This is a genomic window from Nocardia callitridis, assembly GCF_039543305.1.
In the GTDB taxonomy this organism is placed as follows: Bacteria; Actinomycetota; Actinomycetes; order Mycobacteriales; family Mycobacteriaceae; genus Nocardia; species Nocardia callitridis.
The window spans coordinates 345,183-402,853 of sequence record NZ_BAABJM010000002.1; the positions used below are offsets into that span (position 1 = coordinate 345,183).

46 protein-coding genes (2 of these 46 cut by a window edge) are annotated in these 57,671 nt (G+C 66.7%); 32 read left to right on the forward strand and 14 right to left on the reverse strand.

Annotated features, from left to right (window positions below):
• The 3 genes from ABEA50_RS10390 to ABEA50_RS10400 all read left to right on the forward strand — a co-directional run.
• A protein-coding gene (locus tag ABEA50_RS10390) for a BCCT family transporter (RefSeq protein ID WP_345495044.1) crosses the window boundary here: on the forward strand, positions 1–580 show its end. It extends 1,187 nt beyond the left edge of the window; the window shows 580 of its 1,767 coding nt (coding positions 1,188–1,767); its start codon lies off the left edge, out of view; its stop codon occupies positions 578–580.
• A 250-nt stretch (positions 581–830) separates the two neighbouring features.
• Positions 831–1,874 (forward strand): enoyl-CoA hydratase/isomerase family protein, encoded by a 1,044-nt coding sequence (locus ABEA50_RS10395; RefSeq protein WP_345495045.1) that lies wholly within the window; start codon positions 831–833, stop codon positions 1,872–1,874.
• Positions 1,864–3,201 (forward strand): CoA transferase, encoded by a 1,338-nt coding sequence (locus tag ABEA50_RS10400; RefSeq protein ID WP_345495046.1) that lies wholly within the window; start codon positions 1,864–1,866, stop codon positions 3,199–3,201. The genes ABEA50_RS10395 and ABEA50_RS10400 overlap by 11 nt, the downstream gene beginning before the upstream one ends.
• A 64-nt stretch (positions 3,202–3,265) precedes the next feature.
• Here the strand turns inward: ABEA50_RS10400 and ABEA50_RS10405 are convergent, their stop codons facing one another.
• The gene (locus tag ABEA50_RS10405; RefSeq protein WP_345495047.1) at positions 3,266–4,387 is read right to left on the reverse strand and encodes a winged helix DNA-binding domain-containing protein; all 1,122 of its coding nucleotides are present in this window, start codon (positions 4,385–4,387) and stop codon (positions 3,266–3,268) included.
• Positions 4,388–4,647: 260 nt separating this feature from the next.
• Here ABEA50_RS10405 and ABEA50_RS10410 point away from each other — a divergent pair, with 260 nt between their 5' ends.
• Both ABEA50_RS10410 and ABEA50_RS10415 read left to right on the forward strand, forming a co-directional pair.
• Positions 4,648–6,813 (forward strand): acyl-CoA dehydrogenase, encoded by a 2,166-nt coding sequence (locus ABEA50_RS10410; protein ID WP_345495048.1) that lies wholly within the window; start codon positions 4,648–4,650, stop codon positions 6,811–6,813.
• Positions 6,814–6,841: 28 nt separating this feature from the next.
• The gene (locus ABEA50_RS10415) at positions 6,842–8,254 is read left to right on the forward strand and encodes an amidohydrolase family protein (RefSeq protein WP_345495049.1); all 1,413 of its coding nucleotides are present in this window, start codon (positions 6,842–6,844) and stop codon (positions 8,252–8,254) included.
• A gap of 25 nt (positions 8,255–8,279) precedes the next feature.
• On the opposite strand, the gene ABEA50_RS10420 is transcribed toward ABEA50_RS10415, so the two are convergent.
• Positions 8,280–8,681 carry a hypothetical protein gene (locus tag ABEA50_RS10420; protein ID WP_345495050.1) on the reverse strand — a complete coding sequence of 134 codons (402 nt, stop codon included), beginning with the start codon at positions 8,679–8,681 and terminating at the stop codon, positions 8,280–8,282.
• 198 nt (positions 8,682–8,879) lie between these two features.
• Here ABEA50_RS10420 and ilvD point away from each other — a divergent pair, with 198 nt between their 5' ends.
• The 4 genes from ilvD (at position 8,880) to ABEA50_RS10440 (ending at position 14,059) form a co-directional block, all read left to right on the forward strand.
• Entirely contained in the window at positions 8,880–10,586 is a 1,707-nt protein-coding gene (ilvD, locus tag ABEA50_RS10425) for a dihydroxy-acid dehydratase (protein ID WP_345495051.1), read from the forward strand.
• A 93-nt stretch (positions 10,587–10,679) separates the two neighbouring features.
• The gene (locus ABEA50_RS10430; protein WP_345495052.1) at positions 10,680–11,423 is read left to right on the forward strand and encodes a caspase family protein; all 744 of its coding nucleotides are present in this window, start codon (positions 10,680–10,682) and stop codon (positions 11,421–11,423) included.
• A 198-nt stretch (positions 11,424–11,621) separates the two neighbouring features.
• Positions 11,622–12,917 (forward strand): NtaA/DmoA family FMN-dependent monooxygenase, encoded by a 1,296-nt coding sequence (locus ABEA50_RS10435; protein WP_345495053.1) that lies wholly within the window; start codon positions 11,622–11,624, stop codon positions 12,915–12,917.
• A gap of 530 nt (positions 12,918–13,447) precedes the next feature.
• The gene (locus ABEA50_RS10440; RefSeq protein ID WP_345495054.1) at positions 13,448–14,059 is read left to right on the forward strand and encodes a methyltransferase family protein; all 612 of its coding nucleotides are present in this window, start codon (positions 13,448–13,450) and stop codon (positions 14,057–14,059) included.
• On the opposite strand, the gene ABEA50_RS10445 is transcribed toward ABEA50_RS10440, so the two are convergent.
• Positions 14,017–14,526 (reverse strand): alpha/beta hydrolase, encoded by a 510-nt coding sequence (locus ABEA50_RS10445; protein WP_345495055.1) that lies wholly within the window; start codon positions 14,524–14,526, stop codon positions 14,017–14,019. The genes ABEA50_RS10440 and ABEA50_RS10445 overlap by 43 nt on opposite strands.
• Before the next feature lie 215 nt (positions 14,527–14,741).
• Here ABEA50_RS10445 and ABEA50_RS10450 point away from each other — a divergent pair, with 215 nt between their 5' ends.
• Positions 14,742–15,833 (forward strand): alpha/beta hydrolase, encoded by a 1,092-nt coding sequence (locus ABEA50_RS10450; protein ID WP_345495056.1) that lies wholly within the window; start codon positions 14,742–14,744, stop codon positions 15,831–15,833.
• Positions 15,834–16,066: 233 nt separating this feature from the next.
• Here ABEA50_RS10450 and ABEA50_RS10455 read toward each other — a convergent pair whose 3' ends face one another.
• From ABEA50_RS10455 to ABEA50_RS10465, 3 genes are read right to left on the reverse strand one after another with little or no spacing between them, the layout of a single operon-like run.
• A complete protein-coding gene (locus tag ABEA50_RS10455; protein WP_345495057.1) occupies positions 16,067–17,470 on the reverse strand; it encodes a condensation domain-containing protein in 1,404 nt (467 codons plus the stop codon).
• Between the two features lie 50 nt (positions 17,471–17,520).
• On the reverse strand, positions 17,521–18,972 hold the full coding sequence (locus tag ABEA50_RS10460) for an MFS transporter (RefSeq protein ID WP_345495058.1): 1,452 nt from the start codon (positions 18,970–18,972) through the stop codon (positions 17,521–17,523).
• The gene (locus ABEA50_RS10465) at positions 18,969–25,448 is read right to left on the reverse strand and encodes a type I polyketide synthase (RefSeq protein WP_345495059.1); all 6,480 of its coding nucleotides are present in this window, start codon (positions 25,446–25,448) and stop codon (positions 18,969–18,971) included. Before ABEA50_RS10465 ends, ABEA50_RS10460 begins: the two co-directional genes overlap by 4 nt.
• 535 nt (positions 25,449–25,983) lie before the next feature.
• On the opposite strand from ABEA50_RS10465, the gene ABEA50_RS10470 reads away from it, so the two are divergent.
• On the forward strand, positions 25,984–28,197 hold the full coding sequence (locus ABEA50_RS10470; protein ID WP_345495060.1) for an MMPL family transporter: 2,214 nt from the start codon (positions 25,984–25,986) through the stop codon (positions 28,195–28,197).
• Between the two features lie 219 nt (positions 28,198–28,416).
• Complete coding sequence (locus tag ABEA50_RS10475; RefSeq protein ID WP_459077164.1) at positions 28,417–29,991, forward strand: GMC oxidoreductase; 1,575 nt, start codon at positions 28,417–28,419, stop codon at positions 29,989–29,991.
• Between the two features lie 112 nt (positions 29,992–30,103).
• Here the strand turns inward: ABEA50_RS10475 and ABEA50_RS10480 are convergent, their stop codons facing one another.
• Positions 30,104–30,472: a molybdopterin dinucleotide binding domain-containing protein gene (locus tag ABEA50_RS10480; RefSeq protein WP_345495061.1), complete on the reverse strand. Its 369-nt coding sequence runs from the start codon at positions 30,470–30,472 to the stop codon at positions 30,104–30,106.
• A 180-nt stretch (positions 30,473–30,652) separates the two neighbouring features.
• Between ABEA50_RS10480 and ABEA50_RS10485 the strand changes: the two genes are divergently transcribed.
• A complete protein-coding gene (locus tag ABEA50_RS10485) occupies positions 30,653–30,946 on the forward strand; it encodes an ArsR/SmtB family transcription factor (protein WP_425577586.1) in 294 nt (97 codons plus the stop codon).
• A gap of 46 nt (positions 30,947–30,992) precedes the next feature.
• Positions 30,993–31,991, forward strand: a complete 999-nt coding sequence (locus tag ABEA50_RS10490) for an LLM class flavin-dependent oxidoreductase (protein WP_345495063.1) — start codon at positions 30,993–30,995, stop codon at positions 31,989–31,991.
• A 16-nt stretch (positions 31,992–32,007) separates the two neighbouring features.
• Here ABEA50_RS10490 and ABEA50_RS10495 read toward each other — a convergent pair whose 3' ends face one another.
• From ABEA50_RS10495 to ABEA50_RS10515, 5 genes are all read right to left on the reverse strand, one after another.
• Positions 32,008–32,199, reverse strand: a complete 192-nt coding sequence (locus ABEA50_RS10495; RefSeq protein WP_345495064.1) for a hypothetical protein — start codon at positions 32,197–32,199, stop codon at positions 32,008–32,010.
• A gap of 30 nt (positions 32,200–32,229) precedes the next feature.
• A complete protein-coding gene (locus ABEA50_RS10500; protein ID WP_345495065.1) occupies positions 32,230–33,144 on the reverse strand; it encodes an oxidoreductase in 915 nt (304 codons plus the stop codon).
• A gap of 83 nt (positions 33,145–33,227) precedes the next feature.
• Entirely contained in the window at positions 33,228–33,374 is a 147-nt protein-coding gene (locus tag ABEA50_RS10505) for a DUF1059 domain-containing protein (protein ID WP_345495066.1), read from the reverse strand.
• Between the two features lie 46 nt (positions 33,375–33,420).
• A complete protein-coding gene (locus ABEA50_RS10510; protein WP_345495067.1) occupies positions 33,421–33,885 on the reverse strand; it encodes an SRPBCC family protein in 465 nt (154 codons plus the stop codon).
• 230 nt (positions 33,886–34,115) lie between these two features.
• Complete coding sequence (locus ABEA50_RS10515) at positions 34,116–35,354, reverse strand: cytochrome P450 family protein (RefSeq protein ID WP_345495068.1); 1,239 nt, start codon at positions 35,352–35,354, stop codon at positions 34,116–34,118.
• Between the two features lie 335 nt (positions 35,355–35,689).
• Between ABEA50_RS10515 and ABEA50_RS10520 the strand changes: the two genes are divergently transcribed.
• Complete coding sequence (locus ABEA50_RS10520) at positions 35,690–36,517, forward strand: mycofactocin-coupled SDR family oxidoreductase (protein WP_345495069.1); 828 nt, start codon at positions 35,690–35,692, stop codon at positions 36,515–36,517.
• Positions 36,518–36,561: 44 nt separating this feature from the next.
• Here ABEA50_RS10520 and ABEA50_RS10525 read toward each other — a convergent pair whose 3' ends face one another.
• On the reverse strand, positions 36,562–37,170 hold the full coding sequence (locus tag ABEA50_RS10525; RefSeq protein ID WP_345495070.1) for a hypothetical protein: 609 nt from the start codon (positions 37,168–37,170) through the stop codon (positions 36,562–36,564).
• A gap of 228 nt (positions 37,171–37,398) precedes the next feature.
• Here ABEA50_RS10525 and ABEA50_RS10530 point away from each other — a divergent pair, with 228 nt between their 5' ends.
• The 7 genes from ABEA50_RS10530 (at position 37,399) to ABEA50_RS10560 (ending at position 45,864) form a co-directional block, all read left to right on the forward strand.
• Positions 37,399–37,839 (forward strand): Fur family transcriptional regulator, encoded by a 441-nt coding sequence (locus ABEA50_RS10530; RefSeq protein ID WP_345496513.1) that lies wholly within the window; start codon positions 37,399–37,401, stop codon positions 37,837–37,839.
• Between the two features lie 51 nt (positions 37,840–37,890).
• The gene (gene katG / locus ABEA50_RS10535) at positions 37,891–40,113 is read left to right on the forward strand and encodes a catalase/peroxidase HPI (RefSeq protein WP_345495071.1); all 2,223 of its coding nucleotides are present in this window, start codon (positions 37,891–37,893) and stop codon (positions 40,111–40,113) included.
• 259 nt (positions 40,114–40,372) lie between these two features.
• A complete protein-coding gene (locus tag ABEA50_RS10540; RefSeq protein WP_345495072.1) occupies positions 40,373–41,476 on the forward strand; it encodes a terpene synthase family protein in 1,104 nt (367 codons plus the stop codon).
• 118 nt (positions 41,477–41,594) lie between these two features.
• On the forward strand, positions 41,595–42,887 hold the full coding sequence (locus ABEA50_RS10545) for a sensor domain-containing diguanylate cyclase (protein ID WP_345495073.1): 1,293 nt from the start codon (positions 41,595–41,597) through the stop codon (positions 42,885–42,887).
• 214 nt (positions 42,888–43,101) lie between these two features.
• The gene (locus ABEA50_RS10550) at positions 43,102–43,479 is read left to right on the forward strand and encodes a PEP-utilizing enzyme (RefSeq protein WP_345495074.1); all 378 of its coding nucleotides are present in this window, start codon (positions 43,102–43,104) and stop codon (positions 43,477–43,479) included.
• The gene (locus ABEA50_RS10555) at positions 43,476–44,672 is read left to right on the forward strand and encodes a hypothetical protein (protein ID WP_345495075.1); all 1,197 of its coding nucleotides are present in this window, start codon (positions 43,476–43,478) and stop codon (positions 44,670–44,672) included. Before ABEA50_RS10550 ends, ABEA50_RS10555 begins: the two co-directional genes overlap by 4 nt.
• A 28-nt stretch (positions 44,673–44,700) precedes the next feature.
• Positions 44,701–45,864 (forward strand): hypothetical protein, encoded by a 1,164-nt coding sequence (locus ABEA50_RS10560; protein WP_345495076.1) that lies wholly within the window; start codon positions 44,701–44,703, stop codon positions 45,862–45,864.
• Between the two features lie 135 nt (positions 45,865–45,999).
• On the opposite strand, the gene ABEA50_RS10565 is transcribed toward ABEA50_RS10560, so the two are convergent.
• Positions 46,000–46,833 (reverse strand): helix-turn-helix transcriptional regulator, encoded by an 834-nt coding sequence (locus ABEA50_RS10565; protein ID WP_345495077.1) that lies wholly within the window; start codon positions 46,831–46,833, stop codon positions 46,000–46,002.
• 127 nt (positions 46,834–46,960) lie between these two features.
• On the opposite strand from ABEA50_RS10565, the gene ABEA50_RS10570 reads away from it, so the two are divergent.
• The 10 genes in view from ABEA50_RS10570 to ABEA50_RS10615 are tightly spaced (at most 50 nt apart) and all read left to right on the forward strand, a layout consistent with a single transcriptional unit that may run on beyond the window.
• On the forward strand, positions 46,961–47,698 hold the full coding sequence (locus ABEA50_RS10570; protein WP_345495078.1) for a PEP-utilizing enzyme: 738 nt from the start codon (positions 46,961–46,963) through the stop codon (positions 47,696–47,698).
• Between the two features lie 3 nt (positions 47,699–47,701).
• On the forward strand, positions 47,702–49,273 hold the full coding sequence (locus tag ABEA50_RS10575) for a hypothetical protein (RefSeq protein ID WP_345495079.1): 1,572 nt from the start codon (positions 47,702–47,704) through the stop codon (positions 49,271–49,273).
• Positions 49,260–50,738, forward strand: coding sequence for a class I adenylate-forming enzyme family protein (locus ABEA50_RS10580; protein WP_345495080.1), 1,479 nt, complete (start codon positions 49,260–49,262; stop codon positions 50,736–50,738). The genes ABEA50_RS10575 and ABEA50_RS10580 overlap by 14 nt, the downstream gene beginning before the upstream one ends.
• A gap of 50 nt (positions 50,739–50,788) precedes the next feature.
• Positions 50,789–51,397: a hypothetical protein gene (locus ABEA50_RS10585; protein ID WP_345495082.1), complete on the forward strand. Its 609-nt coding sequence runs from the start codon at positions 50,789–50,791 to the stop codon at positions 51,395–51,397.
• Positions 51,394–53,133, forward strand: a complete 1,740-nt coding sequence (locus ABEA50_RS10590) for a pyruvate, phosphate dikinase (RefSeq protein WP_345495083.1) — start codon at positions 51,394–51,396, stop codon at positions 53,131–53,133. Before ABEA50_RS10585 ends, ABEA50_RS10590 begins: the two co-directional genes overlap by 4 nt.
• On the forward strand, positions 53,130–53,669 hold the full coding sequence (locus ABEA50_RS10595; RefSeq protein ID WP_345495084.1) for an acetyl-CoA carboxylase biotin carboxyl carrier protein: 540 nt from the start codon (positions 53,130–53,132) through the stop codon (positions 53,667–53,669). Before ABEA50_RS10590 ends, ABEA50_RS10595 begins: the two co-directional genes overlap by 4 nt.
• Entirely contained in the window at positions 53,662–55,071 is a 1,410-nt protein-coding gene (locus tag ABEA50_RS10600; RefSeq protein WP_345495085.1) for an acetyl-CoA carboxylase biotin carboxylase subunit, read from the forward strand. Before ABEA50_RS10595 ends, ABEA50_RS10600 begins: the two co-directional genes overlap by 8 nt.
• Positions 55,068–56,567 carry a carboxyltransferase gene (locus tag ABEA50_RS10605; RefSeq protein WP_345495086.1) on the forward strand — a complete coding sequence of 500 codons (1,500 nt, stop codon included), beginning with the start codon at positions 55,068–55,070 and terminating at the stop codon, positions 56,565–56,567. The genes ABEA50_RS10600 and ABEA50_RS10605 overlap by 4 nt, the downstream gene beginning before the upstream one ends.
• Positions 56,567–56,980: an OB-fold domain-containing protein gene (locus ABEA50_RS10610; RefSeq protein ID WP_345495087.1), complete on the forward strand. Its 414-nt coding sequence runs from the start codon at positions 56,567–56,569 to the stop codon at positions 56,978–56,980. Before ABEA50_RS10605 ends, ABEA50_RS10610 begins: the two co-directional genes overlap by 1 nt.
• A protein-coding gene (locus tag ABEA50_RS10615; RefSeq protein ID WP_345495088.1) for a thiolase family protein crosses the window boundary here: on the forward strand, positions 56,977–57,671 show its 5' portion. It continues 445 nt past the right edge of the window; 695 of the gene's 1,140 nt are visible here — the first part of the coding sequence; the start codon lies at positions 56,977–56,979; its stop codon lies beyond the right edge, outside the window. The genes ABEA50_RS10610 and ABEA50_RS10615 overlap by 4 nt, the downstream gene beginning before the upstream one ends.

Consider the following 57,671-nt stretch of genomic DNA (forward strand, 5'->3'; position numbering starts at 1 on the left):
GCAGAACGAGACCCACGACCTCACCGAGGCCGACGGCAGCGTCAACGAGAACTTCGCGTTGTTCCATTTGCTCGACCACTATCCGCTGGCCTCGATCAGCGCGGTACTGGTGATGATCCTGGTGGCGATCTTCTTCGTCTCCGGTGCGGACGCGGCCTCGATTGTGATGGGCACCCTGTCGGAGAAGGGCAGCATCGAACCCTCGAAGGGGACGGTGATCTTCTGGGGTGCCGCGACGGGTGCCGTGGCGGCGGTGATGCTGATCATCGCCGATCCGAGTGATCTAGGCGGCGCGCTGAACGGATTGCAGGCGCTGACCACGGTGGTCGCGCTGCCATTCGTGCTGGTGATGGGATTCCTGTGCGTCTCCTTGTTCAAGGACCTGCGCACCGATCCGATGATCCTGCGCGAAGAGCACGGCGCCGCACTGATCGAGAGCGCGGTGGTGCAGGGCCGCGAGTTGCACGACGCCGACTTCGGGCTGGTTACCGAGCCGGTGGAGCCGAGTCCCGAGGTGCTCGTCGACGAGACCGACGTGGTCGAGAAGTCGGACGAACCCGTCGCGGAAAAGAAGGGCTAGTCGCCACCAGCTAGCTGGTGGTGCGAAAGGCCGTGTACTGACGAAATCTTTGTCGGTACACGGCCTTTGTCGTGGTCGGGGCTCGATGTCGGTGGCACGCGCCGTCGGTTTCACGAGTGGGGTGCGTGCGGCTGGGATGACCGGGCGCCGAGGAAAACACGTCCACCGCGCCGTTGTTCGCGGCAGCTATCGCGCGGTTGCGCTCTCGCGGAGCGGGCGGAGGTGGCACGCTCGATACGTGCACGGACCGATGTCGATCAGCGAAGTGGCGAGTGGGGTGCCGAGTCTCGACTTGGACGCGAACGGGGTCGCGCGCCGACCGCTGACGGTGGTCGACCTCGGTTCTCCCGCTTCGGGCGATGTCGTCAGGGCGGCAACCGACTCGGTACGCGCCGCTGTCGGCCTGGTCGTCGGTGTTACGGACGGCGACATATCGTCGGACCTCGCACCGCTGGTCGAGGCGTTCGACCTCACCGTCGGCGGGGGCGCAGGCGCGGCAGGAGATCGGCGCCTCGTCGCGGTCGACGATGCGAGTCGAGCGCTGACGGAACTGGATTCGGCGGTGACAGCTCGACCGAACGCCGCCCTGGTCTTGGGTCACGTCCTGCGAGACGGGCAGGGGTCCGACGTGCGCGCTGCGTTGGCAAGGGAGGCGGCAGCGTATTCGATGCTGTTGTCCGGCGCAGAGTTCGCGGACTGGCTCACCCATCGTGGTCGCGCGCGTGCGAGACCTGAGGCGCGCGAGGCGCCGCTGGTCGCGGTCGAACGCACGGGTGACGTGCTCGATATCGTGTTGTCGCGCACGGCCAAACGTAATGCGATGGACCACGCGTTGCGTGAGGAACTGGTCGAAGCGTTGACGATCGCGGTGTCCGACGACGGGCTGCGTGTCGTACTGAGTGGTGCGGGACCTGCCTTCTGCGCGGGCGGGGACCTCGATGAATTCGGCAGCGCCACCGATTATTGCGCCGCGTATCTCGTTCGGCTCGAACGCCATCCCGGTTGGCTCGTGCACCGCGTGCGCGAACGAATCACCGCGCACGTGCACGGCGCGTGTATCGGGGCCGGCGTGGAGATGCCGTCATTCGCCGGGCGGGTCGTCGCCGCGTCGGACGCGCGGTTCGCACTGCCCGAGGTTTCGATGGGCCTGATCCCTGGGGCCGGTGGGACGGTGAGCATTCCGTGGCGGATCGGTCGTTGGCGCACGGCCTGGCTGGCGCTGACCGGTCAGCCGATCGATGCGCACGCCGCGCTGCGCTGGGGTCTGGTCGATGAGGTCACCGATGGCGATTGACGAACTGAGCAGGCAGTGGGCCGGTACGTTGCTCGAGCGCTGGGATCTGCCAGTACGGCTGGCGAGCGCGACCGAGCCCGGCGACGCTGTGCGGGACTGGGCGGAATCGGGTGCGCTCACCGTGACCGGTCGGCGCGACGGACCCGCGATGCTGCCACCCGGTGCGGCCGCGACCGCTGCGCGTGGCGCCGAACTGGCCTTCGACGCGCTCTGCGGTCAGATCCTCGATCGTGATCTCGCGTCGCGGGATTGGCGCGGATTACTCGGTGAACGCGTCCCACTGCTCGGTTTACACCGGAACGGGCCATGGTCGGCGGGCGGCACCTGCCGGGCCGTGGCGACGGCCGACGCCTGGGTGGCGATGAGCCTGGCCCGCCCGGACGACGTGGTCGCGGTCGCCGCGCTCACCGAGTCGGCCGAGATTCCGGCCGATGCGCATTCGGCGTGGAAGTTACTCGACGAGTGGGCCGCACGAACCAGCACCGACGACGTGGTCGAGCGGGCTGCCCTGCTCGGCATGCCGTGTGGTGGCGTGCCCGAGGCCGGAACATGGTCGGCGCGTGCGGAATGTGGCGGGTATCCGGCCGTCGTGCACGAGACGTCGACGTCATATGCCTCTGATGGCACAGCGAAACAGCCTCTGGTAGTCGACCTTTCGGCTCTGTGGGCCGGACCGCTCGCCGCGCGCCTACTCGGCTTCGCCGGTGCACGGGTCGTCAAGGTGGAACTGGCAGGCCGCCTCGACGGCGCGCGCCGGGGTAGTGCTCGGTTCTACGAGCTACTGCACGGCGGCCACGACTCCGTGCTGCTCGATCCGCGGGCGCCCGAAGAGGTGAACCTGCTGCGCGCGCTCCTCGACCGCGCGGACATCGTCATCGAATCCTCCCGCCCCCGCGCCCTTGCCGCGCTCGGCATCGACGCCGCGACCCGATGCGTGAACTCGCCCGTCACCTGGGTATCGATCACCGCCTACGGGCGCGACGCTGGTCACCGCGTCGGTTTCGGCGACGATGTGGCGATGAGCGCGGGCCTCACCGTCCGCGACGCCGACAACACCCCCCTCCCCGTGGGCGACGCCATCGCCGACCCGCTCACCGGCCTGCACGCCGCGGTCCTCGCGCTGGCGGCCCACTGCGCCGGGGGAAGCAGGCTGATCGACATCGCCATGCGCGACGTGGTGGCTACCGCAAGCAGCTGGCACGAACCCGAACACGCGCGACGATTCGTCGTGAACACCGCGACCCACGAGGAAAAACCGACCGGACCGGCCGCGGACCCCGGTCGGGACACCGAGCGGTGGCGGGAAATTGTCCTCGGCGGCACATAGTTCACTGCCACCTGGACATCCCCGCGCGGCACAGGACATCCGTGCGCGGCGGTATCAGCGCTGTTCACACTCGTTCGCGGGGTCGGTCGAGGATGACATCGCGGGTCTCGGCATCAGGGTCGGTGAATGTCAGCAGCGCGTGGGCTTCCTCGGTGACCGCGGCCGCGTCCGCTGTGCTGAATGACCGTTCATACGGGCGGATGGTGATTGTCGCGGATCCGGCGCTTCGGTTGATCGTCCAGTCGCCCGCGGTGAATCCGTCGACCAGCAGGATCTGCGGAATGGGGCCATGGGCGCGGTATCCCTGCTTGCCGTGTTCGTCGGTGATCACGCGGGTGCGGTCCGCGTACGAGCGCAAGAGGTTGTCGAAGTCGTACAGAAACCGCGGCGGTGCTGGGGTGTCGGGGTCCGGGCGCGTAGCGTCCGGAAGGTCGAAAAGCTCCTGACCGTGCTGATCCTGAAAGGTCAGCAAGCCAGGTCGGATACGATCCACGACCTCGCGCAGCCCGGTGAGGCCGGACCACACCTGTATGTCCTTCACGCTCGCGGGGCCGAAGGCGGCCAGGTAGCGCGGAATCATCTGCTCGAGCGTGGCGGTGCTCGTGTGGTCTTGGCCGAGCCACGCGTCGGCCGTGGTGTGCGCGATCGACCCGCTGCTGCCCCAGACACCGCGCGGTGGCACCTGCACCAGGGGCACCTGGTTGCGGATGGCGTAGACCAGGGAGGCGGGCGCGCGCTCGGGCCAGCGTTGGCCGAGTAGCGTGCCGAGTTGCTTGTTGGTCAACGGTTTCGGGGCGAGCAGCTCGATACCGTCGGCGATCAGTCTCGCCATGTCGATACCTTCGACGGGCTTGCCGTGTGTGTGGTTGCGGTAGAGGTCACGGTCCAGAACCGGTTGGATCAGCGGACGCAGCGCGCGTGCGTCGCCCGGGGTGACAAGGTGAATCGTGGAGCGCATCAAAGCGATTCGCACCAGCTTGCGGTCGGTGAGCAGGCTGGCGGCCTGCTCGGGAACGAATCCGGCCAGCCGTGACCACAATCCGATGTACCAGGTATGCGGGGTCTGGGCTTGCAACCCGAGCAGGTGTCGCACCGCTTCGACAACGGACAACTCGCAGCGGCACAACAGCAACTGCCGATCGAGAGTGGCGCGATTGAGCGCCCGACGACTGATTACTTGCGTCATCAACAGAACCTTTCGACAGAACGGTGCTGTTCGGTGGCGTCAGCGCGCCGCCACCGTCACGGGCCGACCGTTCGGTGTTCGATCATTTCAGTTCGCCGGAAAATCTCGCACGGCACCTACCGGCGCGCCCGACTTCGCACTTCGTGACAGCTGCGGGAGTCCGGGGCCGCATCGGCCCGTCGTGCAGTTGGCGCGAATCGCTTCGGAGCGTTGCTATGCGGTGTACGAATGGACGTGTCGTTTCCGGCGTGAGGAGTGCCATGGGTATCGCGGTCACCGAGGACCATCTGGAGTTGGCGCGGGTGGTTCGCTCGTTTCTGGCCGAGCGCGGGGCTCGTGGGCGGGCACGGGAACTGCTCGATGCCGAGAGCGAGCAGTTGCCCGCGTTCTGGAGCGAGCTGGGCGGGGTCGGCTGGCTGGGGTTACACATTCCCGAGGAGTTCGGCGGGTCGGGGTTCGGGTTGCCCGAGCTCGTCGTCGTGGCGGCGGAATTCGGTGCGGCGGTGGCGCCGGGGCCCTTCGTGCCAACGGTGATCGCCTCCGCGGTTATCGCGAAATATGGTTCGCGGGAGCAGAAGTCGCGGTTGCTCCCCGTTCTGACCGATGGGTCCGAGGTCGCGGGGTTCGGCCGCGGCGGTTCGGCCGTCGTGAACGGCGGTGTGGCCGAGGGGGAGACCGATGTCGTTCTCGGTGCGGGGCTGGCCGATGTGCTGGTCCTCGCGGTCGGCGCCGACGTACTGATCGTGGAGCCCGCACGCCCCGGGGTGGCGGTGGAGGTGCCGGACAATCTCGACCCGACCAGGCGCAGCGGCCGGGTGCGGCTGCGCGGTGTCGAGCTGGAGTCGAGCGAAATCATCGCCGGTGCCGCGGAATTCGCCGTGGCGGTGGCGCGAACGCTGGTCTCGGCCGAGGCGGTCGGTGGCGCACAGGACGCGCTGGAATCAGCGGTGGAGTACGCGAAGGTTCGCGAACAATTCGGTCGCACCATCGGCACATTTCAGGCCGTCAAACATCACTGCGCGAACATGCTCGTACACGCCGAGACGGGTGTCGCGACCGTGTGGGACGCCGCACGGGCCGCGACCGAGGACGACGAGCAGTTCCGACTGATCGCCGCGGCGGCCTCGACACTCGCGCTCGCGGGATACGTCCACAATGCCGAGCTGAACATTCAGGTGCACGGCGGAATCGGGTTCACCTGGGAGCACGACGCCCACCTCCACCTCCGTCGCGCCGCGACACTCGCGGCCCTGTTCGGCGGCCAGGACGGCCCGCGTGCGGTGTTCGACCTCGCGGTAGGCGGAGTGCGGCGCGCGAACAGCCTCGACCTCCCCGAACACGCGGAAACCCTGCGCGCGCAGGTCGCACAGGACGTGGCCGAGATCGTCGGCCTCGATGACGCGGCCCGCCGCAGGCGACTGATCGCGACCGGCTACGTGATGCCGCACTGGCCGAAGCCATGGGGTCGCGCCGCGGATGCGGTGCAGCAGTTGGTGATCGAGCAGGAATTCGCCCGCGCGGGCCTGGAACGACCCGATTTCGGTATCACCGGATGGGTGATCCTCACGCTGATCCAGCACGGGACCCAGGACCAGATCGATCGGTTCGTGCTGTCCGCGCTGCGCGGCGAGGAGGTGTGGTGCCAACTGTTTTCGGAGCCGAACGCCGGTTCCGACGCCGCGGCGGTACGCACCCGCGCCACCCGGGTCGACGGGGGATGGGTGCTCAACGGCCAGAAGGTCTGGACCAGCGGTGCCAAGGAATGTCGTCGCGGACTGGCGACGGTACGCACCGATCCGGACGCGCCGAAGCATCGTGGCATCACGACCGTGCTGATCGATATGGACGGTGCGGGCGTCGAGGTGCGGCCACTGCGACAGATCACGGGCGGTTCGGATTTCAACGAGGTGTTCTTCACCGACGTGTTCGTGCCCGACAGCGATGTGGTGGGCGAGCCGAACGCGGGCTGGACGGTCGCGCGCGCCACGCTCGGCAACGAGCGGGTCAGCATCGGCGGTGGGCTCGCTGGCGACGAGGGCGCCACGAAACTCCTGATCGGACTTGCTGAGAGCGCGCAGGACCGGGTGACAGGAACCCCGGAAACCGTCGGGCGCTTCCTCGCCACGGACCAGGCACTGCGCCTGCTGAATCTGCGCAGGGCAGCGCGCAGTATCGCGGGCGGTGCGCCGGGACCGGAAGGCAATGTCACGAAGTTGCTGTTGGCCGAGCACATCGGCGATCGGGCACGGATCTCGGCGCGTCTGCTCGGCGACGAGGTCGCGCTGGCATCCGGCGCCGCCGGCCTGGTCGGCAAGATGCTGCTCGGGGCGCGCGGGATGACGATCGCCGGTGGGACCTCGGAAATCGCTCGGAACCAGATCGCGGAGCGCATCCTCGGTTTGCCGCGCGACCCGCTGATCAAGTAGCGGCGACCGGCGAGGGCGGAACACAGTGGTGGACACGCTGTTTCAGGAGGTGCGGGTTCGCGGCCGCCGCTGCGATGTGCGTGTCGCCGACGGTGTCGTCACGCACATCGGCCCCGGTCTTCCTGTCGAGGGCGCACGCGTCATCACAGGTGGGGACGGCGCTCTACTGCCCGGCTTGCACGAGCACCACTGTCACCTGCTTGCCTGTGCGGCCGCAGCCGATTCGGTCTCGTGCGGTCCGCCGCAGGTGCGGACCGCCGCTCATCTGCACGACGTGCTGTCCTCGGCGGCAACCGAAGTCGGTGCCACCGCGTGGATACGTGGTGTCGGATACGACGAGTCGGTGGCGGGCGCACTGGATCGCGCCGCGCTCGATCGATCTACCGGTGCGATCCCGACTCGCGTCCAACACCGTGGCGGCAGCGTCTGGTATCTCAACAGTGCGGCGATCACCGCGCTCGACCTGGACATCACCGGCCCCCCTGGCACCGAACGCGACGCCGCCGGCTACGCGACCGGGCGATTGTGGCGGGCCGACCGGTGGCTCGGTGAGCATGTTCCATCGCGGGCCGCACCGGATCTGGGCGCACTCGGTCGAGCGCTGGCGTCCTACGGGGTCACCGGTGTCACCGACGCGACCCCTGAACTGACCGAGTCGAGCACCGAACTGCTGCTCGGGGCGCACGAAAGTGGAGTACTCCCACAACGATTGACGGTTCTCGGTGCCGCGAATCGCGCCATGCGCTCGGCAGGAGTTCTGGACGGCCCACGCAAGATCGTGGTGAGCGATCATGAACTGCCCGCGCTCGACGAGCTGATCGCCACCATTCGATCGGCACGCGCCGCCACCGACGCCCCGGGAACCGTCGCGGTGCATAGTGTTACGCGCGAGTCGCTCTTTCTCACCCTGACGGCCTTGGCGGAGGTCGGCACGCTGCCCGGCGACCGGATCGAGCACGCGGCCGTCGCGCCGGACGAAGCGATCGACATCCTGCGAGAACTGCGACTGGTGGTGGTCACGCAACCCTCGCTGCTAGCCCTGCGCGGCGACGACTACCTCGAACGGGCCGAGCCGGGCGACCGCGAAATCCTTTGGCGCTACGGGGCGTTCCTGGCCGCGGGTGTCCCGGTCTATTGCTCGGGCGACGCACCGTACGGCGCCCTCGACCCCTGGGTGAGCATCGCCGCAGCCACACGCCGCACCACCCCGAAGGGTCGGGTCGTCGGAGCGCAGGAGCGGGTGAGCGCCGAAACCGCGCTGAGCGCCTACTTCGCCCACCCCGAGCTCGACGGACGCGCCCGCACCGTCACCGTTGGCGCCCCCGCCGACCTGGTTCTGCTCGACCGGACGCTCGAGCAGGCACTGCACGATCCCGACAGTCGTTGCGTACAAAGGACATTCATCAGCGGTCGAGAAGTGTTCGACCGGGAGAACGCATAACCCCGACCCCGGCAGGCGCCACGACCTACGGCACCAACTGCCACAGCAGATTGCCCGGATCGCGACCGTTCACGGTGGGGTTGCAATACAGCGGCTCACCGTTGACTCCCGTGGTCTCGTCATCGATGCCGAAGCAGTCGTCAGCCGGGCGCGGCGGGGTGCGCGGGTCGTTGGGGACCGGGTCGGGGGTGCTCGACCAGATGGCGGTCTGCGTGCCGCGCACCTGCGCGCAGTAAGCGCTCGCACCATCGTCGGTGTGCGCCGCCGGGGCACCCGTGGTGCAGTCCTCGCCCAAGTGCACGACCGACGGTGCCTGTTGTTCCGGTGCGCCGTCCGCGGTGCCCGCGAGAGCGATCGCCGTTCCTCCGCCGAACAGCAGCGCGGCCGTGGCCACGCCGAAAACCGAATTCCGCAAGTGTGTGGTCATGTCCATCACCCCTAACTGTGCGATGTCATCGGGTTGCCTCACCGTAACTCGCTCGGTGTTGTTGTGCCCAACGAGGGGGACAGACGCCGCCGTATCGCCGGGAAATCGGTGCGCGAGGGCGGCGGAGTGGGCGAGAAAAACACCGGATCGACACGCGGTCGCCTGTGCGAGCGCGCCAAGGCGAGGATGATGCCAACCATGGCAACAGATCCGAACGGCCACGACATCAAACCACGCAGTCGCGACGTCACCGACGGACTCGAAAAGACCGCGGCCCGCGGCATGCTGCGCGCGGTCGGCATGGGTGACGACGACTGGGGAAAATCCCAGGTAGGTGTCGCCTCCTCATGGAACGAGATCACCCCGTGCAACCTGTCACTCGACCGGCTCGCCAAAGGGTGCAAGCAGGGCGTATCCACCGCGGGGGGTTTCCCGCTGCAATTCGGCACGATCTCGGTGTCCGACGGCATCTCGATGGGACACGAGGGCATGCACTTCTCGCTGGTCTCGCGTGAGGTGATCGCCGACAGCGTGGAGACGGTGATGCAGGCGGAACGACTCGACGGCTCGGTATTGCTGGCAGGTTGCGACAAATCGCTGCCCGGCATGTTGATGGCCGCGGCCAGACTGAACCTCGCCAGCGTGTTCCTGTACGCGGGTTCGACCTTGCCCGGTGTCGCGACGTTGTCCGACGGCAGTGAGCGCGAGGTGACGATCATCGACGCGTTCGAAGCCGTCGGCGCGTGCGCGCGTGGGCTGATGAGCCGTGCGGACGTCGATGTCATCGAGCGGGCCATCTGTCCCGGCGAAGGCGCGTGCGGCGGCATGTACACCGCGAACACGATGGCCAGCGCGGCGGAGGCGCTCGGTATGTCATTGCCGGGCAGCGCCGCACCGCCGGCACCCGATCGTCGTCGCGACGGATACGCCAGGCGCAGTGGGGAAGCGGTGGTCGCACTGATCCGGCGAGGCATCACCACCGCCGACATCATGACCAAGGAAGCCTTCGAGAACGCCATCGCCGTGGTCATGGCGTTCGGCGGTTCCACCAACGCCGTGCTGCACCTGCTGGCGATCGCGCACGAGGCGAATGTCGAACTGTCGCTTGCGGATTTCGCGCGCGTCGGTGCGCGGGTACCGCATCTGGCCGACGTGAAACCGTTCGGCCGGCACGTGATGACCGACGTCGACCGCATCGGCGGTGTCCCCGTGGTGATGAAGACGCTGCTGGACGCTGGTCTGCTGCACGGAGATTGCCTCACCGTCACCGGCGAAACCGTTGCCCAGAACCTGGCGGGTATCGCGCCCCCCGATCCCGACGGCACCGTGCTGCGCGCACTCGCCGCACCGATCCATCCCACCGGCGGCATCACCATCCTCGGCGGCACGCTGGCCCCCGGCGGTGCTGTGGTGAAGTCGGCGGGCTTCGATTCCGACGTATTCCTGGGAACAGCAAGGGTTTTCGACCGCGAACGCCCCGCCATGGACGCGCTCGCCGACGGAACGATCGCGGCCGGTGACGTGGTGGTGATCCGCTACGAGGGCCCGAAAGGCGGCCCAGGCATGCGCGAGATGCTCGCCATCACCGCGGCCATCAAGGGTGCTGGCCTAGGCAAAGACGTCCTCCTACTGACCGACGGCCGATTCTCCGGCGGCACCACCGGCCTCTGCGTCGGCCACGTAGCCCCCGAAGCAATGGACGCCGGCCCCATCGCCTACGTTCACGACGGCGACCAAATCCGCCTCGACGTCGGCGCGGGCACCCTCGACCTCCTCGTCACCCCCGAAGAACTAGCCCGCCGAGCCGTCGACTGGAAACCCTTGCCGCTGCGCTACACCCGAGGCGTGCTGGCCAAGTATTCGAAGCTGGTGGGGTCGGCGTCCTACGGAGCGGTCTGCGACTGACCGATCACGGACCGGCGCAACAGCTCTGGTTCGGTGGGTGCGGCCAGTCGACGCGTGGCAGGCTGGTGCTCAGTTCGAGAGTGGGGAGCGCGGGTGGACACCGGGCGTGCGTTGCTGGTGGGGATCGGTCGGTTCGATGCGGATCTATCGGGAGGTGAGGTTCCGCTCGGTGAGTCGGTGTGGTCGGACCTGCCGTTCGTGGATGAGGTGGTGCCGCCGGTCGCTGCGGCGCTGAGTCGGTTGGGGTACGCCACCGATGTGCGTCGGGATATCGGTGGCGAGGCGTTGTGGGCGGCTGTGGCGGGGGCGATCGGGTCTGCGCGCGTCGTTTACGTGGCCTCCCACGGGAAGCCGAGCGGTTCGAACCCACATCGTGTGGATGTGGTGCCCTCGGATGCCAGGGTCGGTCCCGGAACGAACGCCGCGCAGTGGGTGGACGACGCACAGGAGTCGGGGGTCCCGACGTTGTTCCTGCTCGACCTGTGCCGGTCCGGGCGCGCGGCGGCGCTTCCGCATCTGGTGCACGGTTCTCATGCGCCTGCCAACGCGTGGGTGATCGCCGCGTCCGGTGCGGGCGAGGACGCCTACGACGGGCGATTCAGCATCGCGTTGGCCGAAGTGCTGCAAGATGTCGCCGACACCGGGTTGGATACCGATCCGTCCGTCGAAACCACCGGCGCCCGCGTGGTGGTCGCCCATTCTCTCGGCGGTATCGGACGCACCTTCGAGGGCGTCGATATCGACGAGCACACGGTCATCGACACCTTCGACTTTCACCTCGCCAAGAATTACCTCGCCCACCAACGCCTCGGCGCAATCCTGCGCGACACTCTCTGACACCATCCGCTAGCCACTCGAATCCGCACGCCCACAACCACACGGGGCTCGGTCCTTCGGGTAGGTGGCCAGCTGCCACAAGGTCGGGCCCGCACCGAAGTAGGCCGCGCGGAAAGAATTCCGGTGATCCATACTCTCGTCGGCGCGCTTACTCGGTGGTGGGGTGGGTCGAGTGACGATCGTAGCGGGAGTGTGTCGATGAGCGCCGTACGGCGGCGCACGCTGAAGACGGTGACCGGCGTCAGTGGAGCGGTGAGTGTCTATTCGGCGGCGGTTGATCCTGGGCGCTCGACGCTCGAGTCGTCGGTCGAGATCGCGAAGGCGGCCGAGGCCAATGGGTTCGACGCGTTGTTCGCGGCGGATCTGCTGAGCTTCGGTGCGCAGGGGGCGATCGGTGCGCAGGAGCCGTTGATTTTTCTCTCGGCGCTGAGTGCGGTGACCTCGCACGTCGGCCTGATCGCCACCGTGACCTCCACTTTCCATCACCCGTACAACCTGGCTCGCCTGTTCGGCACGCTCGATCACGTGAGTAATGGGCGGGCGGCGTGGAATGTGGTGACCTCGTCGGTGGGCGAGGAGAACTACGGGGATCAGGATCTGCCCAGCCCGGAGGAGCGGTACGCGCGCGCAACCGAATCGCTGGAAGTGATCAACGCCCTGTTCGACAGCTGGCAGCCCGGAGCGCTCACCCCGGACGGTCGCGGCGGCACGGTGCTCGACGCTGATCTGGTGCGTCCGATCGCGCACACCGGCGAATTCTTCACCGTGCAAGGGCCGCTGAACATTCCGCCGCTGCCGCAACGTCGTCCCGTGCAGTTCCAGGCTGGCCAGTCGGCGGGTGGGATCGAGTTGGGCGCACGCTTCGCCGAGGTGGTGTTCACCTCGCTGGCCACGCTCGAGGACGCCGTCACCTACGCCAAGCGCATCCGTACGCGCGCCGCCGAACTCGGTCGCCCCGAGGGGCTTCCGCGCATCATGAGTTCACTGCACACCACCTACGGTGCCACCGAGGCCGAGGTACGCAGGCTGGTGCGCGAGGCCGAGGAGGCGACGGATCTGGATGCGGGCCGAATCCAACTGGAGGATATGTTCGGCGGCGGTGTCGATCTTTCGGATCTGCCGTTGGACAAGCCGATCCCGCCCGAGCGCCTGCCCGATGTGGCTTCGGTGAACCGCCGCCGCGGTCGCGTCGAGATCTTCTCCGAGCTCGCCGCCACGGGCCGGACCCTGCGCGAATTGATCATCGCCGCGAAGGACACCGGCCACTGGGCGGTGGCGGGCACCCCCGAGCAGATCGCCGACGCCGTCGAAGAGCGCTGGAACGCGGGCGTACTCGACGTCCTCTCACTCGGCGGACTCGGCGAACTGCGCAGCCGCGATTTCCTCACCAACGGCCTACTTCCCGAGTTGCGCCGCCGCGGCATCGTCGGCAGCGACTACCTCGGGCAGACCTTCCGGGAAAACCTGGAACTGCCACCATTGCCGCGTCGATAGCCCGCACTCCAAGCTCTCCGACCTGGCAGGGAACGCAGAGGGCGACAATGAACGCCCCCGAACAGCGGTCGGTGCCGAAGTGCTTCGGCCCGCGCGACGGCTACATCGGTGGACGGCTCGTTCCGCACTCGACACGACAAGGGTCGCAAGGGGCCGGACCGTCGCATCGGCGGCCAGTGTCTCTGACGAGGTACCGGCACCGGCTGATCGGTTCAGCCGCCTCTGCCGTGCCATTGAACTGCGCACCGGGGTTTCGCGTCCTGTCGGCCGAGTGCGGCCCTGACGTGCGCCAATCTCAATGCGATGCGCTCTAGCGGCCCGCATCCACGGGCCGTCATCGGACTACCACCCGCAAACCGAGAAACGCTCGCCCGCCGCGATATGACCCATGGCCGCGCGACAAAACCCAATCGTGTTGTCCGGCAGCGCATCAATCGTGCGCCGTCGAAGTTCACCGTGATCGGAGTCGACGCGAATCAGGGGCTTCACCGATGTCGCCGAACGCTCATGTCGCTTAGCTTCGATAAGGAATGAGTGCCGAAGTCGCAGGAGTGAGCGTGAATATCGCGTTGGTCGGGATCTGGGTGTGGACTGCGGTCGAGGTCGTGCTGAGGGTGCGAGATCGGCTGCGGCACAGGGGGTCTACTGCCAGAGACGGCGGGACGCGACCGCTCATTGTGGTGCTGGTGGTGATCGCGGTGGCGGGTGCGGAGCTCTCCGACGTGTTCTTGCCTTCCTCAAGTGTGCTTCTTCTGCTGGGGGCGCATGCGGCGTGGATGGCGGCCGGGGTCGCGATCATGGTTGTGGGGTTGGTGGTGCGGCTGTGGGCGATCACGGTGTTGGGTGCGGCCTTTCGCACCACGGTCGAAGTCGACGAGGACCAGGTCGTTGTGGACAACGGGCCCTACCGCTGGGTGCGCCACCCGTCTTACACGGGTGCCCTCCTGATCATTGTCGGTTTCGGAATCGCGGAAGCCAACCTGATCTCCGTGCTGCTCGCGGTCGTGCTCGCGGTCGTGCTCCCGGTACTCGCGTTCGCGCTACGCATTCGGGTGGAGGAGCGTGCGCGGGTCGAGACGATGGGTGCGCCGTACGAGAACTACCGGGCACGCACCAAGGGGTTGGTACCCGGCGTCTGGTGATCCTGGGTGGCTGCCAAGTGCGTGCCGAAGAACGTGGTGAGCGCGGCGACAGCGGGGGTGACGTGCTCGTCCTTGTCGTAGAGCGAGATGTGTGTTGCGCCGTCGATGACGAGGAGTTCCTTGGGCTCCGCGGCTTTTTCGATGGCGGCGCGGCTGATGTATGCGGTGTCGGCGTCGGATCCGATGATCATCAGGAGGGGGCGGGGCGCGATCAGATGGATCAGTGAATAGGACTCGTACTGGATGAGCTGGTCGAGGTTGCGCACCGGCCAGGGTTGGACGGCGCGGGGGTGGTAGCCGCGCGGTGTGCGGTAGTACTCGTAGGTCTCGGCGTCGACGGCGTCGGTGATCCACTCCTGGAGACGGATCGGCTCGCCACGCGCCTCCGCGCTGCGTGCGGCGGCGGCGAGCTCGAGCATGGCGTGTCGTGCCTGCGGGGTCTGGTTGCCGCCGAGTCCGTCGCGCATGACGGTGCCGACGTCGCCCGCGTTGACGGTGGCGACGGCCTTGATGCGAAGGTCGGTCTGGGCGGCGTAGGGAACGTAGCCGCCATTATGATGACCCCCAGCACGCGCACCCTTCGATTGGCGATCTTCCCAAATTCCCCGCGATAGCTCGCCCGTCGTCGGCGCAGGTCTTAGCCTCGGGCGAAGTCTTGTCGCAGAGTTGGGGAAGGTGGCGCGTGGACGTCCAGATCGTAGGACGCGCCGGTCGACGCGCCGCCCGGGGAACCAGGATTGTTGTACTCGCGGTGGCGGCGGTGTGTTTGTGCGCGACGGGCTCGGCGATCGCGGAGCCGACCAGTCCCATCACTCCCGCGCGTGCACTGGACTCGGCGCAGCCAGCCGCCAATGGTTCCCGCCTCACCGCCGCCGAGCAAGGACCGGGTCGGTTGGTCGAGTTGACCGTGTTCTCCGCGGCGATGGGCAAACCGATCACCATCGAAGTGCTTCCTGCCGTGGATGATTCGGTCCCGGCACCCACGCTGTATCTGCTCAACGGCGTCGACGGCGGTAGCAGCGATGGCGACTGGAGCACCGGCGACAACTGGCTCACCAAGACCGATGCCGCGAGCTTTTTCGCCGACCAGCATGTGAATGTGGTTATGCCGATCGGTGGCGGTGGCAGCTACTACGCGGATTGGCGCCACGACGACCCGGTACTCGGCAAGCAGCTGTGGACGACGTTTCTGACCAAAGAGTTACCGGCGGTGGTGGATTCGGCGTTCGGGACCACCGGTGCGAACGCCGTCGCCGGCCTGTCGATGTCCGGGGTTTCGGTGTTCCAATTGGCCATGGGCGCACCCGGTTTCTACCGCGCCATCGGTTCCTACAGTGGCTGCGTGCGCACCAGCGACCTGCAGGGTCGCGCCGTCGTGGATTCGTTGGTGACCAGTCAGCGCGGCAATGTGGACAATATGTGGGGTCCGCCGAACGATCCGGCGTGGGCGGCCAACGACGCGTACCTGAACGCCGAGAAGTTGCGCGGCACCACCATCTACGTTGCCAGCGGCAACGGGCAGGCTGGGCCGCTGGACACCTTGGACGGCCCTGGCATCGACGAGGACCCGGCGAAGTTGATCGACCAGCTCACCGTCGGCGGCATTCTCGACGCGATAGCCGGTCGCTGCACGATGCAGCTGGGGGATCGGCTGCGGGAGTTGAACATTCCGGCCACGGTCGACGTTCGCGCGCGCGGCACCCACTCCTGGGGTTACTGGGAGCAGGATCTGCACAACGCTTGGCCGTCGTTCCGTGCGGCGCTCGAGCGTTGAGTGCCGATAACGCCCCTGCTGGCAGGCCCGGCTCGTCCGCGCCAACGACGCGAGGTCGGTGGGGCCGTTGACGAATGCTGTTCGGCGCGCCTGAGGTGCGCCTCCGAAGGCCCTGTGGAACAGGCGGATTCGCTGAGGTAGGCGCTGGCTCGGTCGCGGATCGGCGGCAATGGCGGAACATGCTCGCGCACACCGGCCCGAACAACCGATCGAGCGTGAACGAGCGCTGAAAGTCAGCGCGCGACGACGGTTTTCGTCACCTCGAGAAACACCGACTTCACCGTGGTGATGTAACGCTCGACCGACTCGTGTGCGCCGGGGGTGTCGGGGTAGATGACACTCAGTGTGGTGCCGGACGGTAGTCGGTTGATCCATATGAGCACCTGCTCGGTGGTGGCCCGGTTGGCGTATACGCCGCCCTGCGCGACATCGAAGTACTCGTTGCCCGCGAAGTCACGCGCGTCGACGTAGGAGATCATCGGGTTCGACCAGCCGGGTCGGACGCTGATTCCGGTGTCGTCGGCGGGCACCAGCTCGAGGACGCGGTGAAACGACACCTGGGTGAGCTCGAGTCCGTTGCTGTAGGCGCGCTGCGCGCTGGCGGCCATGCGGGCGAACGAGGCGCTGGACCCGATCGGGAAGGCGACCGGGATCAGCGCGACATACCAACCGACCGAGGCGATCTCGGCGATCGAGCCACGGGTGCTGATGGGGGTGATGGTGAAGAAGTAGTCGTTGTCGACGAGTTGGCGTTCGGCCAGCGCCGAGACGGCGAAGATACCGCCGGTGAATTCCGCGCCGCTGTCGCGGCAGACCTGTTCGAAGCGTTGCGCCTCGTCCTCGTCGCACAGCGGGATCGTGCGGTGCGCGCTGCGGGTGTATCCCTCGTTGCTTTTACCGAGATCCAGTGCGAACGAGGGCAATTCGCCGTCGTTGGCGCGCACGAGTTGCAGCCATTTGCGGACGCCGGGGGAGTTGAGGGTGAGTTGATCGGAGTAGGCGCGCTCGCGTTCGCAGTACTCGATATAGCTGCCCGGCGTGATCAACGCTCCCGCGTCTTGGCCCCCTTCGCGCAGGTACAGGTGCGCCAGCTCGTAGCACGAAAGATACTGTGCTACACCGTCGGTGTGCAGGTGATCGACGGCGAGGTACACGGTCGTCGATCCGTGGTGTTCGATGGCACCGAAGGTGAAGCAGTCCCACTGGAACGGCCCCGGGGTCGTCTTCTGCACGTGCTCACGGATGGCCTCGGCGTTGTCGATCTCGCCCTGCTCGACGGAGACGAACTCGACATCCTGCTCGGGAACGAGATGTCGCCGCACCGTCCCGTCTCGTTCGATCGCGAACCAGGTGCGAAAGGTGTCGTGGCGCAGGAGGAACGCGTTGATGGCGCGCGTCATCGCCGCACGGTCGAGCACGTCGGGAATCTCCGCGGTGACCACGCACAGCCCGGAGAACCGGAATTCGGTGGCGGAGTTGCGATCGGCCGCGCGCAGATATTGCTCCTGCTGATGCGACGGTCGGGCGGGATGCGCTGGCGCACCTTCGGCACGCGACACCGATTCCGGCGAGGCGACCCAGCTGACGAGATTACCCGGGACGGGCTCCCATTCGTCGATTAGCCCGAAACTGACCACGGGTAACTCCTAGATTCGTCGAAACAGCACGCCGCGGGGCGTGCGGGTTGTCAGGTCGGCGCCGAGGCGGGGACGGAATCGGGCTGTTGCTGTGGCGCCGAGGGCAGTCGAAGCGTCAACGCGCCCATAGCGATTGCCGTCACCGCGATGGCCGAAAAGATCATGATGCTGCCGTTGATGGTGTGCGCCTGGAAGAACACCGCGCTGAATACCGCCAGACCGACGCCGTTGCCGATCTGTTCAATGGTAGGCAGCATGCCCGAGGCGGCATCCATCTGCCGTTGGCTCAGTGCCGCGAGCATCATCGGTTGCAATTGCACCCCGAACAGGCCGACACCGAGGCCCGCGAGGAAGATCGGCCCGACAACCAGGGGCAGATTGATCTGTCCGTCGGTGAGGTACAGATACACCGAGCCGATGGCGACGAAAACGCCGTACCCGGTGATGCCGAGCGCGAGAACGCGCGCGCCCCAGCGCTGTACCAACCATGGCGATGCCAGTGCGCCCGCTCCGGCGCCGAGGGCGAACGGCGTCATCGCGATACCGGTGCGCAGCGGCGAGAAGTGCAATTCGTCCTGCAAGGTGATCGAGATGGCGAATACGAACGCGGTGAACAGGCCGAAGAACAGGGCCACGAGGATCGAGCCGACCGCGAACCCTCGGTCGGCGAACAGGTCGAGGCGCACAAGGGGACTGCCGCCCCCGCGCGCCGAGCGACGCTGATGCAGCAGGAATACCGCACCCACCGCGAGTGCGGCGACGATCACCAGCGAGGGGATCGGTTGCCACCCGTTCTGCTGGATCTCGGCGAACGCGTACAGCAGCGCGAACAGGCTGACGCACGACAGCAAGATGCCGCCGATGTCGAACGGTTGGCGTTCGGTGGGTTTGCCGAGATGCAGGAACTTGTAGGCGAGCCCGAATGCCAGCACACCCATCGGCACATTGATCAGGAAGATCGAGTGCCAGCCCGAGCCCCACGCGTCGATGGTGATCAGCGCGCCACCGACGATCGGACCGAGCATGCCCGCGAAACCACCGACGAGGCCGTAGAGCGCGAAGACCTGGGAGTGGCGTTCGCGGGGGAAACTGGCGGTGAGGATGGCGATGGTCTGCGCGGCCATCCCAGCACCGGTGATGCCCTGCACCACCCGCGCTGCGACGAGTTCGACAGCGCCGGTGGAAATTCCGCACCACACCGAGGCGGCGGTGAACGCGACCACGGAGGTGAGGAACATCGTGCGTCTGCCCACCCGCTCGCCGAGCCTGGCCGCGGGCAGCAGCGTGCAGGCGAAGGCCAGCGAGTACCCGGACACCACGAGCAGCTGTTGGGAACGCGACGCCGCGAGGTCCTCGGTGATCTTCGGCAGTGCGGTATTGACGATCGTCACGTCGATCATCTGCATGAATACCGCGATCATGCATCCGCCGAAGGCCAACCAGGCGCCGAGGTCCTGCAGGATCCAATCGAAGGGGCCCCGGGTATCCGCTTGTTCGGTCACAGCGGCGAGCCGACGGGTTCGGGTGCGGCGGCGGGGGATTCGTCGGCGCGGTCACCGTTCTGTCCCGCAGCCGAGGCGCCGTTGCCGTTGCTCGCGGCCGACTCGGGGGCCTGCGCCGGTGGCGCGACGAAGGCTTCCGGTGAGGACGGCAACCCGGCTTGCGCGGTGTTGTCGGTGGCGAGGATCAGTTCGGCCACCTTCGGACCCGCCTGCTCCAGGCTGAACGATCGGCCCATTTGCAACGACATCAGTTCGATGCCGAGCTGCTTGCCGACGCGGGCACCGAATTCGACGGCCATCAGCGAGTCCAGCCCCAGTTCGGGAACCGGGATCGTCAAGTCGATCGACTCCGGTGCGACACCCATCACCACAGCCAGCTGCTCGGCGAGCATCCTGGCGACCGCCTGTCCACGCTTGCTCTCGTCGAGTGCGGCGAGTTCGGCCCTGATCTGCGCCAGCGCCGAATTGTCCTGCACCGAGGCCGCGACGAGCGCGGCGAGCCTGCCGGTGCGTGTCATCGCCGGGAACGCGGCGGTGAGCTTGTTCCAGTCGGTGGGGATGATCGCCGCGCGCGCGACACCGAGGCGCAGCGTCTGTTCCAGGTACACGGTGCCGTCGACCATGTCGATCGGCGCGAACCCGGCCACCTCGAGGTACTTGGCGACCTTGTCGTCGGTCGCCATGCCGCCGGTGGCGCCGGACATGTGCCCCCAGCCGACGCAGAGTACGTTCTCTGCGGCGCGTGACCACTGCTCGGCCAACGATTCCACCGCGACATTCGCCGCGCAGTAGTTGTACTGGCCGAAGATGCCGAACATCGAACCGCCGGAGGAATACAGCACGAACATGTCCAGCCGGATACCCGCGGCGGCGACGGCGGCGTGCAGCGCCTGCGCCCCATGGACTTTCGGTCGATAAACCTTGTCGAGTTCGGCCTCGGTCATCAGCGCGATCCGGTTGTCGGCCACCGCGCCAGCCGCGTGGAAGATGCCACGCAGCGGGTGTTGGTCGCTGTGCACCCTGTTCACCAGTGCGGCGACCGCGTCGGCATCGGCGACGTCGACGCGCTCCTCGATGATTTCGACGCCACCGGCCCGCCATGCCTCGATCTGCTGCTCGGCACCCTCGGTACTCGCGCCCGAACGCCCGACCAGCACCAGCCTGCGCGCACCCTTGGTGCTGAGCCAGCGTCCGGTCGCCAGACCGAATCCGCCGAAACCGCCGGTGATCACATATGTTGCGGCACTGTCGATCTCGACCTCGGGCAGGTGCGGACGCACCAGTGGTGTTCCCGCGTCCATGTCGATGGCGATCCTGCCGAGCTTGTGCGAGCGGATCACCTCATCGAACGCCTTCGCGACGTCTTCGGTGGAGTACAGCTCGTAGGGCAGTGCGGTGTACACGCCGGACTGGATCTTCTCGTATACCCGTGCCAACAGCTCGGCCAGCTGCTGCGGACGTACCGCGCACATCCGGTCCAGGTCGATGGAGAAGTAGGAGAGGTTCTTGTCGAAATTCGACAGCTCCAACAGGCCGCCGGTGTAGACGTCGGCCTTGCCGACCTCGACGATCCGTCCGAATTCGACGACCGCCTTGAAGTTCTGGCGCAGAATCTCGCCGGGCGCGGAGCTGAGTACCACATCGGCGCCCTTGCCGTCGGTGAGGGCCAGCACGTCGTCGGCGAAGTTGAGCGAACGCGAGTTCAGCGCGTGATCGACACCCTGCGCCTTGATGTGCGCACGACGCTCCTCGGTGCTGGCGGTGCCGATGATGCGCGCGCCCGCCGCCTTCGCGACCTGGATCGCCGCCGAGCCCACACCGCCCGCCGCGCCGTGGATCAGCACGGTCTCACCCGGCTGTACCCGTGCGAGGTCCAGCAGCGCGTATTCCGCGGTGCCGAACGACGTTGTGCTGGTGCAGAATCCGGGTTCGGTGCCGGCGGGCAGCGGGATCACGTGCAGCTGGCCGACAACGTGGTAGCGCCGCATCATGCCCTTGGCGGCCACGGCGACCACATCGCCGACGGCGATGTTCTCGACGCCTTCGCCGACCCGCACCACGGTGCCGACGCCCTCCATGCCGGGGGAGGTGCCGAAGAACGTCTCCGCGAGTTCGCGTTCGCCGAGGATGCCCATCACCTTCAGTGGGTCCTTGTAATTGAGCCCGAGGACCTGCATCCGCACCTCGACCTCGCCCGCACCGGGCGCCCTGCGCTCGGCGCGCCGCCACGCGAGTGCCGAAAGCAGCCGGGACTTGGGCAGTTCCAGCGCGAAATCGGCTTCGGGATCTTCCAGTGGCTGTGCGGTATCGAGTTCGTCGATGCGCTCCTGCAGCGGTGTGGTGACGACGGGAACCCAGCGCTTGTCCGCGCGTAGCAGCACCTCGTCGGAGTTGTCGTAGGAGAATGCGCCCGGCACGGTCAGCTCGGTCGTCAGGTGCTCGATCGAGGTCGCCGGTTCCACATCGATCAGCCGCCAGCGCAGTCGAGTCTGCTCGTTGAGCAGGACTCGCCGCGCGCCCGCCAACGCCGCGTGCTTCGGCTCGGGAGCCTCGGTGCTGCCGGGGAGGGTGAAGGCGCGCTCGGTGATCAGGGTGACGTGCGCGGTCTGCTCGGCGGCGGCGAGCGCGTCGTCGGCAGGGGTCAACGACGCGGTGACGAACCCGTCGACAAGCACCGCGATCCGCTTGAGCGTCCACAGTTCGGCGAGATCGTCTTCGATGACACCGGCCACCGCGACGACGTGCAGCCGCTGCGTTCCCTCGTCTGCTTTGGCCTGAAGCTGCTGCACGAGTGGGGTTTCCCACTCCGCACCGGTCGTGGTGATCAGCTGCGCCCCCGGGGTCGCGGCGGCGAGCTCGGTCGCGCGGTCGGTGTCCGCGCCGAGCGTGACGATCACCGTCGCGTGCGTGCCGGCCGGCGGCAGCGCGGCGGGATCGATCGGTTCGCGCTCCTCGATCGTGTCGGCATAGTAGAAGTCGACCATCCGACCCAGCGGACTCATGCCGGGGTTGAGCGGACCCACCTGCACGCCGACGAGCCGCAGCACCAGGTTGTGCTCGGCGTCGAGCAGGTCGACGTCGGCGCTGAGCCGGTGTGCGCGGTCGCGGCGCGCCAGCACGGTGACCTCCTCGGGCAGGGGAGCGAACTGGCGCACCCCGGCGACCGACACCGGCACCATCGCGCCTTCGCCCATACTCTCGTCGGCGAACAGCAGCGCCGCGGTCTGCATGGCCGCGTCGACGACGGCGGGGTGCGCGATGTGGCCGGAGTCCTTGGCGATCGTGGCATCGACGGTGGCGACAACACCCTCGCGACCCGCCCGCGCGGCGGTGACCCTCCGGAACGCCGGTCCGTACTGCAGACCGCGTGCCGACAGCGCCGAGTAGAACAGTTCCGGCGAGAAGTCCACGCCCGCCGAAAGATCCGGCAGTTCTACTGTCTCGGTCTCGTAACCGGCGGTGAGTAGGCGGCCGGTAGCGTTCACGGTCCACACGGTCCCGGTCGCGCTGCGCGAGCGAATCATGAAGCGGCCGCTGCCGTCCTCGACGCTGAACTCGACCATCGGGACATCGGGTGCGCCCATGATCAGCGGTGCGACGAAACGAACCTGCTCCAGTGCCACCCGCTTGTCGCCCATGCGGCTCGCCGCGGCACTGAGCGCGGCATCCAGGTACGCCGCACCTGGCAGGATGCGCACGCCGCCGACCACGTGATCGACGATCCACGGCAGCAGTTCGGTGCCGACCTGCAACAGCCAGCCCGACCTGCCCTCCATGTCCGGGTCGCCGAGCATGGCGTAGCCGCCGGGGGTCCCCGACTTCATCTGCTCGAAGATCGGCAGCGGATTGTGCAGTTTGGTGCGCTGCCACGGGTAGGTCGGCAGGGTCACGTGTGGGGTGGCGGGGAGGTTGTCGGGGAACAGCACATCCAGATCGAGCACCCCGGCGCTGTAGAGGCCGATGAGCGTGGAGCGGATGCTGTGGGAATCGGGTTGCTTGCGGTCGAGGGTCGCGATCGTCGCACCGTTCTCGTCCGCGTCGAGCAGTAGCTCGCGGATATTGCCCGAAAGCACCGGGTGTGGACCGACTTCCAGGAAAATCCTGCTGCCCGCGCCGACGAGGTTCTTGACGGCGTCGGCGAAGCGCACGGGCTGGCGCACGTTCGCGCACCAGTATTCGGCGTCCCATCCGTCCTCGGTGACGAGCTCACCGGTGACCGTCGAGTACAGCTGGATGATCGGCGCCTTCGGGGCCAGGTCGGCGAGTTCGGTGCGCAACTCGTCGAGGATCGGGTCCATGAGCTTGCTGTGATACGGCACCTCTACCCGTAGTCTCCGCGCGAAAGCGCCTTGCTCGGTGAGGGTTTCGGCGATCTCATCGAGCCGGTCGACGTCACCGGAGAGGGTAAGCGCGCTGCCGCTGTTGATCGCGGCGATGTCCACGGATTCGTCGTCGCCGACCACCTCGCGGGCCTGCTCCAGGCTCAGCCCAACGGCGAGCATGCCGCCGGTGCCCGCGGTCGTCGCCTGCAAACGAGCGCGGTGGTAGGCGACCAACACGGCCTCGCGCAGGGTGAGCATCCCCGTGACGTAGGCGGCCGACACCTCGCCGACGCTGTGGCCGACCACCGCGGCCGGTGTGATCCCGTACTGTTCGAGCTCGCTGACCAACGCCGCCTGCACCAGGAAGTTCGCGGGCTGGGCCACTTCGGTGGCGGTGACCCTCGACTCTTCCTCCGACTTCAGCAGTTCTTCGATGATCGACCAGCCGGACACGGCGCGGAACTCGACGTCGATCTGCTGCGCGGTCCATGCGAAAGCGCCTTCGGCACCGAGCAATTCGCGTGCCATCGCCCACCACTGCGGGCCCATGCCGGAGAAGACGAACACCGGCTCGGCCCCGCGGCGCGCGACGGTGCGAACCGCGTCGCGTCCCTCGCCCGAGGAGTATGCACGCAGTTCACGAATCAGATCCGCCGATTCGTCGATCAGCATGCCGGTGCGGAACTGGTGGTGGGCCGAGCGCGTCCATGCGGCTTCGGCCAGGCGGTCGACGTCGACCCCCGAGGCAAGCAGGTCGGCGTAGCGGTCGGCGATGGCCCGCACCGCGGGGGCGCTGCGTGCCGAGAGCGGGAGCACGCCGTAATGCCTTGTGGGGCGCGCGGTTTCCGCGCCGACGCGAGCGTCGGCGAATTCCGACAGAATGGCGTGCGCGTTGGTGCCGCCGTAGCCGAAACCGTTGACCGCGATGGTCATTCGGTCGACCTCGGTGCCGACCGGTTCGGCCTCCAGTTGGATGTGCATGCCCAGTTCGTCGAACGGGATGTCGGGGTTGGCCTCGTTCAGCCACCCCTGCGGCGGGATGGTGCGGTGGATAAGCGCCAGCGCCGACTTGATCACGCTCGCGATGCCGGAGGCCGCCTCGGTGTGCCCGATGGTCGCCTTCACCGAACCGACCCCGAGGGTTTTGTCCCGCCGATCCGCCACGCCGTACACGCTGCCGAGCGCACGGATTTCGATCGGATCGCCGACCGGGGTGCCGGTGCCGTGCGCCTCCACATACGTGACGTCTTCGGGGGCGATGCCCGCTCGTTCGCACACCGTGCGGGCCAGTAGTTCCTGCGAATCGGCGCTGGGGACGGTGATCGCGGTGGTGCGGCCGTCCTGGTTGGAGCCGGTGGCCTTGGACACGGCGTAGACGCGGTCGCCGTCGCGCAGTGCGTCTTCGAGCTTCTTGAGCACGACCATGCCGCCGCCCTCGCCGCGACCATAGCCATCGCCCGCCGCGTCGAACGACTTGCAGCGGCCGTCCTCGGCGAGGAAGCCGCCCTTGCACATCATTACGAAGGTCTCCGGCTGCAGCATCACATTGACGCCGCCGGCCAGCGCGACCGTACAGTCACCGTTGTCGAGCGCCTGACACGCGAGATGGAACGCGACCAGTGACGACGAGCACGCGGTGTCGATGGTGAGTGCGGGTCCGGTCAGGTTGAGCGCGTACGAGATTCGGTTCGAGAGCATGGTGTAGGAGGCACTGGCCGCGGTGTGCATGTCCACGTGTGCGAGCGCGGGACCGACGACGCCGACCACCGACTGGTCCACGACGAACCCGCCGACGTACACACCCGCGGTCTCGGCCGCCGCGCGGCCCGCCATCCCGGCGTCGTCGAGTGCCTCCCAGGTCACCTCGAGCAGCAGGCGCTGCTGCGGGTCGAGTCCGGCGGCCTCACGGGGGGAGATGCCGAAGAAGTCGGGGTCGAACTCCCACGGGTCGTTGGTCATGAACGCGCCCCGCTTGGTGTAGCTGCGGCCGGGGGTGCGCCGCTCGGGGTCGTAGTATCGACGGTAGTCCCACCGGCTGGCGGGAATGTCGACAACAGCGTCTCGCTTGTTGACGACGAAATCCCAGAAGCTGTCCGGCGAATCTATGCCACCGGAATACCGGCAGCCAATACCGACGATAGCGATGTCCGACATCCCGTTCCTTCCGAACTCGGGCACTGGCGAATAACCATTCCTCCGGTACGGGAACGGTCGGTTACCTACTCCGGTTTCCGCGGCGAGAGTGCCCTGACATGATCCGATACGGTCGCGGCGACGCTGGGCAGGTCTCGAAATCGCACGTGCCCGTGCGCCTTCCGCGCCTCGCTCGGATCGTGCCCGAACCCTACCCACGCATCGGCCGTTCTCGCAGAGTCGAATTGGAACCTTCGAGCCCGACACAAGCGCGGTGGGAAATCTTTGTGAACTGTCCCAGTCGGTTGCTATCTGCGGCGGTCCGGCGACTGCGGATCGGGTGTGTCGGGCGATTCGAACGGCCTCGTCGGCGGATTTCGACGTGCTCGGAAACTACGTTTCCGGCGAAGCCCTGGTGCGGTTCACAGTTGACGCGACCGACGCTTGTGTCATGGGCGAGTGTTGCGCGTACCCCCTGCGCACGGCCCGAAATGATCAGTAGCGTGCCAGACACACGACGGACCGAACCCACAGTCAGGCACGAGGAGAACAACGATTGTTCGCGCAGTTCGCACGGTGGGGAGACCGGGTAGTGCGGTGGCGGTTCGCGGTGATCGGGGTGCTGGTCGCCGGTTTGCTCGGCCTGGGCAGCTACGGACTCGGGCTCGGCGCCCACCTCAGCGCGGACGGCTGGGCCGACCCGAACTCGGAGTCCGCGCAGGCCTTGGCGATCAAAGACGCGGCATACGGGCGTGACCGCACCGCCGACGTTGTGGTCGTCTACAACGCGCCGGACGGCAAGACCGTCGACGACCCGGAATTCGGCCGCGCGATCGTCGAGCACCTCGACAGCCTGCCGCGCGTCTATCCCGACGAGATCGCGAAGGTCAACGGCGCGTACTGGCAGACGGAGACCGGCGTGGCGCAACCGTCGTTGTTCGCCACCACGGACAAGAAACACGCCTTCGCGTCGGTCGCCATCGCGGGGGAAGACAATACGCACGCGGCGCGCAATTTTCGAAAGGTCAAGGACGCCTTCGCGATTCCCGGCATAGACACACAGGTTGCCGGAGGTCAGGCGGTCGCGGGGGCGCTGAGTGACAGCATGGTCGAAGACCAGCAGCGCATGGAGCTCATCGCCATTCCCGCCGTCGCGGTGCTGCTGTTCATCCTGTTCGGCGGGTTGGTCGCCGCGGTGCTGCCGCTGTTCATCGGTGCGCTCACCGTGCTTGGCGCGTGGGGAATCGTGCGGGTGCTCACGCATTTCACCGAGGTGAACACCTTTGTTTCCCCGGTGGTTTCGATGATCGGTCTCGGCCTGGCCATCGACTACGGACTGTTCATCGTCAGTCGGTTCCGTGAGGAACTCGACGGTGGGCACGACGTGGCCGCGGCGGTGCGGCGATCGGTGCTGACCGCGGGACGCACCGTGCTGTACTCCGCGATCATCGTCATCGCGGCGACCGGTGCGATCCTGGTGTTCCCGCAGGGGTTTCTGAAATCCTTCGCCTTCGGCACCATCGCCACCGTCGCGCTGGCGGCACTGTCGGCGCTCACCATCCTGCCCGCGCTGCTGGCCGTGCTCGGTCGTCGGGTGGACATGCTCGGGTTCGCCCGGCTGCGCGCCGGCAGAGCGGACACGAGGATCGAAGACGGGTTCTGGGGCCGGAGCGCGGGCTGGGTGATGAAACATCCCCGTGCGGTGGCGATTGCGCTGCTGCTCGGACTTATCGTGCTCATGTTCCCCGCGCACAACCTGTCGTTCGGCAACATCACCGAGCGCTACCTGCCGCCGGACAACCCCACTCGACTGGCGCAGGAACGCTTCGACGAGCTGTTCCCGCTGCGCAAATCCGATCCCATCCAACTGGTGATGATCTCCGACGACACCGACGCCGTCGGCGCGATTCGCACCGTCGCGAATTCCGCGCCGGGACTGGCGGGGGAGTTCGACGTGCCGAGCGGAGCGCCCCTGCGCGCGGACGTGTTCAGCATCGATGCCGCCCTCGTCGACAACAAGAACGCCGACGCGACCATCGACTATCTTCGCTCGATCGATGTGCCTGAGGGCACGACGCTGCTGGTCGGTGGCCCGCCCGCGGTGCAGAAGGACAGCATCGACGCGCTGTTGCGGCTGATGCCGTGGATGCTGTCGCTCGTGCTGGCGGTGACCAGCGCGCTGCTCGTGCTGATGTTCGGTTCGCTGGTCCTCCCGCTCAAGGCGGCGTTGATGAACGTGCTGGGGCTCGGTGCCACCCTTGGCATTTTGACCTGGATCTTCATCGACGGGCACGGCGCGGGGCTGCTCGGTTTCACGCCGCAGCCGATCATGTCGCTGACCCTGGTGCTGATCACCGCGATCATCTACGGCCTTTCCACCGACTACGAGGTCTTCCTGCTCGCCCGCATGGTGGAGGCGCGTGGTCGTGGTGCGAGCACCGAGGACGCGGTCCGGATCGGCACCGCGCAATCGGGTCGGATCGTCACCGCCGCCGCAGTGATCCTGCTCGTGGTCACCGGTGCGTTCGCGTTCTCCGATCTGGTGATGATGCAGTACATCGCCTACGGCATGATCGCGGCGCTGTTCATCGACGCCACCATCCTGCGCATGCTGCTCGTGCCCGCGGTGATGGCTTTGCTCGGCGATCGGTGCTGGTGGGCGCCGAGCTGGCTCAGGCGCGGCCACAGACGGTTCGGGCTCGGCGAATCCCCGCTCGACGAACCCGGTGGGTCGACGGCTGCCACGCGGTCCAAGGTTCCTGTGTCGTAGCCGGGGGTGTCTCAGCCGAGGGCGATCCGGCGACGGTCATGCGCGGTGCTCGGCGAATGGGGTCTTGACCATTCGCACGAATTCCCACACACTACGACGGCACCGGACACTACTGTCCGGTGTTGCGATGGTCGGTACCGCGCGCCGATCGCAGCCGGAAGGAATGCATTGACTAGCAAAGGCTTTGCCGCCGCCGACTCGGCGAGTGGGCGCGGGGGGATCTCACGACGCGGGCTCTTGACCGCGGCCGCGCTGGGGGCGGCCGCAGCCCCCTTACTTTCCGTGACGCCTTCGGTGGGCCGTGCACGCGCCTCGGTGCCGCTCACCAGGGAAGACCACCGGGTGATCGTCATCGGATCCGGCTTCGGTGGCGGCGTGACCGCACTGCGCCTTGCCCAGGCTGGCGTGCCGGTGCTGGTCCTAGAGCGCGGCACCCGATGGCCCACCGGTCCGAACGCCGAAACGTTCCCGCACCCTTCCAGTCCCGACAAGCGCCTGCTGTGGCACCGTTCGGCACCGCAGGTCTTCGGCAAGCCGGTGGGCTTCGATCCGTATGTGGGACTGCTGGATACCGTGATCGGCGAGAACATGACGGCCGTCTGTGCCGCGGGAGTCGGCGGTGGGTCGCTGGTCTACCAGGGCATGACCTTGCAACCGTCGGAGGCGGTGTTCAACACCGTCCTGCCCGAGGCGCTCGACTACGCGACGATGGACAGGGTCTACTACCCGCGCGTCGCGCGGATGCTCGGCGCGGCCACCGCACCCGACGAATTGGTCAACAGCCCCACGTACTCGGCGCCGCGCATCTTCGCGCGCAATGTCGAGGCCGCCGGGTACACGGTCGAGAAGATTCCGATGCCCATCGACTGGTCGTACGCGGTGCGGGAACTGACCGGGGAGATGAAACCGTCCTACACCAACGGCGATTGCGCGATGGGTGTGAACAACGGCGGAAAGAACTCGGTCGATGTCACCTATATCGCCGCCGCCGAGGCCACCGGCCTCGCGACGGTGCACACCCTGCACGAGGTCACCGACGTCGCGATGACCGACGACGGGCGCTGGCAGGTCTCGGTCGACCGCACCGACCTGTCGGGTGCCGTGGTGGAGCAGAAGATCCTCACCGCCAACGCCGTCGTCATGGCGGCGGGCACGATGAACACCAACAAGTTGCTGCTGCGTGCCGCCGCCAAGGGCGAGATCCCCGATCTGCCCGACGGTTTGGGCACCGGCTGGGGAAACAACGGCGACCGGATCTACACCTGGACCAGCGTGCGCGAGGACTTCGGTGCCGCGCAAGGTGGCCCCGTCGTGTTCGGCAGCAAGGAGTGGGACAACCCGAATACCGCGAACACCGTCATCCAGGCCTCGATACCGCCGATGGGTGCCGACATCCACACGACGATGCTCGTCGGTTTCGGGGTCACGGCGGGTCGTGGGCACGTCAGCTACGATGCCGCGGCCGAGACCGCCAAACTGTTCTGGCCCACCGACGCCGACCACGATCTGCAACCACGCATCCGCCAACGTCTCGACGCCATCGCGGGGCCGGGCAGCCAACTCACCGACACCAACGCCGTCGTCCCGAGCACCTGGCACCCGCTCGGCGGCGTGGCCATGGGGCCGATCTGCGACCTCGACGGACGCGTGCACGGCAAGCCGGGGCTGTATGTGTTGGACGGATCGCTCATTCCGGGTAACACCGGCGCCTGCAATCCGTCGATGACGATCGCGGCGGTCGCGGAGCGTGCGATCGACAATCTCATCGCCGAGGATGTCGGCACGGTGTTCTGAGTCGACGGTGCCGGCTCGGCGTGGCAAGGACGTCGAGCCGTCCACCGCTGTCGAGTTCCGACCGAAAACCCTCTGCGCGGTGTGAAACTCGGCGACATGACCGTCTTGCGGCTCAGCGTCTGGATGCCGTTTCTGTCGGCGGCCGGATTCCTGCGCGTGCGACCCAGTTCTGGATGGTGCGTAGGTTCCGGTATGGCGAAGGGGAGCCGGAGAAGGTGTCGGTGAGTGCGGGATCGTGGAGCAGGTTCACAGTGGCGCCCGGCAGCTGCGCGGCCACCCACCAGCCGACACCATGGCCCTGGTATCCCCAGCCGTGTGGAATCGCGATCGCACCGGCGCGGATATCGTCGCTTACCTCGAGGACCGCCACGATCGAACCCCTCCGTGAAGTCACGGTTACCGGTTCACCGTCGGACAGACCGCGTTCGGCGGCATCGGCTGAACGCATGAGCGCGGTGCATCGGTCGCGGCCCTTCACCATTGGCGGGGGTGTACAGACAGGGTTGTTGCTGCGCGGGTGTCGCGCGGATGGATGAGAATCCGCGTGCCATCGGTTGTTCTCTACGGTCGCCCGCGAGAGCGGCGGTGAGCGGAGTCATGCTGCTGCCGCCTTCGTGGCGGCGTATGTTCGTGAATTAGCGAAATACCGAAGGAGGTGCGGGTGCTCGACGAGTGCAAAGCCTTGGCGAACGACACCCGGCTGCGGATCCTGGAATGGCTCAAGGACCCGGAAGCCAGCTTCCCGGAGTGTGCGGGGGAGACCGCCGAGTTCGGCGTCTGCGTCGGGCTCATCCAACGAAAGGCGGGCACCTCGGCCTCCACCATCTCGGCGCACCTGGCGATCCTGCAGCGCGTCGGATTCCTGTGCGCCACTCGCCGCGGCCAATGGACCTACTACCGCCGCGACGAATCCCGCATCAGAACCTTCACCGAACACCTGCACCGCACCTTGTGACCGAGCCGGTCACCACGACGTTTCCCGCTTACGAAAGGCCGCGCCCATGTCCTTCGCCATTTCCGTCCTCGATCTCGCCTCGATCGCACCGGGACGGACCGCACGTGACGCGTTCGCCAACAGCGTCGAGATCGCCCGCGCCGCCGAGCGCGGCGGATACCGGCGGGTCTGGTACGCCGAACACCACAACATGGGGTCGATCGCTTCCAGCGCGACCAGCGTTCTCATCGGCCACGTCGCCGAACGCACCGACACCATTCGGCTCGGCTCCGGCGGCATCATGCTGCCCAACCACTCGCCGCTGGTGATCGCCGAACAATTCGGCACCCTCGGCACGCTGTATCCGGGACGCATCGACCTCGGCCTCGGCCGCGCGCCGGGCAGTGACCAGAAGACCATGTACGCGCTGCGGCGCAACCCGTCGTCGGCCGATTCGTTCCCGCAGGACGTCCTCGAACTCGACGGCTACCTGACCGGCAACACGAGGGTCTCCGGCGTGCGCGCGGTGCCGGAGCCCGAACAGCCTGTGCCGCTGTACATCCTGGGCTCCTCGCTGTTCGGTGCGCAGTTGGCGGCACAACTCGGCCTGCCCTACGCCTTCGCCTCGCACTTCGCCCCGGATGCCCTGCATCAGGCCGTCGCCGCCTACCGGGACGGGTTCCGCCCCTCGCAGCAACTGGACGAGCCCTACGTCATGGCGGGGGTCAATGTCTTCACCGCTGACGATCACGACGCGGCCGTCGAGCAGAAGACCGTGGCCTACCGCGCGCGAGCTCGCATGATGATCTCCCGAGGCCCGGCCGGGCGTTCGTTCACCGACGAGGAGATCGACGCGTTCCTGTCTTCACCGAACGGCGGCCAGCTGACGGCCATGACCAAGTACACCGCCGTCGGCACTCCCGACGAGACCCGTTCCTACCTCGAGGAATTCGCGGCGTCACTGGATGCCGACGAACTCATTCTGACCCATCAGTCCACCGAGGTCGCCGATCGCGTCCGCTCGGTGGAACTCACCGGCACGGCCATGGCGGCCGTGACCAAATGAGACCGGTGGTCGTTCGTTAGTCCGCGCCGTCGGAGTTTCCCGCGTCGGTTCCCGTCGCCTCGGCGGGCGGGTTCGACGACTTCGGGACCACCGCCACCCCTTTGTCCAGATCGAGTTCGAAGCGTGGGCGGTGTGGCAGCCCGTCACTGTCTTGGCCGCTCTCATCCGCCGCCTTCTGGCCAGGAAAGAGTTCTCCGATCACACCCATACCTGCACGGTACCCGTGGACACGCGGGGTTCAACCCCGTCGGGTCGTCCCCGCATCGGCGGGCGGTGTGAACGTGACGCCGGTGAGCTGCTCCGACGCCGCCCACAGGCGGCCCGCCAGCGCGACGTCGCTGGCCTGCGCGGACCGGCCCACCAGGGTGGGCTCCCCACGCAGCTCGCCGCGACCATCGGGACCGACATAACTGGCGCCGGGCAGGTCCTCGGTCGCGGCGAAGAGAACGGGCCGGGCGGCTTGCTCGGGGGACTGCGCGAACAAGCGACCCGCCAGATGCGTCGCAACGACCAGGTATTTGTTGCGGCCCCGCGTGCCGAGTTCGGTGGCGGCATAGCCGGGGTGGGCTGCCAACGATCGAACCGAGGACCCCGCGTGCGCCAGTCGACGCTGCAATTCGAGGGTGAACAGCAGGTTCGCCAATTTGGAGCGGCCGTAGCCTTTCACCGGGCCGTAGCCGCCGCGGCGGAAGTCGAGATCGTCCAAGTCGAGCACACCGGCGCGATGCGCACCGGAGGCCATGGTGATCACCCGGTCGGTGATGTGGCCGAGCAACAGGTTGGTCAGTGCGAAATGGCCGAGATGATTGGTGCCGAACTGGGTTTCGAAGCCGTCCTTGGTGCGTCCCTGCGGCACCAGCGCCACACCGGCATTGTTGACCAGGATCGACAGCTCGCCTTCCCAGTCACGCGCGAACTCGTGCACGGACGCCAAGTCGGCCAGGTCGAGCCGCCGCACCTCGGTGCTGCCGCCGATGCGCCTCGCGGCTTCGGTCCCACGGGCGAGATCGCGCACCGCGAACACCACGTGGGCACCCGCGTCGGCGAACGCTTTCGCGATACCGGAGCCGACGCCGCTGTTCGCGCCGGTGACGACGATCGTCTTGCCTTCCACCAGGGGGAGATGCGCGGCGGTCCAATGAGTTGTCGTCATACGCCGAATGTACTGCTTGCTCCGGTCTCGATCACCTCGGCCGATACGGAGACGGCACCCCAGCGGTGCCGCCGTCCGACGAATCAGTAGGCGATGAACAGAATTTCGTCGCGGGAGTAGTCGTGGCCGGGGTGATTCTCGGCGAGGTGCGACTGGGTCTTCGTCACCAGATCGTCCTCGTCGGTACCGACGATCGTTTCTCCGCAGGGGCAGTTCAGGTTTCGCTTCATGACGGGTGTCCTCCTTCTCGAATCCGAGTCTAGGCGCGTGCCGCGTCTACTTCACTACGGTTCGCGCGAGAATTCCGAGCGTCGCGCGCAAGGCCGACTCGGGGATGACCGGGAAGATGGCGGCCTCGCGGTAGCGCGGGGCGATGTGGCTCCAGTCGTAATACGAGCTCACCAGGGTGCCGACCTCGCTGGGCACCAAGCGATACCCGTAGCGGTGTTCGATCGGCGGCTGGATCGTCCCCGAGATCGTCCACTCGAGGTGTGCGTCCTGCTCGTACGCCGTGATGATCACCGTGACGTCGTAGCGTCCCATCGGCAGATCGTTGAGCGACTCGCGATCCATGTGCACCACGAATTCGTCACCGACGCCGGTGACTGTCGCGCCGTCGGCCGACTGCAACATGCCCGAACTATCGATCGCTACGTGACCAGCGGGCGAGCACAGCAGGGTGAATATCTCCGAGGGGGTCGCCGCGATCTGGCGTTGGACCTCGAACCGTTCTTCCGTCATGTGTTCAGCCTCGCACAGCCGCAGGTAGCGCGCAGCAGCGCGTCACGTACGGTGAGCATGCCCTGTGCGCGGCGCCGAGCATCGGTTTACCGCGCCGAGACCCTCGATTGCGTTCTCGCGGAACGTGTTTGTCGAGCTTTCCGGACTCGTCACCGGGCAACTCGGCCACGGTTCCTACCCGACCGGGGATCCGGTAGTGATCGGCGCCGCCGCGGCGGAGATTGCGGGGATCACTGGACTTGCAAGGGCGGCGAGGGCGGAAACCGCACCGGCAGGTCGGCGAGGGTGCGCTGCACCGACCCCGGCCGCCAGACGAGCTGTTCGACCGGCACCGCGAGTTCGAGGTCGGGCAACGCGTCGAGCAACTGATCGATCGACTCCTGCGCGATGAGGTACGCCGCCGACTGGGAAGGGCACTGGTGTGGCCCCGCGCCCCATGCCAGGTGCGAGCGGTTGCCCGTATTGGTCCTGGTGCCGATCGCGGGGTCGTTGTTGCACCCGGCGAGGCTGATGACAACCGGTTGGTGCGCGGGCAACCACACACCGTCGATGAGGATGGGCTGCCTCGGGTAGGTGCAGCTGGCGTTGGCCAGCGGCGGATCCTCGAACAGGACGGAATCGAGCGCGTCTCTCGTCGACATCGAGCCGCCGAGCAAGTTGTCGCCAAGTCTGTTGTCGGACAGGATCAGTCGCAGCGTATTGATGATGAGGCTCTGCATCGGCCCCATGGCGACACCGTAGATCGAGATGAGCTGGTGCACCGCCTCGGTCTCATCGAGCTGTGCGGAATGCTGGAGCAGCCGGGTGGTGACGTCGTCGCCAGGGTTGGCGGCCTTGTAGCGGACCAGTTCGAGCACTGCCTCGCCGAAGAGCCGGTTGCCCTCTTCGGCGTTGACGCCGTCGAAGATGGCGGTGGTGGCGATGACCGCCTTTTCGCTGATGTCCGGGGGGCAGCCGAGCATGGCGTTGACGACGTCGAAGGCGAGCGGAAAGGCGTACTGGCTCACCAGGTCCGCGGAGCCGGCGGCGCAGAAGGCGTTGATCAGCGGGATCGCCCTGGTCTCCACGATGCCGTGCAGCGCGTGCAGATCGACGCCGTCGAGCGCCGAGACGTTCGCCGCGCGATAGCGCGAATGCTCGGCACCCGCGCTACGCGGCGGATTCGGCCGCCACTGCATCACAGGGAGCACCGGGCAGTCCGCCGGGACATTCTTCTCCCACACGCGCGGGTCGGCGGGGAAGTGATCGGGGTCGTTGAGAATCTTCAGCGCGGTGCGGTATCCGACCACGAGGGTCGCCGGCACGCCGGGTGCTAGCTCCACAGGTACCAGCGAGCCGTAGCGTTCACGCATCTCGCGGTAGGCGCGATGCGGATCGGCACTGAACTCCGGGGAGTGCAGGGCGACACGCTCTTCGTAGTCCTGGATGGGGGAGCTGTTGTGCTGCACATAATCCGGTGGCGTGACCAATAACCTGCTCCAAGCACGGGTCGTGTTATTTGCGCGGGCGAATGAACAATTCCGGCAGGTGCTTCGGCCGGGCATCAACGGCGATGCGTTCAGAATGATACGACATGCTCGCAGTTGCGTTGTCCCCGCGCATGTTCGGCAGCGGGAAGGGTCTGCTGGTAAACCAATTCGCGCTGGTGTATCTCGAAATGTGAAGTGCTGCTTGCTATTCAGGAATCGACGGCGAGAAGGGTCGTTGTCGAGACGTCCTCGGCGCCCTCGACTTTTGACAGTTCGCGTCATATTCTCGACCCGTGTCATAAGCGGGTTCGTTCGTGGGTATGCGGAGAAGCAGCATGGGCAAATTGGATGGCAAGGTCGCGTTCATCACGGGTGCGGGACGAGGGCAAGGCAGAAGTCACGCGGTGCGTTTCGCCCGCGAGGGTGCCGACATCATCGCCACCGACACCACGGCGGGGGTATCGAGCGTGCCGTACCCCCTCGCCGTGGCGGAGGACCTGGCCGAGACAGCGCGACTGGTCGAGGCCACCGGGCGGCGGATCATCGCCCGCGACGCCGACGTTCGCGACTACGCGGCCACGGCATCCGTGGTCACCGAGGGGGTGGAGGCGTTCGGTCGACTGGATATCGTGGTGGCGAACGCGGGCATCTCCAACCCCGCCCCCACGCTCGAGATGAGCGAGGACGTCTGGCAGGACATGATCGACGTCAACCTCACCGGCACCTGGAAGTCGCTGAAAGCCTCGGTGCCGCATGTGATCGCGGGCGGTCGCGGTGGCGCCATCGTGATCACGAGTTCGCTGGCCGCAATGTACGCCAACGGCAATCAGGCGCACTACTCCGCCTCCAAGGCGGGTCAGGTCATGCTCATGAAGGTGCTGGCGAAAGAGCTCGCGCCACAGAATATTCGGGTGAACACCGTGCATCCCACCACCGTCGCCACGGGCATGATTCTCAACGAGGCCACGTATCGACTATTCCGCCCCGACGTGGAAAACCCCGGCTACGACGACTTCGAAGTGGCGGCGCGCACTCTCAACCGACTGCCGGTCGCCGCCCTCGAACCCGAGGACATCACCGAAACCGTCCTACACCTGGTCGCCGACTCCGGAAAGTTCATCACCGGAACCACCCAGCTCCTCGACGCCGGTGGCTCCTTGTAACCGAACCCAGAGCCATTTCCCACGAAATGCGTGGCACGCCAAGCCTATTCGGTCGACGAGTACGAATCGATATCGTGCGAGCGCAGCAAGAGTAGGTGCAACAGCCACGCGGCCAGCGCCATCATCAACGCGCCGTCGAGGTAGTGACATGCCATCGCACCGACGTAGCTGGGTCCGCCCCACGCGTTGACGGTGAAATTCGGGTCGAGTCCGGCGAGTACCTGCTGACCGGTACGGAACGGCCCGAACACCAGTATCGCCAGCGGCACCAGCCCGCCGAGCAACCGCAGCGCGGCCGTGGGGTGGTGCGGCACCGACCGGACGGTAGCGGCGAGGCGCCGCGCCGCGGAGGTGCCGATGGGGGCCAACGCCGAGCGCGCGAGGTCGACGCCGCGTCGACGCAGCAGCACGAGGCCCGCGACGGTGATCAGCGCCAACACCGCGTGCGGCCACCACGCGGCGGTCCCGTCGACGTGGTCGGCGCGCTCGGGGTCTCGCTGAAGGAGGAGTACGCCGCCCGAGACGAGTCCCGCCGCAAGGGACGCGAGCGCGACCGCCGTCAGCGGACGCGACAGCGTTGTCGGGCAGTGCGTGTTCGAGTCGGTGCCGTCGTGCGAGCCGTCGCCGAGGCGTTCGGTGCCGGAAGTGTTCATGGCACCACTGTCGCCGAGCTTCGCGGAACTGTCGTCATCGCGCGGCCGAAGCTGCGCGATCGGTGACTCGTTCGCCTGCGCTCGGCACCTGATGCCAGGCGGTAGCCGAGGGCGCGATGTCGGACGGAACCGACACGCGCGCAGGGTGATCTGTGAGTGGGGGGCGATGCGAGGTGGCGCGAAAAGTCACCCTTGACTAATTCAAGAAAAGCGCGTGATATGGAACACATGTCACCGGCAAGGGATTACGCGGAGCAGCTGCGAAAGGCTGACCTGCGGGTGACTCGCCCCCGAGTCGCAGTCCTGGAAGCGGTGCACGCCCATCCGCATGCCGACACCGATTCGATCCTCGGCCTGGTCCGCGAAACCCTCGGCGCCGTCTCGCATCAGGCCGTCTACGACGTGCTGCGCGCGCTGACCAACGCGGGGCTGTTGCGGCGCATCCAACCGATGGGATCGGTGGCGCGCTACGAGTCGCGCGTCGGCGACAACCACCATCATTTGATCTGCCGTTCCTGCGGACTCATCGCGGACGTCGATTGCGCCCAGGGCGCGGCACCGTGCCTGACGGCCTCGGAAGACAACGGTTTCGTTGTCGACGAGGCGGAGGTCATCTACTGGGGCCTGTGCCCCGACTGCGCGCCGAGAGTCTCCCGCGCGTCCACCTGAACCCACCCCTCTGAAAACAGCCCGTTCAGATCACTTGTGGAAGGAAAAGCCATGCCCCAGGAACATCCACCCATCGGAGAAGCCAATACCGAACCGGGTTGCCCGGTTGCCTCCGGGCGCAGGAAGTACCCGGTCGAGGGTGGAAGTAACCGCGACTGGTGGCCCAGCCAGCTCAATCTGAAGATCCTGCAGAAGAACCCGCCGATCGCGGATCCGATGGACGAGGGTTTCGACTACGCCGAGGCGTTCGGCTCGCTGGATCTGCCCGCGGTGAAGCGTGACATCGCCGAAGTGCTGACCACGTCACAGGATTGGTGGCCCGCGGACTTCGGCAATTACGGCCCGTTGATGGTCAGGATGGCGTGGCACAGCGCGGGCACCTACCGCATCAGCGACGGCCGTGGCGGCGCGGGCTCGGGCCAGCAACGTTTCGCGCCGCTCAACAGCTGGCCCGACAACGGCGGCCTGGACAAGGCTCGCAGGGTGCTGTGGCCGGTGAAGAAGAAGTACGGCAAGAACCTCTCGTGGGCCGACCTGCTGATCCTCACCGGCAATGTGGCACTGGAGACGATGGGGCTGCAGACCTTCGGCTTCGCCGGTGGACGCGCCGACGTGTGGGAACCGGACGAGGACGTGTACTGGGGTCCGGAGAGCACGTGGCTCGGCGACGAGCGCTACACCGGTGAGCGCGACCTGGAGAATCCGCTCGGCGCGGTCCAGATGGGCTTGATCTACGTCAATCCCGAAGGCCCGAACGGAAATCCGGACCCGCTGGCCGCTGCCGTCGACATCCGCGAGACCTTCCGCAGGATGGCGATGAACGACGAGGAGACCGTCGCGTTGATCGCAGGCGGCCACACCTTCGGCAAGACGCACGGCGCGGGCGACGCCGACCTGGTCGGCCCGGAGCCGGAGGGTGCCCCGTTGGAGGCGCAGGGCCTGGGGTGGGTCAGCTCGCACGGCACCGGCAAGGCGGGCGACGCGATTGTCAGTGGCCTGGAGGGTATTTGGACCAATACCCCGACCACCTGGGACAACAGCTTCTTCGAGATCCTGTTCGGCTACGAGTGGGAGCAGTTCAAGAGCCCCGCGGGCGCGTGGCAGTGGCGACCGAAGGATGGCGCGGGTGTCGGCACGGTTCCCGATGCGCACGATTCCTCGAAGACCCATGCGCCGACGATGTTGACGACCGATCTGGCGTTGCGCGTCGACCCGATCTACGAGCCGATCTCCCGTCGTTTCCTGGAGAACCCCGCCGAACTCTCGGAGGCGTTCGCCCGCGCGTGGTTCAAGCTCACCCACCGCGATCTCGGCCCGGTCGCGCGGTATCTCGGCCCCGAGGTGCCCGAGGAGGTTCAGCTGTGGCAGGACCCGGTACCGGAGGTGACGCACGACCTGGTGACCGCCGAGGACATCGCCGCGCTGAAGGCGAAGATCCTGGACTCGGAGCTGACTGTCGCGCAACTGGTCTCGACGGCGTGGGCGGCGGTCTCGTCGTTCCGTGGCAGCGACAAGCGCGGTGGCGCGAACGGCGGCCGCATTCGCTTGCAGCCGCAGGCCGCGTGGGAGGTGAACGAGCCCGACGAGCTCGCGAAGGTCGTGCGCGTGCTGGCGGGCATCGCCGAGGAGTTCAACGGTGCGCAGTCGGGCAACACCCGGGTGTCGTTCGCTGATCTGGTGGTGCTCGGCGGCAACGCGGCGGTGGAGCGGGCCGCCCGCGACGCGGGATTCGAGCTCGCGGTGCCGTTCACCCCGGGCCGTGCCGATGCCACACAGGAACAGACGGATGTCGAGTCGTTCGCGGCGATGGAGCCGGGCGCCGACGGATTCCGTAACTACCTGGGTAAGGGCAACCGTCTGCCCGCGGAGTATCTGCTGATCGACAAGGCGAACCTGCTGACGCTCGGCGCTCCCGAACTGACCGTGTTGATCGGTGGTCTGCGCGTGCTCGGCGCGAACTACAAGCAGTCGACGCTGGGAGTCTTGACCGACAACCCGGGCAAGCTGACCAACGATTTCTTCGTGAACCTGCTCGATATGGGTACGCGGTGGCGCGCGACCTCCGACGAGCAGGACACCTTCGAGGGCATCGACTCGGCGACCGGTGCGGTGAAGTGGACGGGAAGCCGCGCGGATTTGGTGTTCGGCTCCAATTCGCAGCTGCGCGCGCTGGCGGAGGTGTACGCCGCCGACGACGCGAACGAGAAGTTCGCTCGTGACTTCGTCGCCGCGTGGGTGAAGGTGACGAACCTGGATCGGTTCGACCTGGGCTGATCCCGGCTTCCGCAGTGGCTGCCGTATCCCGCGAACCGTGGTGGTTCGCGGGATACGGCCGTGTGAAGCCTTGACGCACAGCGTCTTCCGGGCGTAGGTCGGATCCGCGATCGAGCAGGGTATCCGCCGGTCTGGAATATTCTGGAGTGTGATCGTTTATCATTTGGTCACCGAACCACTACCGCGGCCAGCTCGCCTCCGGCGCAGATAAGCACGTCGCTGACCGGTTGCGGGGTGTGGTCCGGGGGAGGAGTTCGATATGGGCGACTGCACGCCGACGATCGAGGCGGAGCTCGCCACGATGCGAGCCGACCACGCGGATCTGGTGCGAAGCGGATCGGGATGGTCGCTGCGCGAACTGTTCAGCACGCCGGACTGCGATATTGTCGACTACTGCAAGGGCTTTCGGCCGAACCGGTTCGGCGGGCAAGCCCTCGCGAATGCCGAGGCGTTCAGTCGTCGGCACGGCATCTGGCTGGAAGCCGGTGGCGCGCACTACAACAGCATGACGCCCTATCTGCATCCGAATGCCATCAGCGCGGAGCGGATGACGATCATCGGGATCTACAACGCGATCTTGTTCTGGCTCAACGATACCGTCGGTCGGGAGAAATTCGCCGCACTGTCGCTCGACCGGCAACTCAGGGCGAAAGCCACCGTGAACAGCCTGTGTCGGCTCCTGGAGACCCGGTGCGCGGCGCCGGAACCGGCGCCGGTGGAGGCCGCGACCGCGGAGTTCATCGCATTGCTCGCCGAGCGCGCCGACGCGCGGTGGCTCGATGACTTTCTCGAGTCGACGGCGGAGCATCTGCGTCCCGCGATCCGCGATCAGAACGCCGAGGCCCGCGGTGAGCTGCTCAGTGTGGCCGATTACATCGATCTGCGCGCACATGTGTCAGGGATGTACCCGGCGATCGCGCTGTGCGAGTTCGGCCGCGACGAGTATCTGTTATGGGACCGGATTCGCGCGGCGGGGCTCGAGGACGACGTGCGGCGGCTGCGTCGGCTGACGGTAGACATCGGCGCGTTGATGAACGATGTGTTCTCCTTCGAGAAGGAGTGCATCGTCGACAACGCCGACTTCAATCTGATCCCGGTGTGCCTGCTCGACGTTCCTGGCGCCACCCTCGTGGACGCGGTACAGCACGCGGCCGCAATCGTGCGCGATCTGGTCACCGAGTTCCGCGCGGTGTGTGTTCGGCTGGAGCTCACCTGCCGTGCGGTCGACGATCGGCCGCTCGTGGCCACCTTGTCGGGTCATGTCGCTGATCTGGTCGGTTCAGTCCAGGCGACCTGGGAATGGCAGATCGCGACGCATCGGTACAAGGGCGAGTCCATCTTCGCGGAGAATCGCCTCTGGTGATCGCACCCGACACCGGGACGCGTTCGCGCGAACGCTCGGCACACCGTCTATCGTCGGGTGAACGCATCACCGTGATCGACAAGGGGTTGTCGAGCGGCGCGACGCATGAGGGGTTGTGGTGGACGACATCGACAGTGCGGCACTAACTCGAGACTGGTGGCGGGCATTGACCGCCGCGCACGATACGACGATCTCGGTCGAGCGCTGGCATGAGTTACTGTCCGGGCTGGTCAAGGAGTTTTGGGCGGCACTGGATGCCGAGAACTTCGATGCTGACGCCGGTGCGCTCATCGGTGAGGCGTTGGCGAACGCGCACCTGGTCGACGAGATGGTTCCCTCGGTGTCAGCGCAGGTGCTCGGACGGTTGACGCAGCACTGCGACCGTCCCGATGCGGTGCTGCGGATGGCGGGGTTGACCGCGACGTTGGGGCAGAGCCATCAGCGCGAAGTGGCCAGGGCCCGCGCGGAGCAGGGGCTGCCGGTGGAGCAGACGGTGGCCCAACGCGAACGTGCCGAACAGGACGCGCGATTCCGCATCCTGTTCGACAACACGGCCGTCGCGATAGCCATCGGTGACACCGATGGCATCCTGCTGGACGCCAATTCCGCGTTGGCCGACATGATCGGCGTGCCGATCGGATCGCTGCAGGGCATCTCGGTCTACGACTTCGCCCACCCCGACGACCGCGGCGAAATCCGCGACCTGCTCTACGACAACCTGGTCCCCGCACGCGAGGGCACGGTGATGCTCGACCAGCGCCTGGTTCGTGCCGACGGCAGCGTGGGGTGGATGACCTTCGCCATCACGTATGTGAAGGGCTCCCGTGGCCATTCCGATCACCTGCTTGCCATCGGCGCCGATATCACCGAGCAACACCGACTACAGGAGGAGCTGCACCGGCAGGCCAGGCACGACCCGCTGACCGGGCTGGCCAACCGCCGCTACCTGCTCGAGCGAATCCAGGATCTGGTCAGTTCCGCGAAGGAAGGCGACCAGGCCGGCTTGTGCTTCGCCGATCTGGACCACTTCAAACAGGTCAACGACCGCTACGGGCACGGTGTCGGCGACAAGGTCCTCGTCGAACTCGCACACCGCTTGCACGAGGCCGTGCACAGTGACGGCTGCCTGGTGTCGCGCCTGGGCGGCGACGAGTTCGTCGCGCTCGTGCCACCACCCGCCGACGCCGACCAGGTATCGGTGGTGGCGAATCAGCTGCTGTCGGTGTTCTCGAATCCGGTCAACGTCGACGGCTACGACATCAGTGTCTCGGCGAGCATCGGCGCGGTGGTGACACCGGTCGTCGGCGCGGAGGCCGACACGCTGCTGGACGTCGCCGACGCCGGCCTGTACTACGCCAAGGCCAACGGCAAGGGACGCTGGGTCCTACAGACGATGCGCGAGTCCGACTGACGCACTAGCGCGCCGGAGCGCGAATCGTCATTCCAACAGCATTTTTCGTGATCACCTCCGACTGATCGACGGACGGTGGCGCGGTGAGACCGCGCCACACTGTCCCCCTAAGTGCACTGGGTCACATTTCACCCTCGCTCGTATCGTTCGATTCGCGCGGATCTGCGCGCCGAATCAACCCAACGTCCCAGCGTCGGGGCGGAACGGAGCAGTAATGAGCGGTGACCTGAACGAGGTCGGAACCGGAACGAATCTCTTCACCAGTGGTGCGGTTCGCGGTGTGGCCCGATGGTTCAACGACACGTCCGATGTCCTGTCGATCGATGACGACGATCTGGAAAACACCATCGCGTTCGTCAATAAGGGTGGAATGACGTTCCTTTCGCCGATCCTGCCCGACCTGCGCGCGATCGTGTGCACGGCGGGCAGCAGGGAATCGCACCTCGCGATTCTGTGCAGGGAGTCGGATGTGCCGTGCGTTGTCGCGGCGGAATTGACCGGGGCGGTAACCGACGGTGACACAGTGGTCCTCGACCTCACCGACGCCGACACCGCCCGTCTCGCGGTCGCGGACGGAGTAGTGACGGCATGACCGCGCCATTGAATACACCCACGGATCTGACACGTCTCTACACCGATCCCACCTATGAGCCGACGCTCGAGGAGTGGAACTGGCTGGTGCACGCGGGTGGCGCCGCGTACAAGTCGGAGCTGTCGGCGCGCACGGTATTCGAATCGGAATTGTTCGGGATGAACACCTACATCCTGATGTCGATGATGGAGGATTATCTTCGGGTACCCGAAAGAATTCGGACGATTCGCCGCCATGCGTCACCGGCCGAATTGATCGCGAAGGCCCTTCCGATCGGCAACAAGCGCAGTTTCATCAATCTGGCCGCCATGCCGCTGCACTACATGACCGGACGTGAATTGTTCGTCGACCTCGGTGAGAACGGTCTGTCCGACGGGTTGGACGACCAGTTGGAGGTGCTGCGTTTCTGGCGCGAGGCCACCATCGCCATGCGAACCGACGGCGCCTTGTTCAATATGGATGCCGATCCCGCCAACAGTTCGCATGTAGTCGACGACGCACTGTTGACGCAGATCCGTGCTGCCTTGGTTCCGGCCGACGACACGGTGAAGGCGACGATCCGGAAATTCGGTGCCCGCCTGACCGCGTACGCGTTCCTGGAGAATTGCGACGCGCGCACCGCGGTGTGCGACACCGGGCCGTATGAGTTGGACGACGGCACCTTCCTCGCGCTGCGCGAGACCTGTGCCGACGGTGACGGTGATTTCCCGTGGCTCGACGGCATCCGCGACACCCTGCCGTATCACCATTTCGTCGTCGCCTACCGCCTGCCTGCCACCATTAAAATGGACAATAATGTCTGGGGCACAGCGTGGTTCACGCCGAGCGATTATCAAGCTGACATCATCGAGACCAGGGTGTTCTGCACCGATGACGGCACGCTGCGCCCGCTCGATCTCGATGAGGTCGAGGAGGCGACGAAGGCGATCAGGAAAGCGCACCGCGCCCTGTATCAGCGACTGGCCGAAACCGATCCTGAGCAGCGCAATTTGTTCGCCACGCAGATGTATGCGTGGAAGTTGAAGGCGTGGGCCCGGTTGGCCGGTTGCTACGACGAGATCGACTGGGAGATCACCCCGATGATCGCCCGCTCGTTCGAGAAATTCAGCGATCCCGATCTCGCCCTGCGATTGATCGGCGGCATTTTCGTGCCGCAGGATCGCGACAGCTGTTTCCGACCGCTACAGCGCTGACGACATCCGTTGCTCGACAACGGATGTCATGGGAAGGAGGCGCGAGGTGCGCCAGTCGATGCAGAAGCTTTTTCCCGCCGACGAGCTGTTGTGTCACCAGACACCGGAGACGTTCGCGACGATCAGCCAGGCCGATTCGTCCTGGACCGAAAAACTGTGGGGTTCGCTGTTCGCCCGCGACGGCTCGATTCAGGTCGATGTGGGAATCGGCAAGTACCACAACCGGAATGTGATCGACATGTTCGCGGGAGTCTCCCGAGGACCCGAGCAACTCACCGTCCGGGCCAGCAGACAGCTGGATCTCGACCCGCATCGGGTGGGTGTCGGGCCGGTGGACTACGAGGTGATCGAACCGCTACGCAAGGTGCGGTTCATCCTGCGACACAATGATATTCAGCCGTTGCGATTCGACCTCACCGTCACCGGCGTGCTACCACCGTTCTTGGAGCAGAAGGACGAACAACGCGAGCCGCACGGTTTTCGTATCCAGTCCGATCTGCTGCGCTACCACCAGTCGAGCACCGTGAGCGGCGAGATCTGGCTCGACGGCGAACGGATCGAGGTACGCGACGAGGAGTGGTTCGGCTTCCGCGACCACTCCTGGGGTGTGCGGATGGACGTGGGTGAACCGGCACCGGACATCTTCAAGCCGCAGCGGCTCGACGGTGACTTCATCCTCACCTGGAGTCCGATGTACCTGCGCCGCCCAGACGGGTCCAGTTACGAGATCCATCACTACCAGCAGTGGGTCGACGGCGCGACCACGTACTTCTCAGGCTTCGAGAACCTCCCCGACGGTACGCAGAATCCCCTGTACGCCGTGGTGGATCAGCTGCGCTACGACCCGGTCAATCGCAGGCTGATCGGCGGAACCATGACCTTCGACGAGGGGTGGGGCAAGACCCGAACGATCGAGATCGAGGCAATCAGCGACACCGGATTCCATTTGGGAACCGGCCTGTATTTCGGGTTCAAGGGGCAACGGCACGGTCAATGGCACGGGCCCGAACACCTCGACGGTGAGCGCTATCCCGATGTATCGCAGGCGGATACCGCCCGCGAGGTGCATCAGTTGCGCGATTGTGTGATTCGTTGCCGAGAGGGTGACGCGGTCGGCTACGGGATCTTCGAGTCGATGGTGATCGGCGAGCATCCGCGTTACGGGCTGACACGGGAGACGTCGTTCCTCTGACAGCGCACCACCCACCCTGGCGATGAGAAGGGCCGAGAGCAGATGAACTGCTCCCCGGAAGTTGGACTGAGAAATTCAGTTCCGACCTCCGGGGAGCAGTTCACTGTCTCGGCCCTTTTGCGTTGTTGCGGTGACTCAGAGGCGCTGCGAGCGCGCCAGCAGCGCGAGTTCCATTCGTGACCGGCAGCCGGTGCTGCCGAGAATGCGGCTGACGTACTTCTTCACGCTGTCCTCGGCGAGGGTGAGGGTTTCGGCGATCTGCGCGTTCGACAAGCCGTCGGCGACCAGTTGCACGACTTGGCGTTGGCGGGCCGAGAGCCGATTGAGCGAGGCGGTGGGTAGCGAGACGGGCAGGCCGCGACAGATGGCCGACAGCTGGCGGCTCACCAGCCGCAGTGTCGCGGCTTCACAGCGACCGACCTTGTCGGGGTCGGGGTCGAACATGCCCAGCAACGCGGTGTGTCCGCCGGGCAGTTCCAGGCGCATGGCGGTCGCGGACTCCATCCGCCACGTACCGATCAGGAAATGCCGGACATACGCGCTCGCGGCTGCGGGCAGAGGGCCGAACGCCGACAGCTCCGAGAGCGAACAGACACCACTGGACACCAACTGACGCATTGCCGTGGGCGCGCCGAACACGTCGTGGCGGGCCCAGCGGCCCTGGTATTCGGGCAGCATCTTCGCGGTGTTGCCCTCGGTGAGCGGGGTGAGGTCTTCGAAGGTGTTGTGGAACGTGGCTCCAGCGAAGAACGAGACGTGCTCGAAGCCGAAATAGCTGTTCAGGGCCTCGACAGCGCGTTGCTTGAAGTCGACGACGCTCACCGACGTATCGCAGTATTCGAGGATGCCGAATGCTCGCTCGTAGTCGGCTTTTTGGAGAGTTGCGCGCAGCGTGGAACCAGCCGGGCGCTGCGGGGACTTACTCGTCTTCGTCGACGCCGGACTGTCCACCAACGTGGACTGGGTCACAGTCGCGATCCTACATAGCGTTCCCATCCAACGGAAGAAAACCGAATTTCGGTGAATCGCCAGCGGGCGAAGCCGAATTCGGTGCCGGTGACGCAGCCGTCCTCGGCACGAATGGGAACGAGGTGACATGTCCGACGCACAGCAGTCCGACACCGCGACACATCCCCCGAAATGGGGGTCGACCGAAATTCAGCCGCTGCCCGCCCGGTTCAACAGCGCGGTCAGGGCCTTGGCTCAGGAGCGGCTCGCGACGCTCGGTACCGACACGGCGTGGAAGGATCTCGTCTTCGCCAGTCAATTCGACATGTTCGCCGTCGCCGATGCCGAGGCGATCGAGCGGGACGCCCTCGATTCCGGCTATCGCTTCGACTTCTCGGCGACGGTGTCGTTGGAGTCCGAACCGAACAAATACAAGCGGCCCGAGCGGGCGACACCCGCGTTCGAGGAGGTGGCCACGGTCGGTGGTCGTCGTCAGGTCGGCATCGGCGACAACGTCATTCGCCGAGCGGTGACCGTCAGCGGTCCGGTAGCGCTGATCTCCACCGTCGAGCAGGTGATGGGTTACCTCACCGACGGCGTCCCCGAGGGCACGATCGCCGTGATCGACGATTCCGGCGGGACGCTCACCGCGCCGATCATCGAGAACTTCGCCGGAGTGCTGTGTCTCGGCGGAACGGTGCGCTCACATTTGGGAATTCTCGCGCGCGAATACGACGTGCCGACGCTGATGAACTGCAAGATCGACACCCTCGCCGACGGCGACGTCGTGGAACTCGAGGTGACCGCCGCACCTCCCGCCGCCGACGCCTACGAGATGGGTGACACCGGGCACGCACGCATCTGGCTGATCGAGAACGAGGGCTGACTCATGGCGACATTGAACTACCGCTCCCTGCTGGAAACCAACAACTACCTGCGCACCCTGTCGGACACCACCTACTGGTTGTGCATCACGCGCACCGTGCAGGAATCCAAGTTGTTCCCGATGAACCCGTACATGTTGCTGAGCTATCTCAACTCGTTTTATCGGCTGCCGACACTGCTTCGCGAGATCGATGCGGCCACACCCGCCGAGGAACTGGGAGATCGTGCCCGCGAGGTGAGCTTGAAGGTGGACACGGTGAACGCGGCGTGGGGAATGCCCGCGTTCTACCTGATCGGACGCGAGATGCTGATGAATTGGGGGCTGCTGCGCCCGGATGACGCCGTCGAGGACGTGGTCGACGTGCTGGACTTCTCCCGCAGATTCAACCTGTCCTATCACCGCAACGACGGACACATCACCAACAAGGAATTCGGCGATCGTGGCCAGTTCCTGCCCGAACGCACGCTTCAGGTGTTCGAGAGCGATCTGCACGGTGTCACGCCGGGCGACCGCTTGCACACCGCGGCGACAAAGCTGATGGCGCAGCTGTCGCAGTACGCCTTTCTCGCGCATTGCGAGTGCCGCATCGGCCTGCACAACAGCGGCCCCTACCGGTTCGGTGACAACCGCCAGCTGATCGTGCGCGACTTCTTCGATCTCACCGAGGGTGATTACCCCTGGCTGGACGGCATCGCCACCCAGCTGACGGTGAACAACCTGACGATTCCGATCGTATTGAAGGACACCAACTTCCATCTGATGGACGACTGGGCGTCGTTCGAGGCGGAGCCGAGTTATCACGCCGACAACATCGTCGCCGTCGGCATGTACACCAGCGATGCGCTGACCGACGGCTACGTGCAGGTGGGCATGGAGAACGCGAGCACACTCGCCGAGACCATGGAGCGCTACCGGCGCATCCTCAACGAGGCGACGGCGGATCTGTGGAAGCGGATCGCGAGTTGGTCGCGTGAGCAGATGATCGACGCCGGTGCGCTGGTGTATTCCTCGGTGGCCAAGGATTTCGCGCACCTGGCCGGGACCTACCGTCAGGACGACTGGTTGCAGCTCGACGAGCGCGCGCAGCGGTTCAAGCCGCTGATGAACGACGAGTACGGCCGAGACAATCTCGCGGAAATGGTGGGGTTACTGGGTTTTCCGCATCAGAAGACCAACGAGTACGCGATGGCGCGTTACTCGGGACTCAATCAGAACATGCTCAGTGGCATCCCGTACTCGGTGCTGACCGACGATCGGTTCGCGCCGACGGTCGGTGACCAGCTGTCGGGTTCGAGCAGTCTGCCGCCCAAGAGCGGGCGGTGGACCACCAGCGCCGGTCGCCTCGAGATCGCCGAATACAACGACCGTGCACGCGGTTTCACCCCCGAGGTGCTCACGGGTGCGCGCCGCTACCGCGACGAGGAATGGGTGAAGTGGAACTACCCCCGCGCCGAGGCCGACGAGCTCTACCGGCTCACTCAGCGCGGTTCGCGCAACCTCGCCGACCGAGGGGCGGGGCTGCGTCGCGCTGATCTCACCCGGCTCGCGGAGGACTCCAGCGATGCAGATCGGTGACCTGATCCGCAGGGCCGGACGCCAATTCGGTGCGGCACCCGCGCTGATCGACGGTGCACGAGTGGTGAGCTTCGCGGAATTCGATGCGCTGACCGACCGGCTCGGCAACGCGTTGCTCGCCCGTGGGCTCGAACCGGGCGAGCGGGTGGCGGTGCTGATGCCCAACGGGATCGATGGCGTCGTCGTGTATTACGCGCTAGCCAAGGCGGGGTTGGTGCGCGTGCCGCTCAATGTCCGCGAGACGGCGCACGAACACGCCTACAAGATCGCGGACTCGCAGGCCTGCGCGCTGGTGTACGCGGGGACGCCGCCCGCCGAAGTCGAACTGATGATCGCGGCCGAGGAGCTGCCGGGCTTGCTCGACACCGGGTCCGGCGAAGTCTGTGATGTGCGTCGGCACCGCGACGATCCGTTACGGCTGGCCTACACCGGTGGCACCACGGGCAAGCCGAAGGCGGTGGAACTCAGCACCGGCAACGAGCTGGCGGAGGTGGCGAACTTCCTCGCCGATCTGTTGCCGAACCTGCGCCCGGAGTCGGTGATGCTGCATGCGGCGCCGATCACCCATGGCAGCGGTGCGTTCTTCCTGCCGCATCTGGTGAAGGGAGCGCCGAATGTCATCCTGTCGAAGTTCAGCACGGCGGGGTTCGTCGAATCCGCGCGAACCTATGGCGCGACAACAACATTCATGGTCCCGACGATGATCGCGATGCTGCTGGAGGAACGCGACGGTGCCGAACTGTCGGCGCTGTCGCTGGAGCGACTGTGTTACGGCGGGGCGCCGATCGCCGCCAACGTGCTGCAACGGGGGATCGATCTGCTCGGGCCGGTGTTCGCGCAGCTTTACGGACAGGCCGAGGCGCCGTTGGCGATCACCTGCCTGCAACCGTGGGAGCACACCCCGCAACGCCTGACCGCCGCGGGCAAGCCCTACACCTTCGTCGAGGTGGAGATACGCGACGAAGCGGGGAAAGCGTTGGGCGCCGGCGAGGTCGGCGAAGTGCTCACCAGGGGGCCGCACACCATGCAGCGGTACTGGCGGCGACCGGACGCCACCGCGCAGACCCTGGAATCCGACGGCTGGTTGCACACCGGCGACATCGGACGCTGGGACGACGAGGGTTACCTGCATCTGCTCGATCGCCGCAACGATGTGATCATCAGCGGCGGATTCAATGTCTACCCGCGTGAGGTCGAGGACGCGCTGCTCACCCATCCGGCCGTGCTGGAGGCGGCTGTGGTCGGACTGCCCGACCAGAAGTGGGGCGAGCGTGTCGCCGCCGCGGTAGTCACCCGCAGCACGGTGGCCGCGCAGGAGATTGTCGATTTCTGCGCCGACCGCCTCGCCGGGTTCAAACGTCCACGCACCGTGGAGATCTGGACCGACCTGCCCAAGAGCGCGGTCGGCAAGTCGCTGCGCCGCGAGGTACGCGACCGCATGGCCGCCGCCGCCACACCGGAGTGAGCGCCGCGTACTCGCATGCTCCCCGCACCGCAACGCTCGAAAGGACAGCGATGCTCGACCCCTACGCACTCACCGTGCACACTCTCACGCTGCGCCAGCTCGGTTCCGCCGCGCAGCTCGCCGAGATCAACGCGAACCAGGTCGCCGACACCGAGACGGCGCTGGCGAAGGCCGTGGCCGACGGCAACGTCATTGCCGCGCGCGGCAACTTCATGATCACGCCCGCCGGACGCGGCTTCCTCGACACCGTCTATCCGAGCGCCTTCGCCGCTGTGCGCTCCGACGCCGCGGTCGACGCGGCGATGGATTCTTTCGAAACCGGTGTGAACAAACAGATTCTGGCGCTCACCACCGATTGGCAGACCGTCGAGGTCAACGGCGAACGAGTGAGCAACGACCACGGCGACGCCGAATACGACGCCGCGATCATCGACAAGCTCGGTCGGGTGCTCGACAAGACCCAGCGGGTGCTGCGTCCGCTCGTCGAGGTGGACGCGCTGGTCGGACGATTTCTCGATCGGATCGCCGCCGCGCTCACCCGGGTGGAAGGCGGCGAGATCGACTATGTGAGCGGGGTTCGGGTGGATTCGGTGCACACCGTGTGGTTCCAGCTGCACGAGCACCTACTGCGGCTGACCGGACGGGAGCGACCGGAATGAGCACGGCGATGGGAGCACGGTGGTTGGTCTTTCCCGACACCGCGCAGTCCGAACCGAATCGAGACCTGGTGGGCGGCAAGGCGTGGAGCCTGTGGCGGATGCGGTCGCTCGGGTTACATGTTCCGCCCGCATTCGTCGTCACCACCGAGGCGTGCGCGGAGTACTTCGCCACCGGCGGACTACCCGAGGGCCTCGCGCAAGAACTCGTTCACGGAATAGGGCTGCTGGAAACCGAACTCGGCCGCACCTTCGGCGGTAATGAACGGCCACTGCTGGTTTCGGTACGTTCCGGGGCTGCGGTGAGCATGCCCGGGATGATGGACACGATCCTCGACCTCGGTTGTAACGACGTCGTGGAGGCTGCGCTCGCCGCCGAGACGGGCGACCAGGGCTTCGCCGCCGAGGTGCACCGCCGTTTCACCGGGTTCTACGGACGGTTGGTGCTCGGCAGCACCGAGGAATTGGAGGATCTGCCCGACACCGCCGCGGTGCGCGCGGCGATCGCCGAGGACCTCGGGCAAACGGTTCCCGCCGACCCGTGGGAGCAGTTGCGGGCGGCGATCGCCGCGGTGTTCGAGTCGAGCAGATCGCGGCGCGCGCTGGCCTATCGCCGGCATTACGGGATCCAGGACGACCTCGGCACCGCGGTCACGGTGCAGGCCATGGTGTTCGGCAACCTCGACGACGATTCCGGTACGGGCGTACTGTTCACTCGCAACCCCGTCGACGGCACCCGCGAACCCTACGGCGAGTATCTCCCGCGCGGCCAGGGCGAAGACGTGGTGTCGGGCCGAGTGACCCCCAAACCCTTGTCGCACTTGGCGCGGCAGTGGCCGACGGTGCACACCGAACTGCTCGCCGCGGCCGAACGACTCGACCGCGAGGGCCGTGACGCGCAGGACATCGAGTTCACCGTCCAACGCGGCGAGCTGTTCCTGCTGCAATCGCGCCCGGCCAAGCGCACCGCACGGGCCGCGGTGCGGATCGCGGTGGAACTGGTCGACGAAGGTGTACTCACGCCCGAGCAAGCGCTCACCCGCGTGACACCCGATCAGGTGCGGACTCTCTTGCGCCCCGAAATCGCCACCGGTGCGGCCGATACCGCGCAGGTGCTGGCGACCGGCGTCGGAGCCAGCCCCGGCGTTGTCACCGGCACGGTGGTCGACACCCCGGAGGCCGCGCAGGCCGATCCCGGCTGCGTACTGGTGCGCAAAGCCACCAGCCCTGACGATGTGCACGGCATGATCGCCGCGGGCGCGGTCATCACCGAGCAAGGCGGCGCGACCTCGCACGCCGCCGTAGTGAGCCGCGCACTGGACACGCCGTGTGTGGTGGGCTGCGGCAGCGGCACCGTCGCGCGCCTGACCGGCACCGTCGTGACCGTGGACGCGACCAGCGGCCGCGTCTACGCCGGGGCGGTAGCCACCTCGGCCATCGATGAAGGTTCCGACGACGATCTCCGTCTGCTCACCGAATGGGCACAACGGCACAGTCCGGTGCGCGTGGGTGAAGACGATGTCGTCGCGCCGGTGTTCGACGCCGACGCGCTCGCGCCCGAAGAACTGGGCGAGCAGTTGCCCGAGATCCCTTCCGGCACGAAAACAGTTCGCGGCGCGCTGTTCTGCGCGCCCGACGGCGTGCGCGCCGCGCTCGACGCAGGCGTGGAAGTGATCGTCGCACCGTATCGGCTGCCCGTACTGCTGGCCGCCATCGATCATCAGAGGAGGACGGCATGAGTACACCCGAGCGGGTCACCCATCGCGAGCTGCGCGAGCTGCTCCGCAGCTTTCACGAATCCGGGTGGAATGCCATGACACTCGATGTCGACGGAATCCGGGTCACCGTCGGCAAGGACGGCCCGCCGTCGGCGGTCGCGGCGGGGAGAGACGCCTCCGGTAGCTCGGCCACGGCACCCGAAGCGGCCCCGGCCAGGACACTGCCACCCGCACCCCAAGGACCCGCCACGGCGCCGACGAAGTCGACCGCACCGACCACGCCCGCCGCCGAGCCGGTCGACGCCGCGGGATGTGTCGAGATTCGGTCGCCCGCCGTCGGCTCGTTCTGGGTCGCGCCGAGTCCGGGTGAACCACCTTTCGTTCAGGTCGGCGACACCGTTGACAACGCGCAGCAACTCGGGATCGTCGAGGTGATGAAGTTGATGAACCCGGTGGTCGCCCCACAGCCGGGGGAGATCGTGCGGGTGTTCGTCGCCGACGCCGCGCTGGTCGAGTACGACCAGCCGTTGTTCTTGCTGAGGCCCACCGATGGCTGAGTCGGCGGTCGCCGCGGAGACCACGGTCACCAGTACCCCGCTGCGCAGGGTGCTGGTGGCCAACCGGGGTGAGATCGCGGTCCGAGTGGTACGGGCGTGTCAAGCGCTGGGCATCGAGGCCGTGGTGGTGACCTCGACGGTCGACCGAAACGGACTTGCCGCGCGCCTGGCCGACCGCGCGGTGTGTATCGGGCCGGCCTCGGCGTCCGAAAGCTACCTGCGCATCGAATCGATACTCAGCGCCGCACTCGGCACCGGTTGCGACGCGGTGCACCCCGGCTACGGATTCCTCTCGGAGAACCCGGAATTCGCCGCCGCGTGTGTAGCGCACGGACTCGTGTTCATCGGTCCGCGCCCGGACGCGGTGGCGCAAGCGGGCGACAAGGCGCGCGCGAGAGAATTGGCGCGCTCGGCCGGAATACCGGTCTTGTCGGGATCCGCGGTAGTGGCATCCGCTGCGGCGGCGGCCCGCGCCGCCGCTGACCTCGGGTACCCCGTTCTCGTGAAGGCAGCGGCGGGCGGCGGCGGCCGAGGCATGTCGGTGGTGGCCAACGAGCGCGAGTTACGCGCCCGTTGGCCCGCCGCGGCGGCCGAGGCCCAGTCGGCGTTCGGCGACGGTCGCCTGTATGTCGAACGGTTCATCCGACACGCGCGCCACATCGAGGTGCAGGTGCTCGGCGACAAATACGGCACGGTGATCCACCTCGGCGAACGCGACTGCACACTGCAACGGCGGCATCAGAAGGTTGTCGAGGAATCGCCAGCACCCAATCTGCCCGAGCGGATTCGCACCGAAATACGCGACAGCGGGGTCGCTTTCGCCACGGCACTGAAGCTCGACAGCGCGGGAACGGTCGAATTCATCTACGACGCCGATACCGGCGATTACGCCTTCCTCGAATTCAACGCGCGCATTCAGGTGGAACACCCGGTGACCGAGATGGTGACCGGGGTCGACCTGGTCGCCGAGCAATTGCGCAGTGCGGCGGGGGAGCGGCTGCGCTACACCCAGGGCGACGTCGCGCTCTCCGGTCACGCCATCGAGGTCCGGGTCACCACCGAGGACCCGACCAAGGATTTCATTCCGACCCCGGGCACGGTCACCGTGTGGCAGCCGCCGACGGGCGCGGGGATCCGCGTCGACAGCCACTGCGAGCCCGGCTATGTCGTCACGCCCTACTACGACTCGTTACTGGCCAAGGTCATCGCCCATGGACCCGACCGTGCCACGGCCGCCGACCGCATGGTCGCCGCGCTCGGCCGACTCCGGGTCGAAGGTGTCGCGACCATCACCGAATTCGTCCGAGTCGCAGTCGATCACCCCGACTTCCGGGCGGGCACCGTCACCACCGACTGGATCGCTTCCCGAGGACTACCCGAGTATTTGGAGTTGAGCGCATGAGTTACCTGGATTGTGCCCCGCGCACCGAGGGCGGCGGCCGCCGCAAGATCGACATCATCGATCAGACCCTGCGTGACGGCCCGCAGAGCTGGTGGGGGATGCGGCTGCGCAAGGACATGGGTCTGCCGATGGCCGCCGAACTCGACAACACCGGCTTCCACACCATCGACCTGGTCGGCAGCTCGATCTTCGAAGTCCTGGTGCGCCACTGCAAGGAAGACCCGTGGGAACAGCTGATCTCGCTGTCGAAGGCCATGCCGAACACCACCGTGCGCGCGGGCACCCGCAGTAACGGCATCGTCACCTTCGGACTCACCGCCGACAGCGTCATGGACCTGTGGGTGCAACGGCTGTGCGCACACGGCATCGGCAGTTTCTGGATCTACGACGGCCTGTTCAACACCGACAAGATCGGTCGACTGGTCAACACCGTGCACGCCGAAGGTGCCCAGGCGCTGCCGTGCATCCTTTACGCCGACAGCCCATTCCACACCGACGAGTACTACGCCTCCCGCACTCGTGAACTGGTCGCGCTAGGCGCCGACGGCATCGAACTGGAGGACGCGGCGGGCCTGCTCACCCCGGAGCGCACACGCACACTGGTGGCCGCGATCAAGGGCGCCGCGGGCGCGCTGCCGGTGGAAATCCATTTCCACAGCAACAACGCGCTCGCGCCACTGAACTACCTGGAGGGCCTACTCGCGGGTGCCGATCGGGTGCACACCGCCAGTCGTCCACTGGCGGCGGGGGTTTCGTTGCCCTCCACCGAGAACACCGTGGCGAACCTGCGCTACGCCGGTTTCGATGTCGACCTGGACGAGTCCCGTTTCGCCGCCGTCGAGCAGCACTTGTTGCGCGTCGCGGAATACGAGGACCTGCCGGTCGGCCAACCCGCCGAATTCGCGTTGTTCCAGTACCGCCACCAGTTGCCTGGCGGGATGGCGGGCACCTTCAAGGCGCAACTGCGCGATCGCGGCATGGTCGACCGCTTCGAAGAGGTGCTCGACGAGATGTCGCGGGTGCGCGAAGAGCTCGGCTACCCGGTGATGGCGACGCCGTTCTCGCAACTGGTTGGCACCCAGGCGGTGCTGAACGTGGTGACCGGGTCGCGCTATTCGGTCGTGCCCGACGAGGTGATGATCTACGCGCACGGCTTCTACGGCAAGCCCGTCGCACCCCTGGATCAGAATGTCCTGGACACGATCATGGGTTCGCCGAAGGCCAAGAGCTTCGAGAACTGGGAGCCGCCACAGCCCACGCTCGCGCAGCTTCGCGAGCGGTTCGGCACGGCGATCAGCGACGACGAGCTGATCCTTCGACTATTGGTGCCGGAGAACGACATCGACGTGATGCGCGCGACCCCGCAACGCGAGCGCGACTTCGCGCCGACGACCAAACAGCTGCGATTCATCAGGCAGCTCGTGGAAACCTCGGTGTCGGCCTACCTGCACATCGACGCGCCCGACTTCTCACTGACGCTGGAAGGTGATCACTGATGGGTGAACTCGGTGTCGACCGGCCGACCAAACGCAGGGCCGGTGTGGCGGCGGGTGGGCTCGCGGTGGCCGACTCGCGGCCGGTGCTGGACGGTGACGCGGTGCTCGGCACCCGCTGCACAGTCTGCCGGTACGCGTGTGCGCAGCAGGGGATCCCGTGGTGCCCGGTTTGTTATGAGCCGGTCGGCGCCGCCCGGTTCGCCAGGGCCGGCGCGGTCTGGTCCTCGACCGTGGTGGCGATCGCGGTCGGCACCCGTCGCCCGCCCTTCGGGGTGGCCTACCTCGATCTCGACGACGGCCCCCGCGTGCTGGTACACACCGACGAGCCCACCGTGCTCGCCGCGGGTACCCGGATGGCGGTCGTGGGTACCGACGACGGGGATCTCATCGCGAGCAAGGAGGTTGGAGCGTGAATCAACCCATGTTGTGGGGCGTCGGCACCTCACCCTATGGACGGTTGCCCGAGCGCAGGGTGGAGGCGCTGGCCTGGGAAGCGGTCGCCGAAGCCGTGCGCGATGCGGGCATTCGCCCCGACCGGATCGATGCCGTCGTCGTCGGTTCCGTTTTCGGGCCGCCCGGTGTCGCGACGCGCGTCCAGCGCGGGCTCGGTATCCGCCCGGTGCCCATGTGGACGGTCGAAAACGCGTGTGCCAGCGGCACGAGTGCCTACCACGAGGCCGTCGAGGCAGTGCGAGCCGGACGATTCGGTTGCGTGCTGGTGCTGGGCGTCGAACAGATGTCGACTCTGTTCTCCGGGGCGATCGTGCCCGAGGCGACCGATCCGGAGGGCGCGGCCTCGCTGCCGCTGCCGGGACTGTATGCCCTGCAGGCGCGTCGTTATATCGACGAATTCGGTGTCAGCCCGGAACAACTCGCCGCGATAGCGGTGAAGAACAAGCGCAACGGTGTGGACAACCCGCGCGCGCAACTGCGGTCCGAGGCGCCGACGATCGATGCGGTGCTCGCGTCGAGGATGATCGCCGAACCGCTGACCTTTCTGCAATGTTGCCCGACCAGCGACGGTGCCGCCGCGGCCATTGTCGGCGGCGACCGTGGCGCGGCAGACGATCTGCGGATCGAGTCCTCGGCGATGGTGTCGGGTGC

Excerpts from the sequence above, each read along its gene's own strand:
- ABEA50_RS10570 (WP_345495078.1), top strand. The coding sequence starts at position 46,961 with ATGTCCGACGCACAGCAGTCCGACACCGCGACACATCCCCCGAAATGG.
- ABEA50_RS10560 (WP_345495076.1), top strand. The coding sequence starts at position 44,701 with ATGGGAAGGAGGCGCGAGGTGCGCCAGTCGATGCAGAAGCTTTTTCCC.
- ABEA50_RS10400 (WP_345495046.1), top strand. The coding sequence starts at position 1,864 with ATGGCGATTGACGAACTGAGCAGGCAGTGGGCCGGTACGTTGCTCGAG.
- ABEA50_RS10585 (WP_345495082.1), top strand. The coding sequence starts at position 50,789 with ATGCTCGACCCCTACGCACTCACCGTGCACACTCTCACGCTGCGCCAG.
- ABEA50_RS10395 (WP_345495045.1), top strand. The coding sequence starts at position 831 with ATGTCGATCAGCGAAGTGGCGAGTGGGGTGCCGAGTCTCGACTTGGAC.
- ABEA50_RS10500 (WP_345495065.1), bottom strand. The coding sequence starts at position 33,144 with ATGACGACAACTCATTGGACCGCCGCGCATCTCCCCCTGGTGGAAGGC.
- ABEA50_RS10490 (WP_345495063.1), top strand. The coding sequence starts at position 30,993 with ATGTCCTTCGCCATTTCCGTCCTCGATCTCGCCTCGATCGCACCGGGA.
- ABEA50_RS10440 (WP_345495054.1), top strand. The coding sequence starts at position 13,448 with ATGAGTGCCGAAGTCGCAGGAGTGAGCGTGAATATCGCGTTGGTCGGG.
- ABEA50_RS10610 (WP_345495087.1), top strand. The coding sequence starts at position 56,567 with ATGGGTGAACTCGGTGTCGACCGGCCGACCAAACGCAGGGCCGGTGTG.
- ABEA50_RS10510 (WP_345495067.1), bottom strand. The coding sequence starts at position 33,885 with ATGACGGAAGAACGGTTCGAGGTCCAACGCCAGATCGCGGCGACCCCC.
- ABEA50_RS10480 (WP_345495061.1), bottom strand. The coding sequence starts at position 30,472 with ATGGTGAAGGGCCGCGACCGATGCACCGCGCTCATGCGTTCAGCCGAT.
- katG (WP_345495071.1), top strand. The coding sequence starts at position 37,891 with ATGCCCCAGGAACATCCACCCATCGGAGAAGCCAATACCGAACCGGGT.
- ABEA50_RS10595 (WP_345495084.1), top strand. The coding sequence starts at position 53,130 with ATGAGTACACCCGAGCGGGTCACCCATCGCGAGCTGCGCGAGCTGCTC.
- ABEA50_RS10520 (WP_345495069.1), top strand. The coding sequence starts at position 35,690 with ATGGGCAAATTGGATGGCAAGGTCGCGTTCATCACGGGTGCGGGACGA.
- ABEA50_RS10465 (WP_345495059.1), bottom strand. The coding sequence starts at position 25,448 with ATGTCGGACATCGCTATCGTCGGTATTGGCTGCCGGTATTCCGGTGGC.
- ABEA50_RS10550 (WP_345495074.1), top strand. The coding sequence starts at position 43,102 with ATGAGCGGTGACCTGAACGAGGTCGGAACCGGAACGAATCTCTTCACC.
- ABEA50_RS10405 (WP_345495047.1), bottom strand. The coding sequence starts at position 4,387 with ATGACGCAAGTAATCAGTCGTCGGGCGCTCAATCGCGCCACTCTCGAT.
- ABEA50_RS10580 (WP_345495080.1), top strand. The coding sequence starts at position 49,260 with ATGCAGATCGGTGACCTGATCCGCAGGGCCGGACGCCAATTCGGTGCG.
- ABEA50_RS10420 (WP_345495050.1), bottom strand. The coding sequence starts at position 8,681 with ATGACCACACACTTGCGGAATTCGGTTTTCGGCGTGGCCACGGCCGCG.
- ilvD (WP_345495051.1), top strand. The coding sequence starts at position 8,880 with ATGGCAACAGATCCGAACGGCCACGACATCAAACCACGCAGTCGCGAC.
- ABEA50_RS10505 (WP_345495066.1), bottom strand. The coding sequence starts at position 33,374 with ATGAAGCGAAACCTGAACTGCCCCTGCGGAGAAACGATCGTCGGTACC.
- ABEA50_RS10605 (WP_345495086.1), top strand. The coding sequence starts at position 55,068 with ATGAGTTACCTGGATTGTGCCCCGCGCACCGAGGGCGGCGGCCGCCGC.
- ABEA50_RS10495 (WP_345495064.1), bottom strand. The coding sequence starts at position 32,199 with ATGGGTGTGATCGGAGAACTCTTTCCTGGCCAGAAGGCGGCGGATGAG.
- ABEA50_RS10540 (WP_345495072.1), top strand. The coding sequence starts at position 40,373 with ATGGGCGACTGCACGCCGACGATCGAGGCGGAGCTCGCCACGATGCGA.
- ABEA50_RS10575 (WP_345495079.1), top strand. The coding sequence starts at position 47,702 with ATGGCGACATTGAACTACCGCTCCCTGCTGGAAACCAACAACTACCTG.
- ABEA50_RS10600 (WP_345495085.1), top strand. The coding sequence starts at position 53,662 with ATGGCTGAGTCGGCGGTCGCCGCGGAGACCACGGTCACCAGTACCCCG.
- ABEA50_RS10590 (WP_345495083.1), top strand. The coding sequence starts at position 51,394 with ATGAGCACGGCGATGGGAGCACGGTGGTTGGTCTTTCCCGACACCGCG.
- ABEA50_RS10555 (WP_345495075.1), top strand. The coding sequence starts at position 43,476 with ATGACCGCGCCATTGAATACACCCACGGATCTGACACGTCTCTACACC.
- ABEA50_RS10410 (WP_345495048.1), top strand. The coding sequence starts at position 4,648 with ATGGGTATCGCGGTCACCGAGGACCATCTGGAGTTGGCGCGGGTGGTT.
- ABEA50_RS10435 (WP_345495053.1), top strand. The coding sequence starts at position 11,622 with ATGAGCGCCGTACGGCGGCGCACGCTGAAGACGGTGACCGGCGTCAGT.
- ABEA50_RS10530 (WP_345496513.1), top strand. The coding sequence starts at position 37,399 with ATGTCACCGGCAAGGGATTACGCGGAGCAGCTGCGAAAGGCTGACCTG.
- ABEA50_RS10525 (WP_345495070.1), bottom strand. The coding sequence starts at position 37,170 with ATGAACACTTCCGGCACCGAACGCCTCGGCGACGGCTCGCACGACGGC.
- ABEA50_RS10445 (WP_345495055.1), bottom strand. The coding sequence starts at position 14,526 with ATGCGCGACGGACTCGGCGGCAACCAGACCCCGCAGGCACGACACGCC.